Below are 57,671 nucleotides of genomic sequence, written 5' to 3' on the forward strand. Positions count from 1 at the left end.
ACCATGCTATGGATTTTCACACAAAACGAACAAAGTTTCGTTAATGTTCACGAAGTCACAGTAACCGGTAAAAAGATTGAAGGGTTTATCGCAGGCAGTGATTCTTGGGTCAAGACGCTCGGCAAGTATGACTCAAGCGATCGAGCATCAGAGATCCTTCAAGACATTGTGAAAGTAATTGAAAAAAACCCAAATGGTACAATGACCTATCGAATGCCTCAGCAGTAAAAAAAGAAACCACCTTTCCATCGCGAAAAGGTGGTTTTGTTTATGAAGGTGTTTTGGTAAAGGCTAAAAATAACGGGATGCCTGTGCCGACAAGTGTAGTGGCGAATAGGAACATACCGCAAATGAATAGAAAATGACTGGCTGAAAAGACGAGTGCCAGAATGAGAAACACGATGCTGAGTCCTGCCATGCTATATGATGGGACAAAGCGGCGTTTATATGTGGCTTTCTTTGTTAGGAATGAGAAGAAAATGCCAAATAATAAAGGGACAATCCATAAGTAAAATAAAATAATAAGAGACATACATCATACCTCGATTTTTTCCTTCTATTTTATCAGATGCCAATCACAACGGATACTACAAAGCTTCACTTTGTAAAATAGTTCATGCAATCGACACAATTAAGTGGGCTGATTGATCGAATTCGTTTTTTGTTTCATATATTCAGGCTGTAAAAGTGCGTACACACAGTGATCGGCAAAGTGGTCGCCTAGCCATTCACATTGTCTTAATATGCCTTCAAGTGAAAAAGATAAACGCTCTGCGATGCGTCTGCTTTTTTGATTATCAACAGCGGCCCTTATTTCAATGCGATGCAGACCGCACTCTTCAAATAAATAGTGAATGACCGCTTTGCATGCTTTTGTCATGATGCCTTTTCCTTGATAGCCTTCCCCGAGCCAATAGCCAATGGAAACCGTCCGATTAATCCAATGAATTTGGTGGGTGCCAATGATACCAACGAGTTCTCCATGTGACCAGATTCCAGCCTGAAAACCATTGTTTTGCAAAGCTTGCTGCATGGCACCTTGAATAAACGCCATGCTGTCTTCTTCTGTCTGCGTCGAATCGACCCATAGCATCCATTCACGTAAGTGCTCTCTTGAGCGTTGGATGAGCAGATACAGACTTCTCGCGTCTCTTGGTTCAAGCAGCCGCATGGATAGATCTTGATCCTGATAAAAAAACATGTGATCACATCCTCTCAAGGGAAATTCTACCACAACCCGATATAAAAGACAGCCTAATCACTGTCTTTTACATAAACGTATCCACAATTAAAAACACATTAAGTGCGACAACAAGAGCTGCTATCACCCAAGATATTCCGGTTACCCAGCGAGCATTCGTCAAATCGCCCATAATTCGTTTTTTACTTGTAAACAAAATGAGCGGAATTAAAGCAAACGCAATTCCAAAGGATAAGACCACTTGACTCATCACAAGCGCAGATGTCGGATTGACTCCAGATGCAATGATCGCAATAGGTGGAATGATGGTAATCAGCCGGCGGACATACAGCGGGATTCGGTACTGAATAAAACCTTGCATAATAATATCGCCTGACAGTGTACCGACAGAAGAACTGGAAAGCCCGGCTACAAGCAGACCTACACCAAATAAGATCGCTGATACAGGACCTGCGAGAGTTCCAAAATGCTGAAATGCTACATCTAAATCCTCAACAAAAAGACCATTTTTAAAAAATAAAGCAGCTGCTACAATCAACATGCTGGCATTGATGGCGCCAGCAACTACCATCGCAATGAGGATGTCTAAAAACTCAAAACGAAAAATCAGCTTTTTCTCTTTTTCCGTTCTGCCGACGACTCTTCTTTGCGTTAAGGCTGAATGGAGATAGATCGCATGCGGCATCACCGTAGCGCCTAAAATACCAGCGGCAAGCAGTACGCTGTCTGTCCCTTCAAACCTTGGAATGAACAGTCCACCGGCGACACTTGCAAGATCAGGTTTGGCGACAAAGGTTTGTACAGCGAAAGCAATCACGACAACAAACAGCATGCCGGTAATTCCTGCTTCTAACGCTCGATAACCTCGTCTTTGGAGCTCTAAAATGGCAAAAGAACCGATCGCTGCAATAATCGATGCTTCAAGCAGCGGGATACGAAAGAGTAAGTATAAACCAAGGGCAGCCCCGATAAATTCGGCTAAATCTGTGGCGATAATGACGAGTTCACCCTGAATCCATAAACCGATCGAGACTGGTTTTGGAAACTCTTCTCGAGCAATTTCAGGTAAATTTTTCCCTGTTGCGATTCCAAGCTTTGCAGACAAAGACTGGATGAGTAAGGCCATGAGATTGGATATGAGAATGACCCATAACAGAAGGTAGCCATATTTCGAGCCAGCTGCAATGTTGGTCGCAAAGTTTCCTGGATCAATATAGGCAATGGCGGCGATAAAAGCAGGCCCGAGAAAAGGAAGGAGCCTTCTAAATCCCTTCACCTTTCCTTCAAGTGCACGCTCCGCTGCCACTGACATGTGGGCCTGTGCCTCGATGTATTTGTTTGTCATATGTCATCACCTAGATTCTACAAAGTTTTGCTTTGGCACAAAAAGTTTCCTCGATGCAATTTTTAATCATCATATGCCCATCTTCATGAAAAGTCAACTATCTGAACTAATAGGTTTGTTTATCATATGTAAGGGAAAAAAATAGATACCTTGTCAATCAACACATAAAAAACACCGCCTCTTATCTTAGGCGGTGCATCCTCTGCTTCCTCTTCTTTTGTATCGTTTTTTAAGAAACCCTTGATCCAACGCTGCGGAAGATCAAGCTTAAAATAATGACGAAAATGGCTGCTCCTAAGATCGCTGGAATGATCGCAAATCCTGCCAGACTAGGACCCCACGTTCCAAGTAATCCATGACCAATCCAAGCACCTGCAAGCCCAGCAATCATTGAACCGATCCAGCCTCCTGGTACACTGCCTCCAGCGAGTGCACTCCCAATGAGACCAATGACAATCGCCACAACTAATGAAATCAGAAATCCTAACATGTTGATCACTCCTCTTTTGTTTGTTTACTAAGCAATAACCGTTTTAAAAGAGATTAAAACCTTTCGGAACCGCTTCAATGTTCGATACGTATGATGGACAAGGATTGTGTATAATAACAGACATATACTTGAACGGCATCTAAGGAGGCAAATGGCATGGAGGAAAGAGAGTGGCTAAAAGCACAATTAAAAGAGATTGAAAAATGGGAGAAAGACCAGCAAAAGGTATGGTTTTGGGAGAAACTTAGCCGGCTTCCATTTCAAATGCTGGACAAGCTGACCCCTGCCTTTATTCAAAAGAAAATCGGTGTGTTATTAGATGAGATGGGGCACTACATTCAATCAGGCGGTGTCTATTTGACGTCAGAGAAAGGCATTATTCATCAATTTCAAAAGAAATGTGCTGATGAATCGATTCAGCGTATTGAAGATATTGAGGCGGCTCCGATTGAGATCATGGATGCCATTAGTGATCAGATGGGGAAAAATCGAACAAACCTCGCCACTGTACAAGGTGCGACAACAGGTGTCGGAGGTATGTTTACATTAGCGGCAGATATTCCGGCTGTCCTCGGTCTCTCTTTAAAAACATTACAGGATATCGCCGTCACCTATGGCTATGATCCGAAAAATAAAGAAGAACGAGTCTTTATCATTAAATGTTTACAGCTGAATTCTGCTGACGTTGTTGGGAAAAAATCAATATTAAAAGAGCTGAAGAGCTATCATGCATCAGAAGGGAAGCACGAAAACATGATCTCTCAAATTCAAGGATGGCGTGAGGTCGTATATAACTACCGTGATTCGTTTGGCTGGAAGAAGCTGTTTCAACTTGTCCCAATTGCGGGGATTTTGTTTGGTGCAGCGTCCAACCGCTCACAGTTAAAAGGAATTGCCGAAACAGGCATCATGCAATATCGAAAGCGCAGAATATTAACAAGATTAGAGGAGCTCGCTCAGCAAGAACAGCGTGACTCCGGCGCATAAAAAAATCCCTCTCTAAAAGGGATTTTTTATTTGGTCTCAGTATCTTCTTCAAACGTTTGAATCGGAGAATATTCATAGCGTGCCCGGAGCTCGCGGATTTGTTTGATCAAGGTGGAACCGATGATCCTTTCTGCTTCATCATATAAAGGATCGAGCGCCTTCATCCATTTTTGCCGCTCTGCTGGTGTTAATTCGTGTATGGCAATTGGAGATTCGCGTTTAATATCCTCCAGCTGATCCTTATTCATCTGTTCTGCATGTTTTTCGTTCCATGCCGTTGTTTCTTCCATCGCTTCGAGTAAAATTCGCTTCGTCTCAGGTGTTTGACGATCAAAAAAGGATTGATCTGTTAAGACGACATACCCTAAATATCCGTGATTACTGATCGTCATATAGTCTTGTATATGATAGAATTTTTTTGAATAAATATTTGAAATTGTATTTTCTTCACCGTCTACTTTTTTTGTTTCTAGCAGCTGAAATGTTGAATTAAACGATTCCTGATAGGGTTTTGCGCCAAGAAGCTTGAATTGCTTTTCAATCATGTCACTTTGCATAATACGGAGAGATTGCTTTTTTAAATCACTAGGCTGCTTGATTGGGCCTTTATTCGAAGTGATTTGCTTAAAGCCATTTGTCCAGTAGGCCATTCCTTTTAGTCCGTCTTTTTGCAGTGTGCCGAACAGTCTCTGTCCAATCGCACCATGTAACCCTTCTTGGACAGCATCGTAGTTAGAAAAGGCAAAGGGCAGATCAAGTGCCAGCCATTCAGGGGACAGCATGCCGAGCTTTGACGTAGACGGAGCAATAAATTGAACTTGATTCTCTTTTAGTGCATTAATTTCTTCAATATCAGAATAAAGACTCCCGTTTGAAAAGATTTGAATGCTGATCCTGCCGTCGGATTTTTCATGAACAAGCTCAGCAAATTTCTTTGCAGCCAGCCCTTTTGGGGTATTATCTGCGACAACATGGCTGAATTTGAACACAAGCTGATCCTTCAGCCCAGTCTGTTCATCGTCGAAGGTCGTCGCTGATTTAGGCATCATATGATAAAAGCCAAAGTATAAAGCGGTTACAAAACCGATGATGAGCAATAGCGTATAGGCGAGTAAATTCTTCATGCGTCAGATCCCCCTTATGTCAAGGATACTTGACAGAGGAAGAATTCGTAAAGATACAGGTGAAAAAATGATGAGAAATCGACTGAAATTACAACAATTATCTATTAGATGGAAACTCACCATCCTCACATATTTCGTTGTCATTTTTGCCCTTTTAATCGGAGGAATTGTTCTGGTCGGGGGAATTCAGCAAACAGAGGAACGAGAACTTCGAAAAAGGCTCATGAACACGGCAAGAACAGTGGCTGAGATGAATGAGGTAAAGCAGGCATTGGATGATCAGACAAAGGAGCGTGCTCGGTTGCAGCATGCCATTGAAGAGATTCGGATTATCCAAGATGCTGACTACATTGTTGTCATGGATATGGATCACGTGCGATTGACACATCCAGTAAAAACAAGGATAGGCCAGCGCTCTGAGGGGACAGATGAAGAACCTGCTTTTGCAGAGCATATCTATTTCTCAGAAGCACAGGGAGAGCTTGGCACAGCCATTAGAGCCTTTTATCCAGTAAAAGATGAAAAATTTAACCAAACAGGGGTTGTACTAGTCGGAAGAACATTGCCGAGTATGGCAGATATATTAGGAGAAATGAAGCAGGATATCCTCATGATCCTTTTGCTGACGCTCAGCTTCGGGCTTGTCGGTTCATTTTTGCTCGCCCGTCATATTAAACAGCAAATGTTTAAGCTGGAGCCACATGAGATTGTCAGAATGCTAGAGGAACGCACTGCTACCTTTCATTCCATTAATGAAGGGGTCATTGCCATTGATAACCAGCACATGATCACCATTTTTAATGAAAAAGCAAAGCAAATTTTCAGCGTGACAGGTGATGTAGTGGGCCGAAATATTTGGGATGTGCTATCAGATACAAGGCTTCCAGAAATCATTGACCGCGCAGAACCCGTCTACAATGAAGAAATTCATATGAGCGGAAAGCGGATCATGAGCAGCCGAATTCCGATTGTGATGAAAAAGAAAATCATCGGAGCGGTTGCGATTTTTCAGGACCGGACAGAGGCAGCCAAATTGGCGGAGGAATTAACCGGGGTGAAGAACTTCGTTGATGGCCTGCGGGTGCAAAATCATGAACATATGAATAAGCTTCATACAATTGCGGGATTAATTCAGCTGGGGAAAGCCGATCAAGCACTCGATTTAGCGTTTCAAACGACCGAAGAACAGGAGCATGTGACGGACTTTCTCCACCGTGTGATACAGCATGACGCAGTTGCTGGTTTATTGATGAGCAAGATAAGAAGGGGCAAGGAGCTTGGAATCAAGGTTGAAGTAGATGAAAATAGCAGTCTGCGCGATTTCCCAGAGCGGCTGGATCAGCATGATATGACGAAGCTACTTGGCAACCTGATCGAGAACGCCTTTGCCGCGTATGATACTGTAGAAAGAGACACAAAACTCATTTCTATTAGTATTGATCAAACAGAGGATGTTCTCGCGATCTTAATTGAAGATTATGGATCTGGAATAGAAGAGGACATGATTCCTCATATTTTCGACAAAGGCTTTACTCACGGTAAAGAAGGCGGAACAGGCTACGGACTGTATATTGTAAAAACGATTATCGACAAAGGAATGGGAAATGTAGAAGTCACATCAAGCATCGGCATTGGTACCACCTTCTCAATCGAATTCCCAATGACAATAGAGGAGAGAGACAGATGACTCAGATTAAGGTGCTATTAATTGAAGATGACCCGATGGTGCAAGAAGTCAATAAAGAGTTCATTAAGAGTGTCCCTGGCTTTCAAGTTGCGGCTGTAGCAGGAAATGGCGAGCAGGGCATCCAGCTGATCAAAGACATTCGCCCAGATCTTGTGGTGCTCGATGTGTATATGCCTAAAAAAGATGGCGTCAAAACACTGCAAGACATCAGAAAGCAAAAGATGCAGGTGGATGTGATTGTTATTTCGGCAGCAAAGGACAAAGAGACGATCGGCACCATGCTTCAAAATGGTGCCCGAGATTATATCATTAAGCCATTTAAGTTTGAACGGATGAAAGAATCTCTTGAAAGCTATAAAGCGTTCAAATCAAAAATTCGTACCGCAGCAGAATTTTCTCAAGAGATGCTCGATGATATCATACGAAAGCCTGCGGTTAAGCAGGAAGAGACATGGCTTCCTAAGGGGCTGAATGTGCATACGATGAATGAAATTAAAGCCTATATGCGTCTGCAAGAAGGAGCACAGTCTGCAGAGGAAGTCGCCAATGCACTTGGGATTGCACGTGTCACGGCACGCCGTTATTTAGACTTCCTTGTAAAAGAAGGCGAGCTGAAATTAGATATGCAATATGGCGGGGTCGGACGCCCTGTGAATAAATATATCGTACATTCTGACTAAGAGACCAAAAAGACCAAAATGTACGATATGTCCATAAGCTTCACAGCCTTTGATGAAATCGCTATCATTTACCTACAGATAACAGTTAAGCGTTTACATCAAAGGGTGAGGGAGTTGATTTTTTATGAAGAGGCTATTGAAGAACCTGACATTTCAGGTCATTGCAGCTGTCATTATCGGGATCATTGTTGGGATGGTTTGGCCAAACGTCGGGAAAGAAATGAAGCCGCTTGGTGACACATTTATTAATGCAGTGAAAATGGTCATTGCACCCATTATTTTCTTAACCATTGTTCTTGGAATTGCCAAGATGGGGGACATGAAAAAGGTTGGAAAAGTTGGGGGAAAAGCTTTTATCTATTTTGAAGTTGTGACGACGCTTGCGCTTGTCATCGGACTGTTTGTGGTCAATATCATGAAGCCGGGAGCAGGTCTTGACTATAGTAAGCTTGAAAAAGGGGATGTCTCGCAATATACCCAAAATGGGGGACAGGGTATCGACTGGATGGAGTTTGTCACACACATTGTGCCATCTAACATGGTAGATGCCTTTGCAAAGGGAGATATTTTACAGGTCTTATTCTTCTCTATTTTATTCGGTGTTGCACTCGCTGCACTTGGCGAGAAGGGGAAAGGCATCATCGAATGGCTTGATAAACTGTCGCTTGTCTTCTTTAAAATCATTGGTTACATCATGCGTGCCGCGCCATTAGGGGCATTTGGAGCAATGGCTTATACAATCGGACACTTCGGTTTAGCTTCAATTAAACCACTAGCTAGTCTGATGCTTTCCGTTTATATGACGATGTTCCTGTTTATTTTCGTCGTGCTGAACATCATTTGTAAAATGTATGGCTTCAGCCTGTTCGGTTATCTCCGTTTTATCAAAGATGAAATTTTAATTGTTCTTGGCACAAGTTCGTCAGAATCTGTCTTGCCAAGAATGATGGATAAAATGGAACGCTACGGGTGCTCTAAGTCGGTCGTTGGACTTGTCATTCCGACAGGCTATTCCTTTAACTTAGATGGAACCTCAATCTACTTGTCCATGGCCGTGGTCTTCTTAGCACAAGTGTTTGGGGTGGACCTATCCATCGGACAGCAAATCACGATTATCCTTGTTCTGATGCTCACATCAAAGGGAGCAGCTGGAGTCACAGGAAGCGGATTTATCGTGCTAGCTTCTACACTTGCTGCACTTCAGGTTATCCCGCTAGAAGGTCTTGCACTGCTATTAGGGGTCGACCGTTTCATGAGTGAAGGAAGAGCGATTACGAACCTGATTGGAAATGGAATTGCTACAATTGTTGTAGCGAAAAGTGAAGGGGAATTTGACGAAGCGAAGAGTAAAACAGCGCTTCAGGAAATGCGAAATATCAAGCAGGCTGTTTAGTATAAAAACAACCAAAAACCGAAACCTTATGTCTACATGGGGTTCGGTTTTTTCTTGTGTAAAAAAAGAAAAAACATAAAAGCTTGATTAATTTAGGACGAATCGTAAGACCTCATTGACCTTTTGTTATATAATTTACAGAAAGATCCGATATAATGAATATGAGATCCAACGAAAAATAGACTTTAGTCCTGGCAGGTGTGTAACGTATGGCGGCATTTTTTAAATTGTTCGAAAAACCTGGTGTCAAGAGGTTTTCAGTATTTGTAGTATTAGCCACAGCATTATATCTATTAAGAGGAATGATGAATTTAATCCTCCTGACCTTCATTTTCACTTTTTTAATGAACCGGTTAGAAGAGGTCATAAGAGGCTTTTTAAATCGCTTCCTGAAAATAGGACAGAAATCAGTCATCACCATTTTGTACATCCTTCTAGCTGGTGGATTGACGTTTGGCGGCTTTGTGTTTGTGCCCATCATTGCTAAACAGGTGGAACAGTTATTTCATTTAGGGAAAAAGATTGCAGATCATCCACAAGATTTACCCTTCTTTGACGTCGTCACCAATGTGTTCGGAGATTTCAAAATATCTTCTTTCTTCGAGAAAGGGTTTAATTTCCTCTATACATACTTAACAGATTTCAGCACGTTCAGTATCCAGGTCATTATGTCCTTAATATTAAGCATGTTCTTCCTGTTCGAAAAGGAACGCCTCATTCAATTCATGAATAAGTTCAAAACGAGTAAAATCTCTGTGTTCTATCATGAAATTGCCTTCTTTGGACGTAAGTTTTCCAGAACATTTGGTAAGGTACTTGAAGCACAGTTCATCATTGCAACAGTTAACTGTGTCTTAACGACAATTGCGCTTGGCATTATGGGCTTCCCGCAATTATTTGGATTAGCAGTCATGGTCTTCTTGTTAGGTTTAATTCCGGTAGCGGGTGTGGTCATCTCCCTTGTTCCACTCAGCATCATTGCGTATACACTTGGAGGCGGAATGTACGTCCTATATATTGTGCTGGTGATTGTGATCATCCATGCCATTGAAGCCTACTTCTTAAATCCGAAGCTCATGTCAGCTAAAACAGAGCTCCCTATTTTCTTCACGTTTATTGTCCTGATCTTTTCTGAACACTATATTGGCATTTGGGGACTGATTATCGGCATCCCAATCTTTGTGTTTATCTTAGATATCTTGGAGGTCACGAATAAGGAAGAAAGTAATTAAAAAGTTCATATGAACCTGTTTACAATTTTCTAAAAATAAGGTATAAATAGTATGAAAATATCATATTACCACACGCTTAATCCTTCTAAAGGAATGGGGGACCCAAGTTTTTGGGGTGAATTTTTCTTATTTTAAGAAAAAAGGACATCTCTTCGTCCTAACCCGTCAGCTAACCTCATCAGCGTGAAGAGAGTAGACAGTGGTACACGTATGGACACGCAGGCCCACGAGAAGACTCTCTCGTGGGCCTTTTTGACGAGGAAGGGGAGATTTTATTGAAGCTTGCGACGAAAATTATTATTGCTTTAATTGTAGGTGCAATCACAGGACTACTGCTCAACATTTTTGCTCCAAATGTATTCAAAGTGTTAGACCCTTATCTATTTACACCTCTAGGTCAAATCTTCTTAAACCTGATTAAAATGTTAGTTGTACCGATTGTCTTCTTTTCGATCACACTTGGTGTAGCAGGCCTTGGCGATCCGAAAAAACTTGGCAGGATCGGCGTAAAAACCATTACTTACTTTCTACTCACTACGACTTTTGCCATCATTATTGGCATTTCATTGGCCTTACTTATTAAGCCAGGCGCATTTGGCAATTTTGATACGAAAGCGGCAGAATATTCCGCTGAGGAAGCCCCATCAATGGCAGACACACTACTCAATATTATTCCAACCAATCCAGTCCAATCTCTAGTTGAAGGAAATATGCTTCAAATTATCGTCTTCTGTGTATTTTTAGGTCTTGGCATTGCCTTGCTCGGTAAAAAAACAGAAGGTTTGCTGAAGCTGTTTGAACAAGGAAATGAATTAATGATGTATCTTGTCGGTGTTGTGATGAAATTCGCACCGTACGGGACATTCGGTTTGATCGCAACGGCAATTGGCAGTCAGGGGCTCGATGCCATGAAAGCGATGGGACTTTACTTCTCAGTCGTCTTAATTGCGCTGATCTTGCATTTCTTCCTGACCTATGGGTCAACCGTTGCCCTATTAGCTAAACGAAATCCAATGGCATTCTTCAAAGGATTTTCTCCAGCGATGGTTGTGGCATTTAGTACATCAAGCAGTAACGCAGTGCTGCCAGTATCAATGGAAACAGCTCAAAAGCGCTTAAAGGTGCCAGAACCTATTTCAAGCTTTGTGCAGCCGCTAGGTGCGACCATTAATATGGATGGTACAGCGATCATGCAAGGGGTTGCGACTATTTTTATAGCACAAGTGTATGGAGTTGAATTAACCCTTGTTCAAATGCTGACAGTTGTCTTAACGGCAGTACTAGCAAGTATTGGCACAGCAGGTGTCCCAGGGGTAGGGCTCATCATGCTAGCCATGGTTTTAAATTCCGTGAATCTTCCAGTTGAGGGCATTGCGCTGATCCTTGGCATAGACCGCTTATTAGACATGGCAAGAACCGTGGTCAATATTACAGGTGACGCAGCATGTGCGGTGATTGTTTCTGAAACCGAGAAGAAACATGAGAAGGAAGCACCAACACCTAATTTATCACTGTAACAACAAGAAGGGCTGACTGGATCAGCCCTTTTTTTCGTGGAACGGCTTGTCTAGCGTGATATACTTTTTACAGGATGAGCGGCCGTAACTGCCGCCATAGGTTTTACATCAGAAGGAGGAACCACTTTGCAGTCTGCTGTTCTACACATAGAGAACGTCGATAAACAAATTGGCCGGCATCAAATTTTGCAACATATTTCGATGGACATTAGGCAAGGAGAAATTGTTGGTTTACTTGGACCGAATGGGTCTGGAAAAACGACCTTGATTCGATTGATTGTTGGCTTGATGAAAAAAAACAACGGCCGGATCATCATTAATGGATATTCTCAAGATGATGATCATCTAAAAGCGATGTCATCTGTTGGGGCGATCATAGAAAATCCGGAATTTTATTCATATTTAACAGGTTTTGAAAACCTTGAGCTGTATGCATCTATGCATGATGGAGTTTCAGAAGAGCGCATTTTTGAAGTGGTAAAAAGAGTTCGTCTGGAGCACGCCATTCATCAGAAGGTCAAAACGTATTCACTAGGGATGAAACAAAGGCTCGGGATTGCACAAGCCATTTTGCATAAGCCCAATCTGCTCATTTTAGATGAACCAACAAATGGGCTTGATCCCGCAGGAATGAAGGAGTTTCGAGAGCACTTGCAAATGCTTGTACAAGAAGAAGGTGTCTCTGTGTTATTTGCTACACATCTTTTGCATGAAGTAGAAGAGCTTTGTGACCGCATGATCATCATCCAAAAAGGACAGATCAAAGCCAATACAAACCTTCGCGACATGGAAGGAAAAGAGCAGGTGCTGATGAATATTCAGCCAGTAGAAAAGGCAGTTTCATGGCTAGATACGCAAGGATATACATATGAACAAAGGGATCAGCATGTACTGGTTCAACTGAATAAAGACCGTGTGCCGGAGCTGAATAAACAGCTTGTCTTAGCAGAATTTGATGTACTTGAAATGACGCCTCAAAAACAATCAATTGAAGAGGCCTTTATGAAATGGACGGAAGGCGGGACGGCAGATGCTTCAACTCATCAAGAATGAACATAAAAAAATCACGAGACAAAAGATCACATTCATTGCACTTGGACTGATTGTTGTCTTTCAATTGACGATGGCTCTAGCATTGAAACGAGTCATTTCCGGGCTTGGCGGGCAAGATACAGTCGCGAACTATTTTGCTTATTCCACGAATGTTGTGTTTATTTTACAAGTGTTCGCTGTCGTGATTGGCGCCACATTGATCTCAACAGAGTTTCAAAAAAGAACCATCAAGTTCTTGTTGATCAGGCCGAAGACAAGGCTTCATATTTTCTTGTCAAAATACATCACTCTTGTGCTGATGGTCCTTTACCTGTTTGTTTTTTATTATGTGTTCGCTTTTCTTTTTGGCCTTATTTTCTTTGGTACTGATTTTGATGAAAGCACTGGGCGGTTATTTCTGCACACATTTGCTGTGATTGGATCACAGTGGGTGGAAGTAGTCATGATGGCAAGCTTTGCTTTTCTGTGCTCAAGTTTGTTTAGAAACAGTCTGATTGCACTTGTGACTTCATTTTTCGTCTTATACGCGGCGAAATCACTAGTGTCGATCATGTCTCTGTTAGAAAATCAGTGGGGGAAAATTCTACTTTTCGCTAATACGGACTTCACACAATACAGTTTTCAAGGTCCGCCGCTCTTTCAGGGCATGAGCCCTCTTTTTTCGCTATTCATTGTAGGGGCGCATTTCGTTTTCTTTGTTGGTGCTGCTTGGCTCCTTTTTTGGAAGCGTGATGTAAATGTGTAAAAATTGTGTCAAATAACAAGAAAAATTCGTGACATCTTTGTGAAAACGAGTCTGTATTTCACGATAACCGGCTGGTTTTGTCTTATAATAAGACAGAGTCATGGAGGTGGCACTATCGTGAAAAATTTTATTACGGCTTTACCTATTTTGTTGCTGTTGTCGTTTTCGTTTGTGTCTTTTGCCTTCCAGTTTGATCATCTTGTTTATTTCAGACTAGCGCTAGGGATCTTTTCATTAGCGGGTCTTTTCTTTCTGTATACACTTAAAAGAAACATGAAATGGTTCATGGTCTATTTATATGCGAGCTGGATCGTTCTTGCTGCCGTTACGACATTTGAAGAACCCGTGTTCTCACAATTCTTTTTCGGTGGTTTAACGATGACAATGGGTTATCTAACATATATGCTCATCTATTTAGGAATGAAGCAAGACCGTGTAGCGAAATCACATTAAAACAAAAGCCGATAAAATCGAAGAATAGATTTTATCGGCTTTTTCTTTTCTTCAGGCAAATAAAAAAGCAGCCATCTGTTTGACTGCTCTTCTTGTGTTTATGATTCACGTCCAGCAGCGGCAAGCTGCTTCTGGTGCTTTTTGTCGATGGTTGCGTATATACTTTCCATCATCTTAGGGTCTCGCATGATCGCTTCTTTGTTTTCTTCAATCAATTGCTGATACGTTTTGATTTTCTTCTTAGACATGTAACTCAACGCTCCTTTGGTAGAATGGACTCTATAAGATTTCACACGGATGAAATTGATAATCATTTTCAATTAGCATCTCCATTATACAAAGCAGAATGTCATAAGTAAAGATTCAATTCAGAAAATTCACGTAACCGACATATTCCCATCCATATCGACGATGAATTCTTTCCCAGGAAATAATCCGCTGTCAAACCTTGTCATGAAATCAGATCAAACATTCCTGTCGATGTTGAAACATTTTAGCCGCACATCTCGTCTTATGAAGAGATTTGATTTAAAAGGATATAAAAAAAGACACCAGCATGAGTTGGCTGATGTCTCCATTCAAATGAGTTATGAAACGTGTTCTTGAAGAAACTCTGTTACTTCTTCAGGTGATTTAGCGTTGGCACTGTGTAAATGACCTGTTTTTTCGCCATTTTTGAAAATTAACAGGCTAGGAATTCCCATGACCTGATACGTTTCCGCTAACTCAGGAAAGTCGTCTTTGTTTATTTCAAACCATTCATTCTGAGCATAAGCCTCTAAGATGTCTGGAATGAACATGTCCATTCTAGTGCAATCAGGGCACCATGTCGCAAAGAATTTAACGATGACCTCTTTGTCTGATTGAATGATTTCGTTGAATTGTTCAGTGCTTGTAATTTTTTTCAATTTGTCACAACTCCTTTTCAATGTCATTTTAATATAAAATAAAGGCGAATGACATACAAATGCTCGGGGGGCGCTTACAACCTTTACAAATCATTTCAATTCCGTAACAACAAAAATTAATTAGAGCATTTTTGCTTGAAAGTGATAAGATAGTAAAGATGAATTTTAGTGGGGGGAGTATCCATTGAAAATAAGTTTAGGATTGGTTTACGGCGGAAAGTCAGCCGAACATAATGTATCACTGCAAACAGCCCTTGCAGTTACGAAAGCACTTAATACTGAGAAGTTCGATATACATCCAATTTATATTACAGAAGAGGGCGAATGGCTAAGAGGAGAAAAACTCACTGAACCAGTATCAAACGTCAAAATGCTTCAATTTGAACAAAATGCAAAGACGTTTTTACCAACTTCTTTAAATGAAAGCATGTTTCCACAACCTGCATCTGCTGATGAAAAGATTGATGTTGTCTTTCCATTGCTACATGGGCCAAATGGTGAAGATGGGACCATGCAAGGGTTACTTGAACTATTGAATATCCCGTATGTCGGTAACGGCGTTCTCGCGTCTGCTGCGGGTATGGATAAAGTCATGATGAAAGATGTGTTTGCTCAAGCTGGGCTTGCGCAGGCAAAGCATCTTTCCTTCAATAAAAAGGATTATGAGAAAGCCATATCAGACAGTCTAGAACAGGTAGAAGCAGTACTTGGGTATCCTTGTTTTGTGAAACCTGCCAACATGGGATCAAGTGTCGGAATTAGTAAATGCCGCAGCAAAGAAGAGCTTCAAACAGCATTTGATTTGGCTTTCCAATATGATCGTCGTGTTGTTGTGGAAGAAGGCGTTGTAGGACGAGAAATTGAAATTGGTGTATTAGGAAATGACGAGCCGAAATGCTCAGTCGTTGGTGAAATTGCACCTAAAACAGATTTTTATGACTACAAAGCAAAATATGAAGATGGCGATACAGATTTGATCATTCCTGCGAGTGTGTCAGAGGAAGAGTACAAGACAATTCACGATATGGCGATTAAGGCATTTAAAGCCATTGATGGATCTGGCCTCGTACGTGCAGATTTCTTCCTAACAGAAGAAGGCGAAGTGCTGATCAATGAAGTGAATACAATGCCAGGGTTCACACCTTTTAGTATGTTCCCGCTGCTTTGGAAACATACTGGTGTAGAGTATCCTGAGCTGATTGAGAAGCTGGTGTCACTTGCAATTGAACGCCATCAAGAAAAACAAACCATTAAAACCACTTTTTAATGTAAGAAGCAAGCAGACACTATCCTACAGGTAGTGTCTCTTTTCCTTCAAACGTGAAATGAGAAAGAGAGGCGAAAAAACATGATCAAACGTACAGTGAAACAAGTCGCCCAAATGGCTGGTGGCACATTATCGAATGAAGCTTTTGGCGAAGAACAGATACACGGAGTGACAACAGATACACGAAAAGTATCAAAAGGCGCACTATTTATCCCGCTTATTGGGGAACATTTTAACGGTCACACTTTTGCTTCAAAAGCAGTGGAGCTTGGAGCGGCAGCGGTTCTTTGGAATCAAACAGAAGCGAATCCACCGTTCGGTGTACCTGTCATTCTTGTAGAGGATACTCTGACAGCACTCCAACAGCTTGCAAAATCATACTTAAAAGAAGAAAACCCTCGAGTTGTCGGTATTACTGGAAGTAATGGCAAAACAACGACGAAAGATATGATCCATTCTGTCCTACAAACGACATACAGAGTCCACAAAACGGATGGCAACTTTAATAATCACATTGGACTTCCGCTGACCATCCTTGCGATGCCAGAAGGAACCGAGATTGCTGTACTAGAGATGGGCATGAGTGCAAAAGGGGAAATCGAATTTTTATCTAAACTCGCTGAACCTGATGCAGCTGTCATCACGAATATTGGAGAATCTCATATGCAGGATTTAGGATCAAGAGAAGCCATTGCAGATGCAAAATGTGAGATCACAAAAGGGTTAAAAGAGGATGGGACTTTTTATTATTTAGGAGACGAGCCTTTACTCCGCCAAAGAGCAAATGCCCTGGCACGCAGCGTAAAAACGTTTGGAGAATCAGAGGACTGTGATATCAAGGTGATTCACATCCACCAACTCGCTGAAGGCACTGAATTTCAAGTGGAGGGATATGCTCAAGGGTTTCTCATTCCTGTATTAGGGAAACACAATGTAAAGAATGCTCTTGCAGCTATTGCAATCGGCCAGCATTTCGGTCTGAATGAAAGACAAATTGCCCAAGGGCTGATGCAAACGAAATTGACAGGCATGCGTTTAGAACTGTTTAAAACAGATAAGGGCATCACGGTTATCAACGATGCGTATAATGCGAGTCCTACGTCGATGAAAGCAGCGATTGATCTTGTAGGAGATATGGACGGCTTTGCTAACCGCATACTCGTTCTCGGAGATATGCTGGAGATGGGCAGTGAAGAAGAGACCTATCATTTTGAAGTAGGGGAGTACATCAAGCCTGAGTTTATTGATCATGTTTTAACGTTTGGCCGTCTTGGCGCATTCATTGCTGAAGGAGCAAAGAAAGCATTTGGAGACGACCGCGTGTCTTCTTATATGGACAAAGAAGAACTGAAGAAAAAACTAACGGATGTGGCAGGACCTGACGATGTCGTTCTGGTCAAAGCTTCCCGTGGCATGAGATTGGAAGACGTTATTACTGCACTATAAATCAGATCGGCAAAGAAGGTGACAGGGTGATTGGCTGTCTATGTATACACGGTTTTACTGGTGCCCCGTATGAAGTAGAGCCGCTTGCGGAATATTTAAAGCAGACGACAGATTGGACGGTACAATCTGTCACGCTTCCGGGGCATGGGGAGGAACTTCAGCTCAAAGGTATTCTCTATCAGGAGTGGATTGCCACCGCTGAATTAGAACTCTTATCCCTTTACCGAACATGTGACACCATTTATTTGGTCGGCTTTTCTATGGGCGGGATGATTGCCTCATATTTAGCAGCGAAGTATCCAGTGGCCCGTCTTGTTCTGTTAAGTGCTGCTGCTAAATATGTAAACCCAAAACAAATGATTCAAGACACAAGGCAGATGGTGAAGGAATCCTTGTCTGGTTTGATTGAGACGAACCCATTGTATGATCGATATCGTCATAAGCTGACGAGTACACCGCTATCAGCTGCTGTAGAATTTATGAAATTGGTGAAGCAAACGAAAGGTTCTCTTGAAAAGCTTCATCTACCTGTCTTGATCGTTCAAGGTGAAAGTGATGGGATCGTCCCCGCTTCTAGTGCAGAATTCATTTATCATAAAATCCCGTCCCGTCAGAAAGAAATGTTCTATTTACCTGATTGTAAACATCACGTTTGTCATGAGCCTTGTGCACAGCAATTGTTTGAGAAAGTCGAACAATTTCTAAAAAAAACAATTTAATCTATAGAAAAGCTAAAATGTGGCTAAACTAATATAAATTGAATCCCACTTGTTAAAATTTGCATCATTTTTGTCGAATGAGTGACAGGCCTATGTTACAATAGGTAAGAAAAGGTGGTCGATTCGGTTGTTTCAATATGACGGAAAAACCTTTATCCCGCAGTCTAATTCGAGCAATGGGGAAGTATCGGAAGGAACCGTATTTCAATATCGTCAGGACGGGAATATTTTAACGGGCACATATCAAGGCGGCAGTATTCAATCTGGCGTGCTTGTAGGAACTGTGAATATAGACGGAGCACTTCATTTTAGATATCATCATGTTAGTAAGGATGGCAGCATGAGAAGCGGTTCATGTCATTCCACTCCTAAGCAGCTGGATAACGGAAAAATTCAACTGTTTGAAAAGTGGAAATGGATGGACGGAGATCAAAGTGAAGGTGAATCGGTCATTGTCGAGCAGTAGATATATCCATTTCTGTCTTGTTGAAAAACAAATAGTGTAATGGTAAGATATAATGTAGGGTAATTCGGGCTTTGTATATAATGGACCTGTCCTTTCATACAAAGGGCAGTTTTTAATGATCATTCACGAGATTACTGAAACAGCAATTAGAAGGAGTTTGAATAATTTGACTATAACGTTTCAAGATTTTCAATTAAGCGAAAGTCTCATGAAAGCTATTAACCGCATGGGATTTGAAGAAGCAACACCGATTCAAGCGGAAACAATTCCTCTCGGTCTTCAGAATAAAGATGTCATTGGACAAGCACAAACAGGAACAGGAAAAACTGCAGCGTTTGGTATTCCTCTTGTAGAAAAAATCGACCCAGCGTCTCCAAATATCCAAGCGATTATCATTGCGCCAACAAGAGAATTAGCGATTCAAGTATCTGAAGAGCTATACAAAATTGGCCAAGACAAGCGTGCGCGCGTACTTCCGATTTACGGTGGACAAGATATCGGTCGCCAAATCCGTTCGCTCAAGAAAAATCCTCATATCATCGTAGGGACTCCAGGACGTTTACTCGATCACATTAACCGTCGTACAATGCGTCTTCAAAATGTTGAAACAGTCGTGCTTGATGAAGCAGACGAAATGCTAAACATGGGTTTCATCGAAGACATTGAATCGATCCTTTCAAATGTACCAAGTGAACACCAAACACTTTTATTCTCTGCGACAATGCCTGCACCAATTAAGCGTATTGCAGAACGTTTCATGACAAACCCAGAACACGTAAAAGTAAAAGCGAAAGAAATGACTGTATCTAACATCCAGCAGTTCTACTTGGATATCCATGAACGTAAAAAGTTTGATACATTGACTCGTCTTCTTGACATTCAATCACCTGAGCTTTCAATTGTCTTCGGCCGTACAAAGCGCCGCGTTGACGAATTGACTGAAGCACTGAACCTTAGAGGTTATACAGCTGAAGGAATTCATGGTGACTTGACTCAAGCGAAACGTATGGTTGCGCTTCGTAAATTCAAAGAAGGTTCAATCGATGTGCTTGTAGCAACAGACGTTGCAGCACGTGGACTTGATATTTCAGGCGTAACACACGTGTATAACTTTGACGTGCCACAAGATCCAGAAAGCTATGTACACCGTATTGGTCGTACTGGACGTGCTGGACGTACAGGTATGGCGATGACATTCATCACACCACGTGAAAAAGATATGCTTCGTGCGATCGAGCAAACGACTAAACGTAAAATGGATCGTATGAAAGAACCAACACTAGATGAGGCAATCGAAGGACAACAACAAGTAACCATTGATCGTCTGCGCACAATCATCAGTGAAAACAACTTAAACTTCTACATGACAGCAGCTGCTGAATTATTAGAAGATCATGATTCTGTTACAGTGGTTGCGGCTGCCATCAAAATGATGACAAAAGAGCCAGATGCAACGCCTGTTCGTTTGACAGATGAAGCACCAATGGTTTCAAAACGCAATCGTAACAACCGCAGCTCTTCAAAACGTAGAGACGGTGGCGGCGGAGGCGGCTATCGCGGAAAAAGCCGTTCATCTTACGGTGATAAAAAGCGTTCTTCAAATGACCGCAATCGTTCTTCTAACGATCGTCGTCAAAAGAAATCTTATAACAACTAATTCAAAAGCGAATCCTTTGCAGGGTTCGCTTTTTTTAACAGGCCTAATGAAACTTTTTAGGCTTTCTTTCGTAATATATTGATAGAAAAGTAAGAGAATGGGGGAAGAATGTGAGAAAACAGCCGCAACGTCAAATCAGCTTAAATGGATTAAAAGTATGGCGTCTTCAAAATGGAATTATCTCATTGATTTTCTTATTCATCATCATTGGGGTATTTGTAGCTAGTTATTATTTTCAATGGCCATATTGGATTGGAGCCATCCTCATCGGTTTGTGGATTTTACAGGTCATCTTCGGAATCTGGCTCATACCGAAAATCCGCCATCACATCTGGCGCTACGAAGTATTTGAGAACGAAATTGAAATACAGCACGGACTGATTCGTGTCACACGTGTCATTGTGCCAATGGTACGTGTTCAGCATGTGGATACATCCCAAGGGCCGCTTTTAAGGCGCTACCGGTTGGCATCTGTTCAAATTTCTACTGCTGCGACAGTGCATGATATTCCGGCACTGGAATTAGAAGAGGCAGATGAGCTTCGCGATTACATATCTCGATTAGCAAGGGTGACGGAAGATGATGTCTGAACCAAAACGTGTACATCCAATCTCGATGTTCATTGATTTTATATCAGATGCCGTATCCATGATCAAAAACTTCATTATCCCTTTTTTCGTGCTTATTTTTGTGAACTCGAATTCAAGTATTCGTTTTTATGCGTTTATCATTCTTGGTGTGCTTCTTTTATGGAAAGCTGTTTCAACCGTTTTAGCATGGAGACGATTCACCTACCGAATGGAAGACGATGAATTTCGAGTAGAATCAGGTGTCATCACCAAAAAGAAAAAGTATATCTCATTAGAACGAATTCAAACGGTGAATACAAGTGAAGGCATCTTCCAGCGGATTTTCGGTTTGGTTCGGGTGCAAATCGAAACGGCAGGCGGGACGGATGGACCTGAAGTGAGCCTGACAGCCATTACAAAAGCAGAAGCTGAGCAATTAAAGCAATCGATTTTCAACCGGAAGAAAAGCTTGCAACAAGAAGAAATGAATGATGAAAATTTAGATTTCCCTGATCCTCTGACAGCGCAACAGCCTGTAGAAAAAGAAATCAGTGTTTCCTACAGAATGGGTATACCAGAGCTGCTTTTGGCTGCGACCACTTCAAGCGGAATCGGCGTCATTATTTCTGGGTGTCTCGCCATTTACACACAAATAGATGAAATTCTGCCTTTGGACGGATTCCTCAAACGGTTTTCTTTTTTAAGTCATGCGAGTGTTGAGATTTATGCGATTCTCATATTTATTGCCGTATTGATTGCGTGGATTCTTAGTGTTGGGGTAACAGCCCTTCAATATGCGAATTTTAACGCAAAACGAAAAGGGAAAGACATCATCATCACAAGAGGACTCATCGAAAGGCATCAAATGACCATTCCGCTTGCGAGAATTCAAGCAGTGAAAATCAAGGAAAATATTCTTCGTGAACCATTTGGTTTTGCGACGGTCATGCTTGTCAGCGCAGGAGGTTCCATTACAGAAAAAGAGACCTCTTCTGTCTTATTTCCACTCATACGGAAGAAAAAAATCAATGAATTGTTAACTCAATTTACAGATCAATATCAGCTGGCACCAGAAAGTGAATTGAAAAAAGTGCCGAAGCGTTCACTAAAACGTTATCTGATATCTTACGGATTTGTTCCATTACTTGTAGGTATAATCCTTTCTGTACGTTTTCCACCATGGGGGTATTTGGCGCTGATTCCATTACCATTTGCCTTGTTCTTTGGGTATTTAGCCTATAAACAATCAGGATATGTGATCAAAGATCAACTGATTCAATTAACGACAAGAGGTATCGGAAAGACCACCGGAATTGTTTTAAGAAAACGAATGCAAAACTATACGATGACCCAATCTTATTTTCAAAAGAAAGGGCGGGTGGCAAGTATTCACACCTTTGTGAAGTCCTCTGCCTTGCTTGATTCCTTTGGTGTGCATCACCTTGAAGAGGAAGACGCTGCACGTGTATGCGATTGGTATTCCTATGAAACGAATCAATCAACTTAAACCAAAAAATGTCGATCAGCTCCCGTTAAACGGAGTGATCGACATTTTTTATGAGCTTAATAGCGTCGTTTTTTTGAATGGAAGAATAGGGTGATCGGTGCTAGGATCATGCCGCCTATCAATCCAAATAAGTGGGCCATGATGTTGATGTTCGAGTTGACGAACGTCATAATGACAGAAACGCCGAGAATCGTTAAGATGACCTGAGAATTACCACGGTCCATCATATGCGGTTTAAATAGGACAAGATAAAGATAGACGCCAAATAAACCAAATATCGCACCAGAAGCCCCGACATGTACGTACTCTAAAGGCTCCACCCAATAGGTTCCGAGATTGCCAATGAATCCAGCACCCAGATAAATCACAAGAAATCGAACCTTTCCAAGCAAATACTCAAGTGCTGGAGCGAATAGGAAGAGCGACATGGAATTGAACAGAATATGTGTCAGACTTCCGTGAAGAAAAATAGGCGTTAAAAGCCGCCACCATTCTCCTGCTGCAACACCATAATTAAAACCAACGAGATGGTCCTGCCCAAGCTGGATCATTGGAATAGGGATTGCAAATAAAAGCCATAGGCCGATTTGCAAAGCAAGGATCGCTGTTACGATTGGATACGATCTAATAAATTGTTGAAAGCTCTCCGTTCGAATAAACATAACAAACCCCTTTTGACTAGATAATGGTAAGTTTATAGTAACACGTTTATGAAGCGAACATCCAAATTAGTACGAGTATCATAGGAGGTACCTCATGATTAAAGGAATCGGTATAGATATTGTAGAGATCGGCCGGCTGTCACGAGTTCTTAGCAGGCAGCCCCGTTTACCAGAAAGAATTTTGACTTTACGTGAACAGGAAGACTTTCGCACACTAAGTGAAAAGAGACAGCTGGAGTTTCTGGCAGGACGTTTTGCGGCGAAGGAAGCATTCGCAAAAGCATACGGTACGGGAATTGGTCAGTATGTCAGCTTTCACGACATCGAGATACAAAAAGATGCGAACGGAAAACCGTTCATCAAAAGTGAGAAAACAAAAGAAGACTACGTTCATGTATCCATTACACACACAAAAGAATATGCTGCAGCACAAGTTTTAATTGAAAGGTTGTCAAGCTAGTCTGCATATTGTTTGTCCCCCCTTCATATATTGGGTAGTGCGATAAGGAAGGGCGAGTTGCTAACAGGCTTTGATGGTTCGCGGTACGCAGTTAACTCTTGAGGCGTACTGTTAAAGTCAAACAAGCGGTTTCTTCCTTTTAACACAATTAACGAAGGGGTTGAAAAGGGTGAGAAAAAGCTTTGTTTTGCTTGTAACGGGGATCCTTTTTGTACTGATTCTCTCCGCATGCGGTCAAAAATCTCAACAGGATATCGTTGGAGATTTAAACAAAAAGGCAGAGGAAATGACATCATACAAAGCCAAAGCAAAAATGACCATTGAGACAGGAAATGATCCGCAGGAATACCATGTGGAAATTTGGTACAAGAAGCCGGAGCTTTACCGTGTCTACTTAGAAAATCCGAAGAAGGATCAGAGTCAAGTCATTTTAAGAAATGGCAATGGTGTATTTGTGCTGACACCTTCATTAAACAAAAGCTTCCGCTTCCATAGCGATTGGCCGAACAACAGCAGTCAGGTGTATTTATTTGAATCACTTGTGAAAGACATTAAAAATGACAGTGCAGCTCAGTTCAAAGCAAAAGAGTCGAAGTACGTTTTTGAAACAAAAACCAACTATCAGCACAACCAAATGCTGCCGACCCAAGAGATTACCTTTCATAAAAAAACAATGGCGCCTGCCAGTGTGAAAGTACTGGACAGCGATAAAAAGCCAATGGTGAAAGTAGAATTCTCTCACTTTGAATTCAACAAATCCTTTGACAAAGACGCCTTTGATGAGAAGAAAAATATGACACTTTCTCAAATGGATGTTGCCACAAGTGCAGATCCATCTGACAGCTTTGCGGTGAAAACACCAGTTGACATACCAGAGGGTGTGAAAAAGATGGAAGAGAAAGAAATGATGACAGATGCCGGGAAGCGTTATGTGATGACGTATGGCGGAAAGAAATCCTTCACGCTCATTCAGGAAAAAGCGCGGGTAGCAGAAGCGTCTACGCCTGTGACGATGAATGGCGAGCCAGTCGATCTTGGCATGACAGTGGGTGTTCTGACAGACAAATCTCTTTCTTGGACATCTGATGGAGTTGACTACTTAATTTCTTCAAGTGATCTATCGAAGGAAGAGCTCTTGATGGTTGCAAAGAGTGTAGAAGGCCAGTCAGCTAAATAAATACCTCAGGCGAGAGCCTTAGATATGAAACATCAGCCCTATACATGGGCTGATTTTCTTTGATTTGTTTCACTTTATTCCTGATTTTTAGTATCATATGAGGGGATTGAATCATTCAATAGGGAAGTGTGACGGATGGACACAAACGCCTTTTATAGAGACACATGGGCAGAAATTAATTTATCAGCAATCAAGCATAATGTTTCACATATGAAAGATCATATCGGTCAAAATGTTCAACTAATGGCTGTGGTGAAAGCCAATGCATATGGACATGGAGATATAGAAGTGACAAGAGCTGCTCTCAAAGCAGGAGCAGACGTATTAGCCGTCGCCTTTTTAGATGAGGCCATTTCTTTAAGAAATAAAGGCATCAAAGCACCAATACTGGTACTCGGCGCTGTACCTGCTGAATATGTCAAAGTCGCCGTTCGATACAATGTCATCATGACTGCATACTCCATCGATTGGCTGAGAGACGTCACCAACATGATGAAAGGGCAGATGGGACAGCCTATACGATTTCATTTGAAAATAGACAGCGGAATGAACCGATTAGGTGTGAAAACGATTGAGCAAGTGAACGAAGTGAAAAAACTTGTCAGCGAGCACTCTTATTTAAAGCTGGAAGGCGTATTTACTCACTTTGCGACAGCAGATGAAAAGGATGAGGCCTACTTTGATCGGCAGGTCGACACCTTTCAAACACTGCTTGAGCCGCTTCATACGGACAAGCTGCTCGTTCATTGCGCCAACAGTGCAGCGGGTCTAAGGTTTAAAGACGTCTTGTTTAATATGGTTCGCTTCGGTATCAGTATGTACGGGCTGTCGCCGTCAGAAGAAATCAAGGATGAACTGCCTTTCAAGCTCGAAGAAGCTATGTCTCTTCATACAAAACTTGCCCATGTGAAGCACATTCAAAAGGGTGAGAGTGTCAGCTACGGAGCAACGTATACAGCCAATCAAGATACGTGGATCGGCACGGTTCCAGTTGGCTATGCAGATGGATGGATCCGGAAGCTGGCAGGAACGGAAGTACTTGTTGGCGGAAAGCGCCGGAAGGTCGCCGGAAGGGTTTGTATGGATCAATTCATGGTTGAACTGAAAGACAAGCTTCCAGTAGGGGAACCGGTCGTTTTAATTGGTAAGCAAGGAGAAGACATGGTACCAGTCGATGAAATTGCTAAAAGACTTGAAACCATTAACTATGAAGTCACGTGCTCGATTGGCCACCGTGTTCCAAGAGTATATATAGAAGACGGCAAAAGAGTGCAAGTGCGGAATCCACTTCTTCAAGGCGGGTCAAGTTTTTTATAAACAACATTCAAAAAGAACGATAGTCAAACTGACCTCGTTCTTTTTTATTCGACAAAAATAGGGTGAACATTCTCCCTTTTTTAGAGATTTTGGAAATACCGTATGATTTTCGGAAAAAAGCGTATAATGGGAAAGAGGAACTCCATTATCATCTTGATTTACGGGTGGCGAGCCGCTTCATGTTCTAATAAGAAATCATGAAAAAACAGCTTTGCTTGTGCATTGAATAATGGTATGATTAGTCTTGGAATGGATCGATACGGAATCCGTAAGTTTTGTGGAGGTGTATGTTTTTTGTCTGAATCCAGCGCAACAAACGAAATGAAGATTCGACTGCCGGAGACTTTAATGTCTGAGATCGAACGAGTAGCAGAGCAGGATAAGGTAACAAGAAATGAATTGATCTACCGAGCGACAAAAACGTATATTCGTGAACGTAATATTCGACAAAATCGTGAATCGATGAGACGCGGCTACATGGAGATGGCGAAAATTAATCTGAATATCTCTTCAGAAGCACAATACGCAGAGTTTGAGGCTGAGAATACAGTTGAGCGATTAGTCAGCGGGGGTTAAACATTTGATTGTTAAACGCGGTGATGTTTACTTTGCTGATTTATCTCCTGTTGTTGGCTCCGAGCAGGGCGGGGTTCGCCCAGTATTGGTGATTCAAAATGACATTGGAAATCGCTTCAGCCCGACTGCTATCGTTGCAGCCATAACAGCCCAAATACAAAAAGCGAAATTACCGACTCACGTCGAAATTAATGCAAAGCGCTACGGCTTTGAACGAGATTCTGTCATTCTTTTGGAACAGATTCGTACGATCGATAAACAAAGATTGACAGATAAAATCACACATCTTGATGATGAGATGATGGAGAAGGTTGATGAAGCCTTACAAGTTAGTTTGGCTCTTATTGATTTTTAATATGGTGATACTTGGTTGCTCTATTGGGAGCAACTTTTTTTGTGTTCAATTTTTTTTAACGTTATAATGAAGAAAGACTAAAGAAGAGCTTTAAATGTAAGTAGGGGGTAAAACATGTCGAATCATATCGTGTTAGCTTTTGCAAGAAAGCACCAAAAGGAATTAGAAACAGAGTGGACGGACATTTTAAAACGACTCGGAGAAAAAGAAACGGACATGATGCTGAACGACAAAATGTATGAAACCATCTGTTCGGAATATGTTCAACTCATCATTACATCTCTTTCAGAGGGGGATCATGAGGATTTTGAAGAAAAAGTGCAAAATTTTGCTTTGAAAATCGTTCAAATGGGTATATCACTTAAGTTACTGGCAAACGGTCTAACGGAAATCCGTACACATTTATATGAAAAAATGAACGATGACAAAGATACAACACAAGAAAGTCATGACCTCATCTGGCAAATCGATCGATTCATCACACCCATCCATAATGAGATCTTAAACCAGTATTCCATCTCATGGGAAAAAACCGTCAGCCTTCAAAAAATTGCGCTGCAGGAACTTTCTGCCCCGCTAATCCCTGTGTTTGAGCACATCACCGTCATGCCACTTGTTGGCACAATTGATACAGATCGTGCGAAAAAAATTATGGAGAACCTGCTTAATGGTGTCGTCAAACATCGCTCACAGGTCGTCTTGATTGATATCACGGGTGTACCTGTCGTAGACACAATGGTGGCCCACCATATTATTCAAGCGTCAGAGGCTGTGAGATTAGTAGGAGCGAAGTGTTTACTTGTCGGTATTCGCCCAGAAATAGCCCAAACAATCGTTAACCTTGGAATTGATTTATCTCAGGTTACAACAAAGAATACCCTTCAAAAAGGAATTCAAACTGCTTTGGAAATGACAAATCGAAAAATTGTTTCATTGGAGGGATAACCAATTGAGAAATCACCCGAAGATTCCAATCTTAAAATTATATAATTGTCTTCTGATTTCAATACAGTGGGAGCTTGATGATCAAACAGCTCTTCACTTTCAAGAAGACTTACTGAATAAAATTCATGAAACAGGAGCAAACGGTGTGGTCATTGACTTAACATCCGTCGATATGATTGATTCATTTATCGCAAAGGTATTAGGCGATGTGATCACCATGTCCAAGCTCATGGGGGCAAAAGTTGTATTAACAGGAATACAGCCGGCAGTCGCTGTGACGCTTATTGAACTTGGCATTTCACTGGAAGAAATTCAGACAGCACTAGATCTTGAACAAGGGCTTGAGACACTGAAGCGGGAATTGGGGGAATAGATATGAAAGACCAATCCTGTGTAAAAATATTGACGGAATGGGACATAGTCGCAGCAAGACAATTGGGGCGGAATGTTGCAAAAGAACTTGGTTTTGGAACAGTTGACCAAGCAAGAATTACGACGGCCATTTCAGAATTAGCTCGAAACATCTATTTATACGCTGGTAAAGGTCAGATTTGTATAGAAGAAGTGATGGAGCGCGGAAAGCGTGGACTCAAAGTCATCGCAGCCGATGAGGGGCCTGGCATCATGGATATACGTAAAGTAATGGAAGACGGATTTTCTACATCAGGCGGACTCGGAGCAGGCTTGCCGGGCGTCAGAAGACTGATGGATGAATTTAAATTAGATTCCGCACCAGAACAAGGAACGGAGATACAAGCTGTCAAGTGGCTTCGCTAGGAGGGAAACCATGGATTTTAAGGAGGTAATGGAGCAGCGTTATCATCAGCTGCTCAGTCGTTATATCAGTGATTTAACTGAAACATCGCTTTATCAAGCTCAAAAATTTAGCCGTAAAACCATTGAGCATCAAATACCTCCTGAAGAAATAGTGAGTGTTCACCGAAAAGTGATTCAGGAGCTTTACCCTGATTTGCCGGAAGATGTCTTTCATTCACTAGACTTCTTAATTGAAGTCATGATTGGATACGGACTTGCCTACCAGGAGCATTTAACACTAAGAGGCATCCAGCAAGAAATTAAGTCGGAAATTGAAATTGCTGCAAATGTTCAGCAAACCCTTCTGGAAACGAAAATTCCAGAAGGAGACACATTTGATATCGGAGCCATCAGTGTGCCGGCAAAACAGATGAGTGGGGATTATTACCATTTCGTAACAGATCACGATACAATCAATATCGCGATTGCAGACGTCATTGGGAAAGGCATTCCAGCTGCGCTCTGTATGTCGATGATTAAGTATGCGATGGATTCCTTGCCAGAGTCAGGCAGCGGCCCAACGAAAGTGCTCAAAACCCTTAATCGTGTGGTCGAGCAAAACGTAGACCCAAGCATGTTTATCACCATGTTTTATGGCAGCTATAATAAAGAAACACATGAATTTAAGTACGCATCGGCTGGACATGAGCCGGGCTTTTTCTATTGCAATAAAGAGAATCAATTTTACGATTTAGATGCAAAGGGTCTTGTGCTTGGAATTGCACCAGATTTTGATTATAAGCAGTATGAGAAGCATTTGGACGTAGGGGATATGGTGATCTTATTCTCTGATGGTGTCACAGAATCCAAATCGGAGGATGGCTTCCTAGAGCGTGAGGATATCAAAGCCCTGATATCTGAGAACCTATCCTATTCAGCTCAGGAAATGGTGGATGCCATCTATGACAGCTTACTCAAGCTGCAAGAATTTCAGCTGCATGATGATTTTACGTTACTTGTCCTCAAAAGGAAGGTTTAGAAAGTGCATAGACGGGTATATAAAATTCAAGGAAACAAGAATTTCGAGGTGAATGCATAATGAATATGTCTGTAAAAGAGCATCAAATAGATCAAAAAACGAAAATTAGTGTTAGTGGAGAAATCGATGTGTACTCTGCTCCTCAGCTAAGAGAAACACTCATGCCTAAAGCCGAGGCGGGAGAGCATCTAGAGATCTGTTTGAAGGATGTTACGTATATGGATAGTACAGGATTAGGTGTATTTGTTGGGTTGTTTAAAGCAGCTCAAAAAGCAGGTGGAACACTAAAGCTTGAGAACTTGTCAGAGCGGCTTGTAAGGTTGTTTGAAATTACTGGATTAAAGGACATCATTGACATTTCTGCAAAGTCAGAGGGTGGGGTACAATGAACGAATCAGTAGATCTAATCGAGATGAAAATACCGGCAAAACCAGAATATGTAGGCATCATTCGTCTGACTCTTTCAGGCGTAGCGAGCCGAATGGGCTATGTCTACGAAGAGATTGAAGACTTAAAAATTGCCGTCAGTGAGGCTTGTACAAATGCAGTTCAGCATGCCTATAAAGGAAAAGACGGTGAAGATGGAGAGGTAGCTGTTCGCTTTCTTGTCTACGAAGATCGTCTAGAAATCATTGTCGCAGACAAAGGCGGTAGCTTTGACTTTAAGCAAAAGCAGGAAGACCTAGGGCCGTACACATCTGCTCATACGGTGGATCAATTGGCAGAAGGAGGTCTTGGTTTATACTTAATGCAAACATTGATGGATGAAGTCGAGGTGCAAGCAAACTCCGGAGTTACCGTGGCGATGACAAAGTTTTTAAACAGGGAGCGAGTTGACCATGACACAACCATCCAAAACTATGAAACTAACTAAAGATGAAGTGGATCGCCTCATTCAAAGCTATCAATCCAACCAAGACGAGCAGGCGCAGCTGACACTAGTTGAGTGTTATACAAATCTTGTGGATATGCTCGCGAAGAAATACTCCAAAGGAAAAAGCTTTCATGAGGATTTAAGACAAGTTGGAATGATTGGTCTACTTGGCGCAATTAAGCGTTATGATCCACTTGTCGGTAAATCATTTGAGGCATTTGCCATTCCAACCATTATCGGGGAAATCAAACGCTTTTTACGTGATAAAACATGGAGTGTCCATGTACCAAGACGAATTAAAGAGCTTGGACCAAGAATCAAGATGGCAGTTGATCACCTGACAACGGAAACGCAAAAGTCACCTAAAGTACAAGAAATCGCAGAATATCTAGATGTAACAGAAGAAGAAGTTCTTGAAACAATGGAGATGGGCAAAAGCTATCAAGCGCTGTCTGTTGACCAAGGCGTAGAGGCAGATTCTGAAGGAAGCACTGTGACGATTTTAGACGTCGTCGGCTCACAAGAAGAAGGGTACGAACGTGTAAACCAAAAAATGATGCTTGAAAGTGTGCTTCACGTTCTGACAGATAGAGAAAAAGAAATTATCAATCTCACGTATTTGCAAAATAAAAGCCAGAAAGAAACAGGCGATTTACTCGGCATATCTCAAATGCATGTATCAAGGCTGCAGCGGAAGGCAGTTAAAAAGCTACGAGATGCATTGTCAGAAGATGCGTCTATGGAGCTAGGGTAATGAAGCAGATCGAACAGCATGAGCATGTAAACGCCATTATCTATCAATCGAACAAAGAAGGAAAATCATGCTGCGGGGACAGTTTTTTTATTAAAGCAGATGATGAAGAACTAATTTGTGCTGTAGCAGACGGATTAGGCAGCGGCCAGTTCGCCAATGAATCATCTTCTTTAGTCAGCGAAATTGTCGAAGAATATGGACATGAGGATGTAATAACCCTCATTGATAGATGCAATCAGGCCATGAAAAATAAACGCGGGGCCACTGTAGCCATATTAAAGGTGAATTTTTCCCAACAGCAGTTTACCTATTGTTCGGTTGGTAACATTCGTTTTATCTTGAATGCACCTTCTGGCGACTATATTTATCCACTTCCGACATCAGGATATCTATCAGGTAAACCTAGAAAATACAAAACATACACCTATTCCTACGAAAAAGGTTCGACATTCATTATGTATTCAGACGGGCTGAATGTGCCAAACATGCGAATGTGTTTAAAGCATAGCCATTCAGTTGCAGACATCGCAAAAGAACTTGAAACATACACACAAGACAAGAAAGACGATCTCACCTATGTACTTGGTCAGCTTACATGAAATAGCTGACCTTTTTTCTGTTTTGCCGGTTTTTTTGATACACTAAAAGAGAAGACACAGTGAGAGGATGCAAAGTATGAAGACATCTGACTTTTTATTGAAACAAATTGCGACAGAATTAAAGCTTTCAACAAAACAAATTGGAAGTGTGATCCAGCTATTAGAGGATGGCAATACCGTCCCGTTTATTGCACGCTACCGGAAAGAGCAGACAGGCTCACTAGACGAGGTGCAAATTCAAACCATTTCTGAACGCTATACATATATCCAAAATGTGACGAATCGAAAAGAAGAAGTGATTCGCTTAATCGCTGAACAAGACAAATTAACAGATGAATTAAAACAGAAGATCGAACAGGCGCATAAGTTGCAAGAGGTCGAAGATTTATATCGTCCATTTAAACAAAAGCGTAAAACAAAGGCAAATGTAGCCAAAGCAAAAGGACTTGAGCCGCTGGCGGAGTATTTACTGAAGCTGCCAAACGATGAGATCGAAAAGAAAGCATCGGCTTTTATTAATGAAGAAAAAGAAGTCACAACCGCAGAAGAAGCACTAGAGGGCGCCCAGCACATCATTGCTGAACAGCTTGCGGATGATCCTGATATGCGGAAATGGATTCGCAGTGAGACGTACCAAAAGGGAAGTCTTGTCACATCAGGAAAAGATGTTGAAAACGACGAGAAAAACGTCTATGAAATGTATTACGACTATCAAGAGCCGATTAAAAAAATTGTGCCTCATCGTGTACTTGCGGTCAACCGAGGCGAGAAAGAAGGGATTTTGAAAGCAACCATCGAACCACCTGCTGAAAATATTCGTTTCTACCTCGATAAACAAGTCTTAAAAGGCAAGCAAACGACGGCGAGGCCTTACATTGAAGCGGCCATTGATGATGCATACAAGCGCTTGATTCAGCCTTCAATTGAACGGGAAATACGAAAAGAGCTGACAGAAAAAGCAGAGGAACAAGCCATTCATATTTTCGCTGAAAACTTAAGAAAGCTCCTACTTCAACCGCCGATGAAAGGGAAACGTGTACTTGGGGTAGACCCTGCGTTTCGTACAGGCTGTAAATTAGCCGTCGTGGATGATACAGGAAAAGTCCATCATATTGGCGTCATTTATCCGCACCCGCCTGTGCAGAAAAAAGCGGAAGCCAAACAAAAAGTGAAAGAAATCATTCAATCATCCAACATTGAAGTCATTGCGATCGGAAACGGAACAGCCTCAAGAGAGACCGAACAATTCATCGCAGACTTGATCCAAGAGCTGGACCAGCCAGTTTCATATTTGATCGTGAATGAAGCAGGGGCAAGTGTATACTCTGCATCTGCACTGGCAAGAGAAGAGTTTCCAGACTTGCAAGTGGAAGAAAGAAGTGCCATTTCCATCGCTAGAAGGTTGCAGGACCCATTAGCAGAGCTCGTGAAAATAGATCCGAAGTCTGTCGGAGTAGGCCAATACCAACATGACGTGAGCCAAAAGCAATTAAACAGCTCGTTAACCTTCGTGGTGGAGACGGTCGTCAACCAAGTCGGTGTGAACGTTAATACAGCTTCACAGGCACTGCTGCAATATGTGTCAGGTCTTTCAAAAGCCGTCGCAGGGAACATCGTCAAGCGCCGCGAAGAGATTGGCAGATTCACAAGCAGAAAAGAGCTGAAGGATATCCCAAGGCTTGGTGCAAAGACTTATGAGCAGTGTATCGGCTTCCTGCGCATCACAGATGGACAAGATCCACTTGATCGCACGGGTATTCACCCTGAAAGCTATAAAGAAACAAAACAGTTCTTACGCATGATAAACATGACGCCAGACGATCTTGGAACAGAACAGTTAAAAGAGAAAATGGCTGAGGTCAAGTTAGACGAAGCCGCACAGCAGCTTGACATTGGTCCAATTACACTCCAGGATATCATTGATCAGCTCACAAGACCTGAGCGTGATCCGCGCGATGAAGTACCAAAACCTCTTTTGAAAACAGATGTGTTGAAATTGGAGGACTTGAAGCAAGGGATGGAGCTACAAGGAACGGTGAGAAACGTCGTAGACTTCGGCGCATTCGTTGATATTGGTGTAAAGCAGGATGGACTTGTCCACATTTCCAAGCTAAGCAATCGATTTGTGAAACATCCGCTTGACGTGGTATCAGTTGGTGATATTGTGACCGTTTGGGTAGACTCCGTTGACCAGGCAAAAGGCCGAGTGGCTCTTTCGATGCTAAAACCAGAGTAAACAAAAAACGAGGCGCACCTTAGGATGGGGTGTGCCTTGATGTGACTGAATGCTTTTTTCTATAGAAGTACCAGCATTGATTGAGCAATTTGATTTGATAATGATTTTTCTCATAAAATGCTTTCTGCATCTGATTTTTCAGCCAGTTGGGCATCGCCCATTCCTCCTTTGATCAAAACAGTGGGTGTACCTTCAATGTATGCAAAGAGGAAATTGTCCCGTTCGAGGTTTTTATAGAAAGGAACGATCTTGATTGAACGAGAGAGAGTTACAGCAGTTAACAGAAGACATTTCAGAGCAGTTCTTTGGTAAGGCGTTTCGCCATCAGGCTGTTTTCAATCCCCGTTTAAAAACGACAGGCGGGAGATATTTACTTGGAACACACAATATCGAATTGAACCGCCGATACCTAGAAGAGCATGGACGAGAAGAATTAATCGGAATCATCAAGCATGAGCTGTGTCATTATCATCTGCATCTTGAGGGAAAAGGCTATCAGCATCGTGACCGTTCCTTTAAAGAGTTATTAAAACAAGTAGGAGCCCCGCGTTTTTGTACAGCGCTAAAGACCGTACAAAATAAACGACGTGGACAGAAGCGACAAGAATATGTTTGCACAGGATGCGGTCAGTATTTTATCAGGAAAAGGCGAGTTGATACCTCTCGTTATGTGTGCGGCGTCTGCAAAGGAAAATTAAAATGGCAGCGTACAATCGGTTCAGAGTGATATGCATTCCTTTATGGGATGCTTTTTTTGTGAGATGAAGTAGACATATTGAGACAAATAGAGACGCGAGTCTCATTTTGTCTCTTTTTTGATCGATGGGAATCGCTCAAATCCTAAGCTTTCAAGCGCCATGATGTTGGCACGCTTTTTGCTTGTATAGAAGTGCAAGCAAAAAAGATAGGAGGTTTTATCATGGAAAAGGCACTTACAAAAGAAAAAGCCGTTTGGATGTATCAAAAAATGCAGGAAATTCGCCAATTTGAAGATCAAGTACACATGCTTTTTACAAAGGGGATCTTGCCAGGTTTTGTCCATCTTTATGCTGGTGAAGAAGCTGTTGCTGTAGGAGTCTGCGCTCATCTGAATGAACAAGACAGTATTACAAGTACACACCGTGGCCACGGTCATTGTATCGCCAAGGGCTGTGATCTAAAAGGAATGATGGCAGAAATCTATGGAAAAGCCACAGGTCTTTGTAAAGGTAAAGGTGGATCTATGCACATAGCAGATTTTGATAAAGGAATGCTCGGTGCCAACGGGATTGTTGGAGGCGGCTTTCCACTTGCGTGCGGGGCAGCCCTCACGGCTAAATATAAAAAGAAAGATAATGTAAGCGTTTGCTTTTTTGGGGATGGTGCTAATAATCAAGGGACTTTTCACGAAGGAATCAATCTCGCTGCCATCTGGAAACTGCCAGTCATTTTCATCGCAGAAAACAATGGTTACGGGGAAGCGACACCATTTTCGTATGCTTCAAGCTGCAAATCGATTGTGGATCGAGCCGCCAGTTATGGTATTCCGGGTATTCAAGTGGATGGAAAAGATGTGACAGCCGTTTATCAAGCAGCAGAACAAGCGATAGAACGAGCAAAAAATGGAGAAGGTCCGACATTGATTGAATGCATGACATATCGGAATTATGGTCATTTTGAAGGAGACGCTCAGCGCTACAAAACCAATCAAGAAAAAACCGAACATCAAGAAGAGAAAGATGCCATCACTCTTTTTAAAAATGAATTATTAAAGCAGCAGCTGCTAACAGATCAAGAAATATCAAGTATTGAAGCGTCTGTGGCAGAAGCGATAGATGAAGCCGTGAGATTCAGTGAAGAAAGTGAATATCCAGATCATACTGAATTGCTAACTGATGTGTATGTTTCGTATCAATAAATCTGAAAGGAGAGAGGGAAATGACAAGAGAAATCAGCATGTCTAGTGCTTTGAATGAAGCGATTAAACTGGCAATGAGAAGAGATGGAGATGTCATTTTGATGGGGGAAGATGTTGCGGGAGGTGCTCATGTAGATCACTTACAGGATGATGAAGCATGGGGCGGTGTTCTTGGTGTAACAAAAGGGATTGTTCAGGAATTTGGGCGTGAGCGTGTCCTTGATACACCGATTAGTGAAGCTGGCTATATAGGTGCGGCCATGGCAGCTGCTTCAACAGGGTTAAGACCAATTGCGGAGCTTATGTTTAATGATTTTATCGGTACTTGTTTGGACCAAGTGCTGAACCAAGGCGCAAAATTTCGATACATGTTTGGCGGAAAAGCAGAGGTGCCTATCACGATTAGAACGACACATGGGGCGGGTTTTAGAGCAGCTGCCCAGCATTCGCAAAGTTTGTATGCACTATTTACAAGTATCCCTGGATTGAAAGTAGTTGTACCTTCTTCACCATATGATGCCAAAGGGCTGCTGCTGGCAGCCATCGAGGATCAGGACCCTGTCATCTTTTTTGAAGACAAGACGCTTTACAATATCACAGGAGATGTGCCGGAGAGGTATTACACATTGCCGCTTGGTCAAGCAGATGTGAAGAGAGAGGGATCTGATGTAACCATCTTTGCCGTGGGCAAACAAGTGTATACAGCACTCGAAGCGGCAGAGCAATTGTCTGCTCAAGGTATTGAAGCGGAAGTGATTGATCCAAGAAGCTTGTCGCCGCTCGATGAAGAGGCCATTCTGACTTCAGTAGAAAAAACAAATCGACTTGTCATTGTTGATGAAGCAAATCCAAGGTGCGGAATTGCCGCAGATATCTCTTCTTTGATTGCAGATAAAGGATTTGATTTACTGGACGCACCAATCAAAAAAGTGACGGCTCCTCATACACCGGTACCATTTTCACCACCTCTTGAAGATATATATCTGCCAACACCTGATAAAGTTGTGAACACCGTATTAGAGATGATTGGCAAGAGTCATGACAAGATCTTGAACTAGAGAAAGGAGAGAGGGAGATGGCTGTCGAAGTTGTGATGCCTAAATTGGGCATGTCGATGAAAGAAGGAACGGTATCTGTCTGGAATAAAGAGGTCGGTGAGACCGTAAATAAAGGAGAAAGCATTGCAAGCATCAACTCCGAAAAAATTGAAATGGAGATTGAATCACCTGCTGAAGGAACCATTTTGGATATAAAAGTGCCTGAGGGAGAAGGTGTACCGCCTGGCACGGTCATCTGCTATATCGGTGAAGGAAATGAACAGGTGGAGAGAAAGAAAGAAAAAGAAATCCAGTCAAAACCAAAGAAAGAGAGAAAAAAAATCTCCCCTGTTGCCCGTAAAATGGCGAATAGCGCAAACCTAGACATTGATACGCTGGTGGGGACAGGACCAGGTGGAAGAATTACGAAAGAGGATGTGCTTCGTGCACTTCCTGAACGGAAAGAGAAGAAACAAAACGAGACAGTGCAACAGCCTATTAACATGATGCGGAAAACAATTGCCTCAAGAATGATGGAAAGCCTGCAAACAAGTGCACAATTAACCATTACGATGAAAGCGGACGTGACAAAACTGACAAACCTACAACAACAGCTGAATGAAACAGCCATCGCACGTTACGAGACAAAGTTGACCATCACCGATTTTGTAGCCAAAGCAGCGATCCTATCGTTGTTAGAACATCCTGCGATGAACAGTCAATATCATAACGGAGTTGTCGAAACCTTTGAGAATGTTCATCTTGGGATTGCTGCTGCGTTAGATAACGGATTGGCTGTACCGGTCATTCGGCATGCGGAGCGGTTAACGCTGATAGAGCTGGCGAAGGGCATTAAATTGTATGGTGAAAAAGCACGTGAAGGAAAGCTTCTACATGACGAAATCAAAGGTTCTACCTTTACCATCACCAATCTTGGAGCGTATGGTGTAGAGCATTTCACACCAATTTTGAATCCGCCGGAAGCGGGGATCCTTGGTGTCGGAACAATGTATGACACCCCTGTTTATCGAGAGGATGAATTGTGCAAAGGGACCATCCTACCACTCAGTCTTACGTTTGATCACCGCGTGCTGGACGGGGCGCCTGCCTCTGCATTTTTATCAACGGTCAAAGCACACTTAGAAGAACCAATATCCATTCTTTTATAGAAAGAAGGTGAATGTACCATGACACTGGTCATTATAGGAGGCGGACCAGCAGGTTATGTGGCGGCCATAACAGCCGCCCGTTTTGGCAGAGAGGTTGTGTTAATTGATCAAGGTCAGCTGGGAGGTACCTGCCTCAATGAAGGCTGTATCCCGACCAAAGCACTTTTGCAAAGCGCCGATATGTATGAGCATGTGAAATCGGCTGGACATTTTGGAATTGAGCTTCCAGAACATGAGCCTATCATTCAATGGAATGCTGTCCAAAAGCGGAAACAGTCTGTCGTCAAGCAGCTCACTGATGGTGTTCGTTACTTGATGAATAAAAACAAAATTACCGTGGTAAATGGGAAGGCTTCATTTCTATCAGCACATGAGCTATTCATAGAAAGTGAAGGAAAGTCTGAAATCATTCAAGCAAAACAAATCATTATTGCAACAGGGGCTGTGCCTGCGGCTTTACCGTTTGCACCTTTTGATGGCGAATGGATCATTCACAGCAAGGACGCCATGTCACTTTCTTCGATCCCAGATTCACTTTGTATCATTGGGGGCGGGGTGATTGGCTGTGAGTTTGCGAGCATCTTTAGCAGAATGGGATCAAAGGTTGTTATGGTTGAACGGGCAGCGCACATTTTACCAGAAGAAGATCGTGATACAGCACAATGTCTTCACGAGCAGCTCGAAGAAACGGGTGTAAACATTTTGACGTCCGCCGCAGTCAAACAGCTTGATTCCTCTTCAAGAAAAGTAGTGGTGGAGAATAATCAAGGAGAACGTTGTGACATCCAGTCGGATCTTTGCTTAGTGGCGATTGGCAGAACTCCGCAACTTGGAGAGTTGAATCTTGATCAGATTGGAATTGAATTTGATAGAAACGGAATCTACGTCAATGAACATATGCAAACCAATCTCCCGCATATTTATGCGTGCGGTGATGTGACAGGTGGTGTCCAGCTTGCTCATACTGCCTTTCATGAAGGGACGGTTGCGGCTTCCCATGCATCAGGTGAACATCTAAAGGTCAATGAACAAGTGATTCCGAGGTGCATCTACACCTCTCCAGAAATCGCGAGTGTTGGTTTAAATGAAGAGAGTGCTAGAAAACAATATGGGGAGATTCGGATAGGGACATGTGCATTTTCTGCAAATGGAAAAGCATTAATCTTAAATCAACCAGCCGGTCACGTAAAGGTCATTGTAGAGCCGCAATATCAAGAAATATTAGGCGTTTCAATCATTGGACCGAATGCAACAGAAATGATTGGACAAGCGGCGGTGATGATGCATGCAGAGTTGACCGCTGATACATTAGAGCAGTTTATTGCGGCACATCCGACACTGTCAGAGGCAATACACGAAGCCTTGTTGCAAACGATTGGCCGAGCGGTGCACTGCTGAAAAAGACTCCTTTTCTATCCAATTGACTTCTTGGGTTAGCTAATGATAATTGAAAGCGCTTTTATGTTTATCTATAATGAATAAAAAGCCCCCAGAGGAGAGGATGGAATGAATCCGACGCCTTGTTATTTAAATACGTGGAAACGTTTTGTTCGTGAAGGTTTGCTTGATCAGTCTCGTCTGAATAAGAGAGTGGCAGAATCATGGCACAGGTGTAAACAGGCAAATGTGAATCCGTATTTAGATAAAGGACAGTCGTTGTTAGAAAAGGAACGATTCAGTGCACAAAAAAAGAAATATTCATTATTCCTAAATGCGGCTCTTCCTTACTTAAATAAAATCAATCAGCAATTAAAAGATTCTGATATGCTGGCCTTACTCATCGATGCAGATGGTTATGTGCTAAGTCTGACAGGAAGCGAAAGAACGATGGTGGAAGCCAGAAGAATTAATTTTATGGAGGGTTCGCGCTGGACTGAAACAGATGTAGGGACAAATGCGATCGGAACGGCACTCGTCATCGGAGAAGCGGTGACGATCAACGGAACGGAGCATTTTTCTATCGCCTCTCATCATTGGAGTTGTTCAGCTGCTCCAATTCGCGATGCGGACGGTACGATCATAGGGGTGATTGACATCTCCTGTATGACGGATAACAAGCACCCTTTTATGCTTGGAATGGCTTCAACGGTTGCTTATGCCATAGAGAGAGAAATTCAAGTCGAGCAAAAAAGGAGAGAGATGGAACTGATCACTCATTGTCTCCAGCAGGTGGAAGCAGATGAACCGTATGTGGTCTGTAATGAAAAAAAGCAAATTGTGTCTGCCAGCAGGTCGATTAGAGATCGATTTTCAGACTGGCATGGAATGGATGTTGAGCGGCTTAAGGATCATTCATTTGTTATTCGGGGAAAGCAGATCATTCAATCAGAGCAAGACGGGATGGTGCTAGGTATATCCCTTTCTCTTGAAGAAGCAGCGAAAAGCAGCATGACCGTTTCTTTTGCTCAATTTCCCGGGGAATCAGGAACAAGTAAGGTATTTCAACAGACGCTTAGTGAGATGAAGAGAGCGGCACAAACAGATGCTCATGTGTATATTTGGGGAGAAACAGGGACAGGGAAGGAACTCGCCGCTAGAGCCATTCACTCCGCCAGTGAAAGGCATAAAGGGCCGTTTATTGCTGTTAATTGCGGAGCCATTCCTGAAAGCCTGTTAGAAAGTGAGCTGTTTGGCTATGCTGAAGGTGCTTTTACAGGAGCAAAACGTCACGGAGCTAAAGGGAAATTTGAACAAGCCCATAAAGGAACACTCTTTCTAGATGAAATAGGCGAAATCCCATATGCGATGCAAGTAGCGCTTCTTCGGGTGATAGAAGAAAGGGCAGTCGTACCGCTCGGCGGGACACACGAAATCCCTTTGGATATTCGAATCATTACAGCGACTCACCGTAATATGAACGAACTGCTGAAGGAAGGAAAAATACGAGAAGACTTGTATTACCGTCTTCATGTCTATCCGATCAATATCCCGCCGCTTAGAGAAAGAAGAGAAGACATTCATGATTTATATCGTTATTACCAAAAGAAGCACCACTGGAATGCAGCGTTCCCTGAATCATTTTTTCAGAAATTGCAGAAGTATCACTGGCCAGGGAATATACGAGAGCTTTTTAACCTGTTTGAACATCTAAGGGTTCTCTTTCCGAAAGGTGGATGGATTGGTGAATCGCAATATGCTTCAGTATTAGAGACGATTGATCAGAAAAAACAGAAGCTGCATCCAGCAGAGCAGCCCGAGACTTCAAAAGAACTCACATTCAGGGAACGCATTCAAAAGCAAACAGTGATAGACGCACTGCATAAAACAAAAGGTCATGTGTCAGAAGCAGCGAGGTTAGCAGGAGTGCCAAGAAGTACTTTTTATAAGTGGATGCGAAAGTTTCATTTGTCTTAATCTCATGTGGAAGGCTGCATCAAGGCCCTTGGTCTACGTGGAGGTCGGGGGCTTTATGTCAAGTTAAACAAATGGCATGGAAAAAGGCTTGACTGTTATATTAGTATATGTTAAATTATAAAAGCCGTCGCAAATGGAGCAGGAATGAAACGTTTAAAAATTCTTGACACATTTTTCTGGCATAGATATAATGAAACATGTCTTATTATTCCGCAGTAGCTCAGTGGTAGAGCTATCGGCTGTTAACCGATCGGTCGTAGGTTCGAGTCCTACCTGCGGAGCCATAATGGAGAAGTACTCAAGTGGCTGAAGAGGCGCCCCTGCTAAGGGTGTAGGTCGCGCAAGCGGCGCGAGGGTTCAAATCCCTCCTTCTCCGCCATTATCATATGGCCCGTTGGTCAAGCGGTTAAGACACCGCCCTTTCACGGCGGTAACACGGGTTCGAATCCCGTACGGGTCATGTTTTCTTTTTTATGTTGATTCGTTGGGCTATAGCCAAGCGGTAAGGCAACGGACTTTGACTCCGTCATGCGTTGGTTCGAATCCAGCTAGCCCAGCCATTTTTTTATATGTTTTTCTGCATAGCAGATGAGCCATTAGCTCAGTTGGTAGAGCATCTGACTTTTAATCAGAGGGTCGAAGGTTCGAGTCCTTCATGGCTCACCATTGTCACGCGGGTGTGGCGGAATTGGCAGACGCGCTAGACTTAGGATCTAGTGTCTTTATGACGTGGGGGTTCAAGTCCCTTCACCCGCATTGTTTTTTCAAACAGTGCACTTATGAATATATGAGCACATCATACACGCGGTCGTGGCGGAATGGCAGACGCGCTAGGTTGAGGGCCTAGTGGGTGAATAACCCGTGGAGGTTCAAGTCCTCTCGGCCGCATCTCAATAATACCAATGGTTTAACCACCTTTGGTATTATTTTTTTTTGAGAAAAATACGGCTATAGTATGGAGAAGAATTGGAAGCACTTACTCCAACAACACGAAGGTTTTATTAGGGTTCTTCATATATACAAAACAAGACAAGAACAAAGGAGTAGGATTAGGTGTGGATGCCGGTGTGAACATATGGAACAACTATTGGTGATTAATAATTCTTTACTTATCGTTCTAAAAAGGCTATTATGTATCCATGGTTTGAAATGCATGTGCCTTTTTTAGAATGATCATTCTATAATGGATTATGATGTTTGTTTTTGTTAGTATTGGGTCATGGATTTTTATAAGGAGAAATAAAAATGGCTAGAAGTAAAGAGTTTGATGAAAAAGCAGTATTAAGAAAGGCAATGGAGCTTTTCTGGGAACAGGGCTATGAAAAAACATCCATGCAAGATTTGGTGAATCATATGGGGATACACCGCAGGAGTATATATGACACATTTGGTGACAAGCGTTCGTTGTTTTTAGCTGCCCTTAATTACTACGAAGAGCTCATCGTCAATGAGATGGAAAGCATTATTAGCAGCACTTCATCCATTAAACAGGCGATACGTGATGTTTTTATTTTCGTACTTAATTCCATTGAACAATACCCAAAAGGTTGTCTATCAGTAAATGCAGCCACTGAATTATCTTTGTTGGATAAAGAAATTGGTCGCATCGTGACAAAAATGTTTAACCGTACTGAAGATATGTTTAATAACCTTATCAAACGGGGCCAAACTAGTGGAGAGATATCAAAAGAAATCAAATCTGATAACATATCTCGTTTCTTACACAACAATTTGGTAGGTATAAGAGTACTGATAAAAACTAATTACAGTAAAAAAGAATTAGAAAGCATCATTAATCTAGCACTTTCAGTGTTGGACTAGCTTTCTTTTTTTTAACTATTCTAGAACGAACATTCTAAAATTATCGTGAAACAAACCATTATCATGCAGACTTATTAAATCATTTTTTATTTACTAAGGAGGAACACACAATGACAAACTTTAAGATACCAGCAGAATCAGAATTTATTGAAGCAGAAGGAACTCGCTACGCATACAGAAAATTTGGTGCACAAGATGGTACACCACTAGTATTTCTTGTTCACTTTAGAGGAACGATGGAAAACTGGGATCCAAACATGCTTGAACCGATTGCAAAGAAACGCCCAGTTATCTTATTTGACAATAAAGGGGTTGGTGAGACCGATGGCCTAACTCCTACTACAATTACTGATATGGGAAAAGATGCAGCAACATTTATCAAAACTCTTGGTTTGCAACAAGTTGATATTCTTGGTTTTTCCATTGGCGGCATGGTTGCACAAGAGCTAGCTTTACAGGAGGGAAATTTAGTAAGAAACATCATTATGGCAGGTACTGCGCCTGAATCGGGCATTCATCCAAATTCAGAGATTTTTGAAAGAATGAATCGTCACGGCGGAACAGAAGAAGATGGAATAAATGATTTTATGTTCTTTTTCTACGAAAAAACTGAAACTAGCAAATCTGCAGGAATGGCTTCATTACAAAGAATTTTTAATCAGAAAAAAGTAAACAGTTCAGAGCAAGTAAAAGAGGCACAATTACAAGCCATTGCACAGTGGGCTAAACCAAAATCTAATCATGATTATGAATGGCTTCAAAACATCAAACAACCTGTACTTGTTACTAATGGTGTTAATGATGTGATGGTACCGACTAAAAACAGTTATATCTTAGCCGAGAAATTACCCAAAGCACAGCTGATTATATATCCTGATTCTGGTCACGGGCATCTGTTTCAATTTCCAGAACTATTTGCAGAACACGTGAATTTATTTCTTGATTCTCATTCTTATTAAAAGGAGTATTCTAATGAGCAGATTATTTGAAAAAGTTCGTATTGGAAACATTGATTTGAAAAATCGCATAGGTATGGCTCCGATGACTAGAAATAGAGCTTTACCAGATGGTACGCCGAGCGAATTAGTAGCAGAGTACTATGGGCAGCGTGCCTCAGTCGGTTTAATTATAAGCGAAGGAACCCAACCTTCAGATGATGGGCAGGGTTACATGAATACACCTGGTATTTATACAGAAAATCATATTAAAGGATGGAAAAAAGCAACTTCTAAGGTTCATAGTGAAGGCGGTCATATTTTTATTCAGCTTATGCATGTAGGACGTGTATCACACCCAGATAACACACCTCATCACCGCCAAGCAGTTGCACCGTCAGCTATTGCACCTGGTGTAGAAATTTTCACGGCAGATGGAATGAAAGAAATTCCAACACCAAGAGAACTAAGTGAGCTTGAGATAAAAGATATTATCAAAGAGTTTCGTGTAGCAGCACGTTCAGCAATTGAAGCAGGTGCAGATGGAGTTGAAATTCACGGAGCGAATGGATATTTGATCCAACAATTCCTTAGTGAAAATTCCAATCATCGTCAAGATGCATATGGTGGTACGATTGAGGGGCGTTCTCGTTTCGCAATTGAAGTAGCTAAAGCAGTTATTGATGAAATAGGAGCAGAAAGAACAGGAATTCGTTTTTCTCCTCAAGGAACACTGCAAGGAATTGATGAGGGGGAAAATAGTCTTGAGATGTATCGCTATTTAATAAGTGAATTAAATAAACTTAACCTAGCATATCTGCATTTAATGCACTTTGGAAACCAGCAATTTCTCAAAGATGTACGTCAACTTTGGGATCAAGCACTTCTTGTTAACCGTCCAGGTCGTCCTCTAGATCAACTTTCGTCGGATGTAGATAATAGTATTGCAGATGTTGTCACAGTAGGCACTTGGGTACTAGCTAATCCCGACTTTGTAGAACGGATTAAATCAGGTGCTCCCCTAAACGAACCTGATAAAAACACGCTCTATGCAGGAGGAAAAGAAGGTTATACAGATTATCCTTTCTTAAAGTAATTGATTTAATATGACTATCCCATTTAGGGAAGGGATGGTCACATCCTTTTTTCTTAGGTTCTTTTAAAAGATACATGTGCGTTAAAAAATATAGAGAATTTTAATAAGCTTTAGAGATAGCAGACTATGGTAAAAAATTAAACTGAAAATGGAGGTTTGCTATAAAATGAAAAAAACTGTTCTTATCACTGGAGTATCTGGTGGAATTGGAAAAGAGTTGGCAGATCGTTTTGCCAAGGGAGGATATAATTTAGTACTGGTGGCGCGTAGTGAGGGTAAGCTTTTTGAACTTGCAAAAGAATATCGTAAAAGGTATGGCAGTCAAGCGACGGTCATCGCCAAGGATGTGGCGTCACCCGGCGTGCCGGCGGAGATTTTTGCTGAGCTCAAGGAGAAGGGGATCGTCGTCGACTATCTTGTCAATAATGCCGGCTTCGGTTTGTACGGAACATTCTTGGAGACGCAGTTAGAACAAGAGACGAATATGATTGACGTCAATATCAAGGCTTTGACTGTGATGACGAAAATGTTCTTGCCAGATATGGTCAAACGGGGCCAAGGAGGCGTGATGAATGTGGCTTCGTTGGTGGCTTTTTTTCCGGGACCTATGATGTCGGTTTACTACGCAACGAAGGCGTACGTGCTGTCGTTCACCGAGGCTTTGGAGAACGAGTTGAACGGCACAGGAGTGACTGTGACGGCTCTATGTCCGGGGCTTACGTCAACTGGCTTCGTTGATCGTTCGGGTATTAGTGAATCGCAGTTGTTCCAGAGTGGTACTATCATGGAAGCTGGGCAGGTGGCTGAGGAAGGGTACCGAGGCTTCTTACGCGGCAAGACCTTCATAATACCAGGTGCTCGCAACCGATTCATGGCATTTCTTCCGCGGTTGATGCCACGCAAAATGGTGACCCGTATGGTCAGATCCACACAGCAAAGAACAGGGCATTGACCTAATTGAGGGTGACTTGGATTGGGGGTGTTTTATGATCTGCCATTCTAGCCAAAACCCAGAAATGGATTAAATGGTTGTTGGGAAAATTTCAGAGACTTTTATAAAGATAGAAACCTAGAAATACGTGTTGTGTCATAACGATTAATGAATTAAAAATATGATTTTGAGGAGAGAATGATATGAAGTATACAGTTATTACAGGAGCAAGCTCGGGTATTGGATATGAAACAGCATTAGCATTTGCTGCTCGCGGCAAAAATCTAATTATTGTGGCTAGAAGATTAGATAAATTGGAAGAGCTTAAATCAAAAATTCAAGACAGCCATTCAGATGTAGATGTGATCATTCGTACAAGTGATTTATCTGACACAGCCAACTCGTATAAACTTTATGAGAATTTAAAGGAATATCAAGTTGAGACGTGGATTAACAATGCTGGTCTTGGTGAATCTTCTTCTGTTTCGGATCAGAGTTTAGAAAAAGTAGAGTCCATGTTACGTCTTAATATCGAGTCATTGACAATCCTTTCTACACTTTTTGTACGTGATTATTCTCATGTAGAGGGAACTCAATTAATTAACGTATCTTCTGCACTTGGATATGCAACTTATATTGGTGGTATTACCTATTCTGCATCTAAATATTTTGTAAGTGCATTTACAGAAGGGCTTGCAAAAGAACTAGAGCTTAAAAGTGCAAAAATGAAGGCAAAAGTTTTAGCACCAGCAGTGACTGAAACAGAATTTGAGAAAACTGCACAGGATGTAGAAGAATTTGATTACAAAAACTTTATGCCAATGTATCACACAGCTAAGCAAATGGCTGGTTTTATTATGGAACTTTATGACAACGATAAAGTCGTAGGTATTGTAGATGAAAGCTATAATTTCAATTTAAGAGATCAAATCTATCCAATACTAGGCGTTTAGTGTCTTAACAATACACGTGAAAAAAGAAGTAACCGATTAGAATGATAAACATTTAAGAATGATCGTTCTTAAAAGGGGATTGTCAAATGAAAAAGGTAATTTTGTAAGTATTTAAGGTTTAGGTGGTGGATTGATTTTAATAAAAGTTTCCCTCCACCTAAACGATTAAACATTTTAAATGATAAAAGCAACTCTATGAAAGGGGGTTAATGATAAATGAAAACACTCATGAAAGCAGCTCAGATCACTAAGTACTCAAAAAATCTCCATGCACAAATCAATGACATTTCAATTCCAGAGATCGCTGACAATGAAGTCTTGGTAAAGGTCAAAGCTGCGGCGGTCAATCCACTCGAAATGTTAATTATTACAGGTAGCGTGAAACTGATTCAAGATTATGAATTCCCATTAACGCTTGGTAATGAATTGACAGGTGTTGTCGAAAAAGTCGGAAAAAATGTGACAGAATTTCACGTGGGAGATACCATCTATACACGTCTCCCTATAGAAAAGATTGGCGCCTTTGCAGAATATGCCGCAATTGACGCTGGTTCTATTGCCCTCATGCCAAAAAATTTAACCTATGTGGAAGCTGCTACAGCACCACTTGCTGGACTCACAGCGTATCAAGGCTTATATGAAGAGCTTGAGGCACAATCTGGAGAAACTGTTTTCATTCCAGGCGGATCAGGGAGTTTTGGGCAAATGGCTGTACCAATCGCAAAGGCAATGGGCTTACACGTCATTGTTAGCGGCAGTGCAGAGGCGCGCGAACGCATCTTGGAAATGGGTGCATCTCAATATTTGGATTATAGAACCGAAGACTATGTTGAATTGCTGTCGAATGTCGATTACGTAATTGATACATTGGGACCTAAAGAATTTGACCGTGAATTGAGTATAATCAAACCGGGTGGAAAATTGCTCTCCCTTCGGACAGGTCCGAATAAACGTTTCGGGAAAGATCGAAATTTCCCGCGGTGGAAACAAATGTTATTTGCCCTTGCTGGTGCAAAGTATGACCGCAAAGCTAAAAAACAAAACGTGGAATATCGTTTTATCTTCGTTCGTTCTGACGGTGAACAACTGAAAGAGGTGACAAAAATTATTGAAGATAACAATATTGTACCAGCAATTCATCCAGCCATATTCACCATAGAAAGCGTAAATGAAGCGCTAAAACTAGTCGCAAATGGACGGCCAAAAGGGAAAGTGATTGTTCGTTTTTAAAATCGAAAGGAATTGTAAAGGTTTTATTATAAACTGAATAAAACAAAAAGCTAAGGTGAAGTGAATAACCCAGTATATATAGAGCTTGTTTATGCCCTTAATGATTGAATTTTTAATTCGTTATAATCGAAAATGCCCTTTTTTAAAAGGTTTAATATGTTTGTAACAACATCAGGTACGGTTATAAATCAACAAATTGCAATAATTTCCGATTCATGTTACAATAAGAATAATTATTTTTGTTCGGCGTAAAGGATAGCATGAAGAAAGACTTTTCGTCTTGAGGATACTTTGGGCAAGGATAGTATAATACATTGTGTGGTAACGCACTAGGAGGCAACAAACATGGAACAAGGTACAGTAAAATGGTTTAACGCAGAAAAAGGTTTTGGATTTATCGAACGTGAAGAAGGAGACGATGTATTCGTACATTTCTCAGCTATCCAAGGTGACGGATTCAAATCTTTAGACGAAGGTCAAAAAGTAACTTTTGACGTAGAGCAAGGTTCTCGTGGAGCTCAAGCTGCTAACGTTCAAAAAACTGCTTAATCTTTATTTTTTAAAACAGGTTCTCTGTAGAGAGCCTGTTTTTTTGTGTTTTCATTTATTTCTGCAATAAAAAACCCTACTCAGCGTACAAGTAGGGAGATGTTACAAGGTAATCGTAAAAAAATTCATGCTTCAAAGGTTTATCAACAGTATAGCATATTGGATTTACAATATGCGGAATTTGCTTAAATAAATTCTTTTTTCTTTACTGGTCGAAGATAGAGGGATTTGTTCGTAGAGAAAATGTATTCAAAAAATGGGGAAGCAGGTAGACAATATTAGCAGAAACTCTTGATTTGTTTTTCAGTGATTCCTTTGATGACTTCTAGCTCACTAATCAAATAACCATAAGCATCGTCGAGCATTTTCTTTTCGCTTGCATTCAGTTTTTTTTCTTTCTTCATCCGCATGAGATCACGTACCACTTCAGCGCCTTCTAGTATGTCGCCCGTTTTGATTTTGTCGGTGTTGATTTTATATCTCTCTTTCCATGGCAATAACTTATCTGATGTTCCATTTTGAAAAGTGTGCATAATGTTCTTTAAGGCAAGTATATCTGTAACAGGTCTTATCTTTGACCTTGACATCTTCCTTGTAGGAATCATCACTTTCATATGGCTAACGGCCATCTTAATGACATAATACTGTTGTTTTTCATCAGAGAATTCTTTTTCTTCTATGGCTTCAATTATACCTGCTCCGTGCATTGGATAAACAATGTTATCACCAATTTGAAACATATCATCCGCCTCCATATCATGTATCTACTTTAAGGGTACCACACTTGGAGGTGAAATAATCAAATTTTTAATAATAACATGTTTATTTATTTTTTGTCAATAAATTTTGTTCTAAAAAAGAGAGATTTTTTTGGGAATTTCGGATGATTTTTGAGTATATCCTCAAGAATCCTTGCTACAAGAAAAACAGGATATCGACCATTAAAAAAGACCAGCCATTGAGCTGGTCTTTCCAAATAGAATCCGATCATAATGTCGAAATATCAATCACAAACCGATAACGCACATCACTATTGAGCACACGTTCATATGCTTCATCGACTTGGTTTGCGTTGATCACTTCAATTTGTGGTGCGATTTTGTGAGCAGCTGCGAAATCGAGCATTTCTTGTGTTTCTTGGATGCCGCCAACGAGTGAGCCGGCGATGCTGCGACGTCCAGTAATTAATGAAAACACATGGAAGTTGTCTGGCTTTGGTGGTGCACCGACGTTTACTAATGTTCCGTCAACACGAAGTAAGGACAAATAGGCATCCACGTTGATATTGGCAGAGACGGTATTGAGAATGAGATCATATTGACCGGCTAGTGTCTTAAACGTATCAGGGTCACTTGTAGCAAAATAGTCTTTTGCACCAAATGACAGCGCCTCTTCTTTTTTATTCATAGAGCGGCTTAATACAGTCACTTCTGCGCCAAGTGCGCGTGCAAATTGAATGGCGACATGACCTAGACCGCCCATTCCGACAATCGCCACTTTTTTGCCAGGCCCAGCCTTCCAGTGTTTTAACGGAGAATACGTTGTGATGCCGGCACAGAGAAGAGGGCTGGCGACATCGAGGGAGAGCTGGTCAGGAATATTGACAACAAATCGTTCTGTCACAACAATTTTCTGACTGTAGCCGCCGTAAGTTGGTTCTCCATCATAATCCAGGTTATTATAAGTTTGAACGACTCCTTTCTTGCAATATTGTTCATCTCCATTTTGGCAATATTCACATGTACCGCAAGAATCGACAAAACAGCCGACGCCTACACGATCACCAATGTTGAATTTCGTGACAGCATCCCCAACAGCTGAAACAACTCCAGTAATCTCATGACCCGGAACCATTGGGAAAATACCGCCGCCCCATTCATCAAAGGCACTGTGGATATCTGAATGACAGATCCCGCTAAACTGAATATCAATTAAAATATCATGTGGACGAAGTGCTCTTCGTTCAATGGTTGTCCGTTCAAAGTTTGCTTTTGCATGAGAAACACTTAAAACGTTTGATTGGTGTGTCTGACACATTCTTGATCATCCTTTCAAAAGTAAGATTCGGTCCTTCCTCTATACTGTACGTCTTAAAGTGAACTTTAAGTCAACATAGAACCCTCTGATCGCCTCAATTCAGGCTTTAGCATCAACCTTGAATCAAGATTTGAGCCAAAAGTATCTTGTCTTCTCGATTAAAATGGAGATGATGGGAAAAGGGAGATCGTCAAGTAAGAGAAAGAAGAGAAGGGTGAAAACAATGAAAATAGCACAAGCCGCCAAGCAGCTCGATTTATCTACTGCTACGCTCAGGTATTATGAGAATATAGGTTTAATTAGACCGATCAGGCGTGATGAAAATGGTGTTCGAAATTATACAGAAGAAGATATTCAGTGGATAGAATTTATTAAATGTATGAGAAATGCGGGTCTGTCAATTGATGCTCTTAGAGAATATACGGCTTTATTTATCGAGGGAGAGGATCGTACATTGTCCTCAAGGAAGAGGATTTTGGTCAATGAGAGAGAAAGACTCGTAGACAAACAAAAGGAAATCGAAGAAACGATTAAACGGTTAGATTACAAGATCGAAAGTTATGAAGATATTATCCACAGTTATGAACAAAAACTAGTTCATCAATTAAAAACGAGCTCTATTTAAATGAAGAAAAACCTGTGACTTGTCACAGGTTTTGTGATGTGGTTATCTTTTTGTGTAACGCACCCAATTGTAATGAGCGTAAAGTGGAGTAACACCGTTGTAGGAGCCGAGCCATTCATCGACACCTGCACCATTCCATAAGTTCATCATAATCTTTCCCGGTGTTTGAGGGATTTGAGTAGTAGCCGAATGTTTTAATTGACCATCCACATACCATTTAATCGAGTTAGGCTGCCAGTCGAACGCATATGTGTGATAAGAGTTTGCTGCATCAAAACCAAGGTTGACGATTTTTTCATGATTTCCGACACCATTGGTATAATAATTAAACTGAACCTTTGTCGTATCTTTTCCTAGAAATTCGATGTCGATTTCATCCCAAGGCGTACCATCAGTCGGTCCCGTATAAGTAAAGAACGAAGACACGATCCCAACATTTTTGGCTGGTTTCATGTTGACTTCATATAGCCCATAGCCGTACGTTTGAACGGAGCGGTTTTCTCCGCAGTCAAACTTATTATAGGAGGGACTTGTGAGCGATAATCGCATTTCCCCTAACGACGTCATGGAGACATTGTTTGCGCGCCACGTACAGTTAAACATATTTCCGTTCGAGTACCCATCGGCTTTTTGCCATAACCCGGTATTATAGTTGTTGAACGGTTCATAAAACGACCCGCCCGTTTGTGCCGAGGCACTTGCAGCAAATGTGGACAAACTTAAGAATAATCCAGTGACAAGCAGCATCAACATTCGTTTTACACGGTAAGACATGTAGGCATTCCCCTCTCTTTTTTTGAAAGCGTTTTCTTTTTGATCATACATGATTCTCTCAAAATGGAAAATCGGTCTAAATAATGATAAACAGTGTGTTTTTTTAATAGAATGAAAAGAAAATTGATAGGTAAAAAATAATGATTGACAAAGCGGACAGTTGTCCGTAAGATAATACCGGTACAATTGTCCTAATGAAAATGAAAGAAATTTGATTTACACATAGAGATATATGCAAGGTGGATGAAGGTAAAGAAGGTGAAGCATCATGGAAAAGGATATTGGAAAGGAAATTGAAGAGGTCGCTTTTTCTTTGTTTCAAGAGTTTGGTGTAGAGAATGTCAGTATGCATAAAATTGCTAAAACAGCTGGTGTTGGACAGGGTACTCTTTACCGCCGATATGCCAATAAAAGTGATTTATGCCTTTCGATCCTTGGAGAAAAATTTGAACAACTGATCCCTGCGTTGCATCTTTACTTAAGTAAAATCAGTGATCAGCCGGTTCGTGAGCGTTTACGATATGTTCTTGAAGAAATTCATCTCATCGTCGGTCATCATTTAGATTGGATTCGTATGCTCACAATCTCTGGGAACTTAGAGCAGACAAGTAAAGTATATGATTGTCATTACAGTCAATCACTCAAACAAATCATTCGTGATTTGCTCGAGGAAGCGAAAGTAAAGGGAGAAGCGAACATACAAGACATTGAGTTGACGACATTATGTATGTCCTCTCCAATGACGCCTGAACTCATGTTCTATATTCATGAATCTGGCTACTCAATCGAAAAAATTGCACAATTCGCTGCGGAAAAACAAATTTTATCTGTTTTTCAACGACAATGAAGTGGCTCATTTCTGACTAGCCTGACTTCCTAAGATTGCTCAATATTGAAAAAGAAAAGGAGCCAACATAATATGAACAAACAGCAAACAGCAGCTTCCGACATTCGAACGCTGCCCATTATTATTTCATTTATCACAGCTGGATTTATTGGACTGTTTAGTGAAACGGCACTCAACATGGCGCTGAGAAGTTTAACATTAGACTTTGGTATTGAAGCAACGACTGCTCAGTGGCTTACAACCGGCTATTTATTAACACTAGGGATTCTTGTTCCAATTTCAGGCCTCATTCTTCAATGGTTTACAACAAGACAGCTTTTCATAACTTCACTGGTCTTTTCGATCATCGGTACATTTATTGCGGCCGTTGCACCAGTCTTCAGTATTTTAATGGTGGCGCGTGTGGTGCAGGCAGTAGGAACAGCCTTGCTCCTTCCATTGATGTTTAACACGATTTTGGTCATCATTCCGCCTCATAAAAGAGGTAGATCAATGGGGATTATCGGTCTTGTCATTATGTTTGCCCCAGCAGTTGGTCCAACGGTCTCTGGTCTTATTCTTAAATCGTTAACATGGCATTGGATTTTTTGGATTTCGCTTCCGTTATTAGTTGCTGCACTCGTATTTGGGTATATTTTTATGCAAAATATTACGGAACCCACAAGACCGAAAATCGACATTTTATCGATTGTGCTATCAACCATCGGTTTCGGTGGAATTGTGTATGGTTTTAGCAGTGCCGGTGAAGGCGGCGGCTGGAGCAGTATGCATGTGATTGTGGCGATTGTTGTAGGTGTCATTGGCATTCTTGTGTTCTCTCTAAGACAGTTAAACATGAAAGAACCGATGTTGAATTTAAGCCCATTTAAATATCCAATGTTTGTGATCGGGTTACTTCTGATTTTAGTGTGTATGATGGTGATGCTGTCTGCTATGATGATTTTGCCATTATATCTGCAAACGTCCTTGGCACTTTCTACATTTACAGCAGGTTTAATGCTATTACCAGGTGGAATTATCAATGGACTGTTATCGCCAATCATGGGTGGGCTTTTTGATAAATTTGGGCCGAAGTGGCTTGTCATCCCAGGCCTTGTCATCGTTGCAGCGACCATGTTTGGCTTCACGAACTTAAGTGTGAATACGTCCATCGGTTATATCGTGACGCTTCATATTACGTTAATGATAGGAATTGCGATGATCATGATGCCTGCCCAAACAAATGGATTAAATCAGCTGCCACCAGAGCTATATCCGCACGGTACAGCGATTATGAATACATTGCAGCAAGTGTCAGGAGCGATTGGGACTGCGGTTGGTATCTCGATCCTTTCATCAGGAGCGCGCAGTTTTATGGAAAATGTGGCTGATCCCGCAAATCCAGTCAATAAGCTGCTCGCCTTTACAAATGGCGTCCAGCATGCCTTTATCTTTGCTGTCATTATGACAGTGATTGGTTTGGTGATTGCTTTCTTTATTAAACGAGTGAAAGTAGAACAACAAGTATCATAATATATGAAAAGCACTGAGGACTTAGCGCCGCAGTGCTTTTTTTATTTACTCATAGGGGTGAATGTTTGTTTCAAAGGAGCTGTAAATGGGGAGATAGATAAAAAGCAACGACTCTCTGACGACATTGAAGGAAAAGGCGAAATTCGTAACGAATGGATAGGGATAAAAGAATAAGATAGGAGCTGAGATCATGAACTTAGACGAACAAATTAAAATGGCTGAGTCATTGCGTCAACCAGCTGAAGATTCATTAGCTGGTCAATCAGAATTAAAGCCAGTCCACCCTCCTGAAGTGAACAAAATGGAATATGATATCCCAACGGGTGCTGGTGAAACAAAGGTGTGGGTATTTAAACCTGTGAAAACATTGAAACAACCCCTTCCTGTTTTCGTGAATTTGCATGGGGGCGGTTTTATACTTGGAAGTGCTGAAATGGATAATCATTGGTGTCCGGTCATAGCAGATCGTGCGGAGTGTATCGTCGTCAATGTGGAGTATCAGCTGGCACCGGAACACCCTTTTCCGGCCGCTCTTCATGAATGCTACGATGTGATGAAGTGTTATATGAGCATCCTGATGAACTACAAATAGACCCAAATCGATTAGCCATTGGCGGACATAGTGCAGGTGGGAACTTGGCAACAGCGGTTTGTCTGCTTGATATCCAAAAAGGGAACAAACTTCCGATTGTCTATCAAGTGCTTGACTATCCACCGCTTGATTTGGCTACTGATCCAGCACAAAAGCCAGCGTTTGAAGAAGCAATTCCAGTTGAAATGGCGAGACTGTTTAATGCCTTCTACCTGCAAGGTCAAGATCCGCACAATCCGCTCGTTTCTCCAGTCTTTGCAGAGAGAGAAGTGTTAGCACAAATGCCCCCAGCTCTTGTTATCACAGCTGAGAAGGATTCACTAGCTGAAGAAGCTGAGCATTATGCAGGCAAGTTAAAAGAAGCAGGGGTAGATGTCACATACAAACAATTTAAAGGAGTCCCTCATGCGTTCACTCATGCCGGAGACTTAGAGATAGCTGAAGAGGCTTGGCATCTGATGAGCGATCAGCTTAAGAAGGCGTTTGAATAAGAAATATTCGGATATCAGTAAAAAGCACAGACCTTTTTGGGACTGACCCCATAAGATGAGACAAATAAAAACACCTTCAAGTTTGAAAACGGATCGTTGTAATCCGAAATAAAACATGGAGGTGTTTTTTCTATGGGGACAAGAGTGAGTTATCCGGTTGAAGTCAAGCAGAAGGCTGTAGAAATGAGATTGGCAGGCGTATTTATGAAAGAGATCATGCAGGAATTGAATATCAAGAATAAGACGCAGGTTCAGACATGGGTGAGGTGGCATAAGGCTGGGGATACACACCGGTTCGAACAGCCTGTTGGAAAACAATATACCTATGGAAAGGGTCCCGAGTACTCTTCCGAATTAGAGAGACTGCAGGCAGAAAATCGCTATTTGAGTCAACAGAATGAAGTTTTAAAAAAGTACAACGAATTGGAAAGGAAGTTGATAAGGAAACGTCAATCAAACTAGTAGAAGAATTGTGCAAAATGATGACAGTACAGGACATTTGTGTCCATTTAGGCATCTCTCGCGCTTCGTACTATAGATGGAAAAAAGATCTGACTCAGAATCATTCTAAAAAACAATTAGAGGAACAAATCGGCACGTTGTGCCGAGAGCACAAGTATCGATATGGATATCGAAAAATCACAGCCATACTAAAAGTGAGAATGCTTATTAACCATAAAACTGTTCAACGTATCATGCAGAAAAACCAGTGGCAGTGCCGGGTTAAAATGAAAAAGCGTAAGAAAAATGGGCATCCCTATGCTGTGGCTGGTAATATACTGGATCGGAACTTTCAGTCTGATCGCCCTCTTGAAAAACTAGTAACGGACATCACGTATTTGCCTTATGGACAGAAACAATTGTACCTTTCCAGTATATTGGATTTATATAATGGAGAAGTGATTGCGTTTACGATTGGTGATAAGCAGGACACAGACTTTATTTTAAACACACTTGATCAGCTCCCAGCACTGCCTGAAAACTGTGTGTTACATAGCGACCAAGGTTCTGTGTATACATCTTACGAGTATCAGAAAGCTGTTCATATAAAAGGCATTACCATGAGCATGTCCCGTAAAGGGACGCCCGCTGATAATGCCTCCATCGAATCGTTTCATTCCTCGCTAAAGTCTGAAACGTTCTATCTTAACAGCATTGATCGAACTACGACCACCATCGTAGAACGCACTGTCAAAGAATACATTTATTATTATAACAACATTCGTATTCAAACAAAACTAAACAACCAATCACCGATCAACTATCGGCAATTGGCTGTATAAAGGTGTTTTGATCCCTGTCTCAAAAACGGGGGTCAGTCCCTTTTGTCTGTGCTTTTTTTGTGTTCTTGCTGACGTCTTGAAAAGAAGTGTAGATACAACAATCGCAGCAGTCGATATAATAGTAAGATAGAAGACATCTAAAAAGGAGCTAATAGAATGAAAAAAGAGACACTACAGGCATTTTGTCTTTCTTTACAAGGAGCAACCCACGACTATCAACCTGAGTGGCAGGCAGATCGTTATCATATAGGTGGAAAGATGTTCGCCATGATGGGGGGAGACGTCGATCGCAAGCCAGTCATCACTTTAAAATGTGATCCGCAACGCGCTGAAGAATTAAGA

At 41.6% G+C, this 57,671-nt stretch carries 61 protein-coding genes, 7 tRNA genes, 1 pseudogene and 1 riboswitch (1 of these 70 only partly in view); of the genes and pseudogenes, 57 read left to right on the forward strand and 12 right to left on the reverse strand.

The window, feature by feature from the left end; translation table 11 throughout:
• Window positions 1-3: 3 nt before the first annotated feature.
• Entirely contained in the window at window positions 4-228 is a 225-nt protein-coding gene (locus MHI58_RS02465; RefSeq protein ID WP_024720475.1) for a hypothetical protein, read from the forward strand.
• A 40-nt stretch (window positions 229-268) separates the two neighbouring features.
• Here MHI58_RS02465 and MHI58_RS02470 read toward each other — a convergent pair whose 3' ends face one another.
• The 4 genes from MHI58_RS02470 to MHI58_RS02485 all read right to left on the reverse strand — a co-directional run bounded on the left by MHI58_RS02470 (window position 269) and on the right by MHI58_RS02485 (window position 3,036).
• Complete coding sequence (locus MHI58_RS02470; RefSeq protein ID WP_008346966.1) at window positions 269-532, reverse strand: hypothetical protein; 264 nt, start codon at window positions 530-532, stop codon at window positions 269-271.
• Between the two features lie 99 nt (window positions 533-631).
• A complete protein-coding gene (locus MHI58_RS02475; protein ID WP_008346964.1) occupies window positions 632-1,201 on the reverse strand; it encodes a GNAT family N-acetyltransferase in 570 nt (189 codons plus the stop codon).
• Between the two features lie 67 nt (window positions 1,202-1,268).
• The gene (locus MHI58_RS02480) at window positions 1,269-2,546 is read right to left on the reverse strand and encodes an Nramp family divalent metal transporter (RefSeq protein WP_041507157.1); all 1,278 of its coding nucleotides are present in this window, start codon (window positions 2,544-2,546) and stop codon (window positions 1,269-1,271) included.
• Between the two features lie 229 nt (window positions 2,547-2,775).
• Entirely contained in the window at window positions 2,776-3,036 is a 261-nt protein-coding gene (locus tag MHI58_RS02485) for a GlsB/YeaQ/YmgE family stress response membrane protein (RefSeq protein ID WP_003214275.1), read from the reverse strand.
• A 156-nt stretch (window positions 3,037-3,192) separates the two neighbouring features.
• Here MHI58_RS02485 and MHI58_RS02490 point away from each other — a divergent pair, with 156 nt between their 5' ends.
• Complete coding sequence (locus MHI58_RS02490) at window positions 3,193-4,023, forward strand: EcsC family protein (RefSeq protein WP_045035105.1); 831 nt, start codon at window positions 3,193-3,195, stop codon at window positions 4,021-4,023.
• Between the two features lie 26 nt (window positions 4,024-4,049).
• Here the strand turns inward: MHI58_RS02490 and MHI58_RS02495 are convergent, their stop codons facing one another.
• Window positions 4,050-5,147 carry a TRAP transporter substrate-binding protein gene (locus tag MHI58_RS02495; RefSeq protein ID WP_045035106.1) on the reverse strand — a complete coding sequence of 366 codons (1,098 nt, stop codon included), beginning with the start codon at window positions 5,145-5,147 and terminating at the stop codon, window positions 4,050-4,052.
• Between the two features lie 82 nt (window positions 5,148-5,229).
• Here MHI58_RS02495 and MHI58_RS02500 point away from each other — a divergent pair, with 82 nt between their 5' ends.
• From MHI58_RS02500 to MHI58_RS02535, 8 genes are all read left to right on the forward strand, one after another.
• A complete protein-coding gene (locus tag MHI58_RS02500; RefSeq protein WP_162837050.1) occupies window positions 5,230-6,834 on the forward strand; it encodes a sensor histidine kinase in 1,605 nt (534 codons plus the stop codon).
• Complete coding sequence (locus tag MHI58_RS02505; RefSeq protein ID WP_039166112.1) at window positions 6,831-7,514, forward strand: response regulator; 684 nt, start codon at window positions 6,831-6,833, stop codon at window positions 7,512-7,514. Before MHI58_RS02500 ends, MHI58_RS02505 begins: the two co-directional genes overlap by 4 nt.
• A gap of 124 nt (window positions 7,515-7,638) precedes the next feature.
• Window positions 7,639-8,907: a C4-dicarboxylate transporter DctP gene (gene dctP, locus MHI58_RS02510; protein ID WP_007496516.1), complete on the forward strand. Its 1,269-nt coding sequence runs from the start codon at window positions 7,639-7,641 to the stop codon at window positions 8,905-8,907.
• 209 nt (window positions 8,908-9,116) lie between these two features.
• Complete coding sequence (locus MHI58_RS02515) at window positions 9,117-10,139, forward strand: AI-2E family transporter (RefSeq protein WP_007496515.1); 1,023 nt, start codon at window positions 9,117-9,119, stop codon at window positions 10,137-10,139.
• Window positions 10,140-10,202: 63 nt separating this feature from the next.
• Window positions 10,203-10,337: riboswitch (cyclic di-AMP (ydaO/yuaA leader) on the forward strand.
• Between the two features lie 77 nt (window positions 10,338-10,414).
• Window positions 10,415-11,656 carry a dicarboxylate/amino acid:cation symporter gene (locus MHI58_RS02520; RefSeq protein ID WP_025206789.1) on the forward strand — a complete coding sequence of 414 codons (1,242 nt, stop codon included), beginning with the start codon at window positions 10,415-10,417 and terminating at the stop codon, window positions 11,654-11,656.
• Between the two features lie 126 nt (window positions 11,657-11,782).
• The gene (locus tag MHI58_RS02525) at window positions 11,783-12,709 is read left to right on the forward strand and encodes an ABC transporter ATP-binding protein (RefSeq protein ID WP_041092990.1); all 927 of its coding nucleotides are present in this window, start codon (window positions 11,783-11,785) and stop codon (window positions 12,707-12,709) included.
• Entirely contained in the window at window positions 12,687-13,454 is a 768-nt protein-coding gene (locus tag MHI58_RS02530; RefSeq protein ID WP_024720482.1) for an ABC transporter permease, read from the forward strand. The genes MHI58_RS02525 and MHI58_RS02530 overlap by 23 nt, the downstream gene beginning before the upstream one ends.
• A gap of 117 nt (window positions 13,455-13,571) precedes the next feature.
• The gene (locus tag MHI58_RS02535; protein ID WP_017366657.1) at window positions 13,572-13,907 is read left to right on the forward strand and encodes a hypothetical protein; all 336 of its coding nucleotides are present in this window, start codon (window positions 13,572-13,574) and stop codon (window positions 13,905-13,907) included.
• A gap of 98 nt (window positions 13,908-14,005) precedes the next feature.
• Here MHI58_RS02535 and fbpB read toward each other — a convergent pair whose 3' ends face one another.
• Together fbpB and MHI58_RS02545 are read right to left on the reverse strand one after the other, a co-directional pair.
• A complete protein-coding gene (fbpB, locus tag MHI58_RS02540) occupies window positions 14,006-14,155 on the reverse strand; it encodes a Fur-regulated basic protein FbpB (protein ID WP_017366658.1) in 150 nt (49 codons plus the stop codon).
• 339 nt (window positions 14,156-14,494) lie between these two features.
• The gene (locus MHI58_RS02545) at window positions 14,495-14,815 is read right to left on the reverse strand and encodes a thioredoxin family protein (protein ID WP_008346934.1); all 321 of its coding nucleotides are present in this window, start codon (window positions 14,813-14,815) and stop codon (window positions 14,495-14,497) included.
• A gap of 184 nt (window positions 14,816-14,999) precedes the next feature.
• On the opposite strand from MHI58_RS02545, the gene MHI58_RS02550 reads away from it, so the two are divergent.
• The 7 genes from MHI58_RS02550 to MHI58_RS02580 all read left to right on the forward strand — a co-directional run bounded on the left by MHI58_RS02550 (window position 15,000) and on the right by MHI58_RS02580 (window position 22,446).
• Window positions 15,000-16,082: a D-alanine--D-alanine ligase gene (locus MHI58_RS02550; RefSeq protein WP_019744208.1), complete on the forward strand. Its 1,083-nt coding sequence runs from the start codon at window positions 15,000-15,002 to the stop codon at window positions 16,080-16,082.
• Between the two features lie 81 nt (window positions 16,083-16,163).
• Window positions 16,164-17,528 carry a UDP-N-acetylmuramoyl-tripeptide--D-alanyl-D-alanine ligase gene (gene murF / locus MHI58_RS02555; RefSeq protein WP_045035108.1) on the forward strand — a complete coding sequence of 455 codons (1,365 nt, stop codon included), beginning with the start codon at window positions 16,164-16,166 and terminating at the stop codon, window positions 17,526-17,528.
• Between the two features lie 26 nt (window positions 17,529-17,554).
• The gene (locus MHI58_RS02560; protein ID WP_045035109.1) at window positions 17,555-18,247 is read left to right on the forward strand and encodes a carboxylesterase; all 693 of its coding nucleotides are present in this window, start codon (window positions 17,555-17,557) and stop codon (window positions 18,245-18,247) included.
• Window positions 18,248-18,374: 127 nt separating this feature from the next.
• Window positions 18,375-18,713: a hypothetical protein gene (locus MHI58_RS02565; RefSeq protein ID WP_045035110.1), complete on the forward strand. Its 339-nt coding sequence runs from the start codon at window positions 18,375-18,377 to the stop codon at window positions 18,711-18,713.
• A 166-nt stretch (window positions 18,714-18,879) separates the two neighbouring features.
• Window positions 18,880-20,370, forward strand: coding sequence for a DEAD/DEAH box helicase (locus MHI58_RS02570; protein WP_041507152.1), 1,491 nt, complete (start codon window positions 18,880-18,882; stop codon window positions 20,368-20,370).
• A 110-nt stretch (window positions 20,371-20,480) separates the two neighbouring features.
• On the forward strand, window positions 20,481-20,960 hold the full coding sequence (locus MHI58_RS02575) for a PH domain-containing protein (RefSeq protein WP_008346922.1): 480 nt from the start codon (window positions 20,481-20,483) through the stop codon (window positions 20,958-20,960).
• Complete coding sequence (locus MHI58_RS02580; protein WP_041507151.1) at window positions 20,950-22,446, forward strand: PH domain-containing protein; 1,497 nt, start codon at window positions 20,950-20,952, stop codon at window positions 22,444-22,446. Before MHI58_RS02575 ends, MHI58_RS02580 begins: the two co-directional genes overlap by 11 nt.
• A gap of 56 nt (window positions 22,447-22,502) precedes the next feature.
• Here the strand turns inward: MHI58_RS02580 and MHI58_RS02585 are convergent, their stop codons facing one another.
• Complete coding sequence (locus MHI58_RS02585; protein WP_007496491.1) at window positions 22,503-23,108, reverse strand: rhomboid family intramembrane serine protease; 606 nt, start codon at window positions 23,106-23,108, stop codon at window positions 22,503-22,505.
• A 94-nt stretch (window positions 23,109-23,202) separates the two neighbouring features.
• Between MHI58_RS02585 and acpS the strand changes: the two genes are divergently transcribed.
• The 14 genes from acpS (at window position 23,203) to MHI58_RS02655 (ending at window position 34,196) form a co-directional block, all read left to right on the forward strand.
• Window positions 23,203-23,568 (forward strand): holo-ACP synthase, encoded by a 366-nt coding sequence (acpS, locus tag MHI58_RS02590; RefSeq protein WP_041507150.1) that lies wholly within the window; start codon window positions 23,203-23,205, stop codon window positions 23,566-23,568.
• 160 nt (window positions 23,569-23,728) lie between these two features.
• Window positions 23,729-24,745 (forward strand): outer membrane lipoprotein-sorting protein, encoded by a 1,017-nt coding sequence (locus tag MHI58_RS02595; protein WP_100325738.1) that lies wholly within the window; start codon window positions 23,729-23,731, stop codon window positions 24,743-24,745.
• A 135-nt stretch (window positions 24,746-24,880) separates the two neighbouring features.
• Complete coding sequence (alr, locus tag MHI58_RS02600; RefSeq protein WP_045035111.1) at window positions 24,881-26,062, forward strand: alanine racemase; 1,182 nt, start codon at window positions 24,881-24,883, stop codon at window positions 26,060-26,062.
• Window positions 26,063-26,356: 294 nt separating this feature from the next.
• Window positions 26,357-26,638: a hypothetical protein gene (locus tag MHI58_RS02605; protein ID WP_012008995.1), complete on the forward strand. Its 282-nt coding sequence runs from the start codon at window positions 26,357-26,359 to the stop codon at window positions 26,636-26,638.
• A 4-nt stretch (window positions 26,639-26,642) separates the two neighbouring features.
• A complete protein-coding gene (ndoA, locus tag MHI58_RS02610; RefSeq protein ID WP_003214169.1) occupies window positions 26,643-26,993 on the forward strand; it encodes a type II toxin-antitoxin system endoribonuclease NdoA in 351 nt (116 codons plus the stop codon).
• Window positions 26,994-27,107: 114 nt separating this feature from the next.
• Complete coding sequence (locus MHI58_RS02615; protein WP_017358395.1) at window positions 27,108-27,938, forward strand: RsbT co-antagonist protein RsbRA; 831 nt, start codon at window positions 27,108-27,110, stop codon at window positions 27,936-27,938.
• A 4-nt stretch (window positions 27,939-27,942) separates the two neighbouring features.
• Window positions 27,943-28,311 (forward strand): RsbT antagonist protein RsbS, encoded by a 369-nt coding sequence (gene rsbS / locus MHI58_RS02620; protein ID WP_003214235.1) that lies wholly within the window; start codon window positions 27,943-27,945, stop codon window positions 28,309-28,311.
• Between the two features lie 2 nt (window positions 28,312-28,313).
• Window positions 28,314-28,715, forward strand: coding sequence for an anti-sigma regulatory factor (locus MHI58_RS02625; RefSeq protein ID WP_003214085.1), 402 nt, complete (start codon window positions 28,314-28,316; stop codon window positions 28,713-28,715).
• Window positions 28,716-28,725: 10 nt separating this feature from the next.
• On the forward strand, window positions 28,726-29,733 hold the full coding sequence (locus tag MHI58_RS02630) for a PP2C family protein-serine/threonine phosphatase (RefSeq protein WP_012008997.1): 1,008 nt from the start codon (window positions 28,726-28,728) through the stop codon (window positions 29,731-29,733).
• A 59-nt stretch (window positions 29,734-29,792) separates the two neighbouring features.
• Window positions 29,793-30,122 carry an anti-sigma factor antagonist gene (locus MHI58_RS02635; protein ID WP_017358393.1) on the forward strand — a complete coding sequence of 110 codons (330 nt, stop codon included), beginning with the start codon at window positions 29,793-29,795 and terminating at the stop codon, window positions 30,120-30,122.
• Window positions 30,119-30,607 carry an anti-sigma B factor RsbW gene (gene rsbW, locus MHI58_RS02640; protein ID WP_041507147.1) on the forward strand — a complete coding sequence of 163 codons (489 nt, stop codon included), beginning with the start codon at window positions 30,119-30,121 and terminating at the stop codon, window positions 30,605-30,607. The genes MHI58_RS02635 and rsbW overlap by 4 nt, the downstream gene beginning before the upstream one ends.
• The gene (gene sigB / locus MHI58_RS02645) at window positions 30,573-31,361 is read left to right on the forward strand and encodes an RNA polymerase sigma factor SigB (RefSeq protein WP_012009000.1); all 789 of its coding nucleotides are present in this window, start codon (window positions 30,573-30,575) and stop codon (window positions 31,359-31,361) included. The genes rsbW and sigB overlap by 35 nt, the downstream gene beginning before the upstream one ends.
• On the forward strand, window positions 31,361-31,960 hold the full coding sequence (locus MHI58_RS02650; protein WP_024719202.1) for a PP2C family serine/threonine-protein phosphatase: 600 nt from the start codon (window positions 31,361-31,363) through the stop codon (window positions 31,958-31,960). The genes sigB and MHI58_RS02650 overlap by 1 nt, the downstream gene beginning before the upstream one ends.
• A gap of 76 nt (window positions 31,961-32,036) precedes the next feature.
• Complete coding sequence (locus MHI58_RS02655; protein ID WP_045035112.1) at window positions 32,037-34,196, forward strand: Tex family protein; 2,160 nt, start codon at window positions 32,037-32,039, stop codon at window positions 34,194-34,196.
• Between the two features lie 19 nt (window positions 34,197-34,215).
• On the opposite strand, the gene cmpA is transcribed toward MHI58_RS02655, so the two are convergent.
• Entirely contained in the window at window positions 34,216-34,350 is a 135-nt protein-coding gene (gene cmpA / locus MHI58_RS02660; RefSeq protein ID WP_008346893.1) for a cortex morphogenetic protein CmpA, read from the reverse strand.
• Window positions 34,351-34,449: 99 nt separating this feature from the next.
• On the opposite strand from cmpA, the gene MHI58_RS02665 reads away from it, so the two are divergent.
• The 20 genes from MHI58_RS02665 (at window position 34,450) to MHI58_RS02760 (ending at window position 49,168) form a co-directional block, all read left to right on the forward strand.
• Entirely contained in the window at window positions 34,450-34,923 is a 474-nt protein-coding gene (locus tag MHI58_RS02665; protein ID WP_035704229.1) for a SprT family protein, read from the forward strand.
• A 192-nt stretch (window positions 34,924-35,115) separates the two neighbouring features.
• Complete coding sequence (locus tag MHI58_RS02670; protein WP_041507145.1) at window positions 35,116-36,093, forward strand: thiamine pyrophosphate-dependent dehydrogenase E1 component subunit alpha; 978 nt, start codon at window positions 35,116-35,118, stop codon at window positions 36,091-36,093.
• Window positions 36,094-36,113: 20 nt separating this feature from the next.
• On the forward strand, window positions 36,114-37,151 hold the full coding sequence (locus MHI58_RS02675; RefSeq protein ID WP_039169866.1) for an alpha-ketoacid dehydrogenase subunit beta: 1,038 nt from the start codon (window positions 36,114-36,116) through the stop codon (window positions 37,149-37,151).
• Window positions 37,152-37,168: 17 nt separating this feature from the next.
• Window positions 37,169-38,299 (forward strand): dihydrolipoamide acetyltransferase family protein, encoded by a 1,131-nt coding sequence (locus MHI58_RS02680; protein WP_041507144.1) that lies wholly within the window; start codon window positions 37,169-37,171, stop codon window positions 38,297-38,299.
• An 18-nt stretch (window positions 38,300-38,317) separates the two neighbouring features.
• A complete protein-coding gene (gene lpdA / locus MHI58_RS02685; protein WP_041507143.1) occupies window positions 38,318-39,697 on the forward strand; it encodes a dihydrolipoyl dehydrogenase in 1,380 nt (459 codons plus the stop codon).
• Window positions 39,698-39,805: 108 nt separating this feature from the next.
• Complete coding sequence (locus MHI58_RS02690) at window positions 39,806-41,653, forward strand: sigma-54-dependent Fis family transcriptional regulator (RefSeq protein ID WP_045035113.1); 1,848 nt, start codon at window positions 39,806-39,808, stop codon at window positions 41,651-41,653.
• 209 nt (window positions 41,654-41,862) lie between these two features.
• Window positions 41,863-41,937, forward strand: a tRNA-Asn gene (locus tag MHI58_RS02695).
• Between the two features lie 4 nt (window positions 41,938-41,941).
• Window positions 41,942-42,032: transfer RNA gene (locus MHI58_RS02700), tRNA-Ser, on the forward strand.
• A 9-nt stretch (window positions 42,033-42,041) separates the two neighbouring features.
• Window positions 42,042-42,113, forward strand: a tRNA-Glu gene (locus MHI58_RS02705).
• A 25-nt stretch (window positions 42,114-42,138) separates the two neighbouring features.
• Window positions 42,139-42,213, forward strand: a tRNA-Gln gene (locus MHI58_RS02710).
• Window positions 42,214-42,243: 30 nt separating this feature from the next.
• Window positions 42,244-42,319, forward strand: a tRNA-Lys gene (locus MHI58_RS02715).
• 7 nt (window positions 42,320-42,326) lie between these two features.
• Window positions 42,327-42,409, forward strand: a tRNA-Leu gene (locus MHI58_RS02720).
• Window positions 42,410-42,457: 48 nt separating this feature from the next.
• Window positions 42,458-42,541: transfer RNA gene (locus tag MHI58_RS02725), tRNA-Leu, on the forward strand.
• A gap of 357 nt (window positions 42,542-42,898) precedes the next feature.
• A complete protein-coding gene (locus tag MHI58_RS02730; protein ID WP_041507141.1) occupies window positions 42,899-43,474 on the forward strand; it encodes a TetR/AcrR family transcriptional regulator in 576 nt (191 codons plus the stop codon).
• A 110-nt stretch (window positions 43,475-43,584) separates the two neighbouring features.
• Window positions 43,585-44,433, forward strand: coding sequence for an alpha/beta fold hydrolase (locus MHI58_RS02735; RefSeq protein WP_041507140.1), 849 nt, complete (start codon window positions 43,585-43,587; stop codon window positions 44,431-44,433).
• A 13-nt stretch (window positions 44,434-44,446) separates the two neighbouring features.
• Window positions 44,447-45,505 carry an alkene reductase gene (locus MHI58_RS02740; protein WP_041507139.1) on the forward strand — a complete coding sequence of 353 codons (1,059 nt, stop codon included), beginning with the start codon at window positions 44,447-44,449 and terminating at the stop codon, window positions 45,503-45,505.
• 166 nt (window positions 45,506-45,671) lie between these two features.
• Window positions 45,672-46,457, forward strand: a complete 786-nt coding sequence (locus MHI58_RS02745) for an SDR family oxidoreductase (protein ID WP_041507138.1) — start codon at window positions 45,672-45,674, stop codon at window positions 46,455-46,457.
• A 182-nt stretch (window positions 46,458-46,639) separates the two neighbouring features.
• The gene (locus MHI58_RS02750; protein WP_045035250.1) at window positions 46,640-47,389 is read left to right on the forward strand and encodes an SDR family oxidoreductase; all 750 of its coding nucleotides are present in this window, start codon (window positions 46,640-46,642) and stop codon (window positions 47,387-47,389) included.
• 216 nt (window positions 47,390-47,605) lie between these two features.
• Entirely contained in the window at window positions 47,606-48,619 is a 1,014-nt protein-coding gene (locus MHI58_RS02755) for an NADP-dependent oxidoreductase (RefSeq protein WP_045035251.1), read from the forward strand.
• A gap of 345 nt (window positions 48,620-48,964) precedes the next feature.
• Complete coding sequence (locus tag MHI58_RS02760; protein ID WP_003214229.1) at window positions 48,965-49,168, forward strand: cold-shock protein; 204 nt, start codon at window positions 48,965-48,967, stop codon at window positions 49,166-49,168.
• Window positions 49,169-49,446: 278 nt separating this feature from the next.
• Here the strand turns inward: MHI58_RS02760 and MHI58_RS02765 are convergent, their stop codons facing one another.
• Both MHI58_RS02765 and MHI58_RS02770 read right to left on the reverse strand, forming a co-directional pair.
• Complete coding sequence (locus MHI58_RS02765) at window positions 49,447-49,908, reverse strand: CarD family transcriptional regulator (protein WP_041507135.1); 462 nt, start codon at window positions 49,906-49,908, stop codon at window positions 49,447-49,449.
• A 247-nt stretch (window positions 49,909-50,155) separates the two neighbouring features.
• A complete protein-coding gene (locus MHI58_RS02770; protein ID WP_041507134.1) occupies window positions 50,156-51,205 on the reverse strand; it encodes an NAD(P)-dependent alcohol dehydrogenase in 1,050 nt (349 codons plus the stop codon).
• 223 nt (window positions 51,206-51,428) lie between these two features.
• Between MHI58_RS02770 and MHI58_RS02775 the strand changes: the two genes are divergently transcribed.
• Entirely contained in the window at window positions 51,429-51,830 is a 402-nt protein-coding gene (locus MHI58_RS02775) for a MerR family transcriptional regulator (protein WP_045035252.1), read from the forward strand.
• 42 nt (window positions 51,831-51,872) lie between these two features.
• On the opposite strand, the gene MHI58_RS02780 is transcribed toward MHI58_RS02775, so the two are convergent.
• Window positions 51,873-52,604, reverse strand: a complete 732-nt coding sequence (locus MHI58_RS02780) for a glycoside hydrolase family 16 protein (RefSeq protein ID WP_041507160.1) — start codon at window positions 52,602-52,604, stop codon at window positions 51,873-51,875.
• 268 nt (window positions 52,605-52,872) lie between these two features.
• Between MHI58_RS02780 and MHI58_RS02785 the strand changes: the two genes are divergently transcribed.
• The 5 genes and pseudogenes from MHI58_RS02785 to MHI58_RS02805 all read left to right on the forward strand — a co-directional run.
• Window positions 52,873-53,451 carry a TetR/AcrR family transcriptional regulator gene (locus MHI58_RS02785; protein WP_039169846.1) on the forward strand — a complete coding sequence of 193 codons (579 nt, stop codon included), beginning with the start codon at window positions 52,873-52,875 and terminating at the stop codon, window positions 53,449-53,451.
• Between the two features lie 72 nt (window positions 53,452-53,523).
• Window positions 53,524-54,963: a DHA2 family efflux MFS transporter permease subunit gene (locus tag MHI58_RS02790; RefSeq protein WP_045035253.1), complete on the forward strand. Its 1,440-nt coding sequence runs from the start codon at window positions 53,524-53,526 to the stop codon at window positions 54,961-54,963.
• A gap of 190 nt (window positions 54,964-55,153) precedes the next feature.
• Window positions 55,154-56,046: pseudogene (locus MHI58_RS02795) on the forward strand (alpha/beta hydrolase).
• A gap of 132 nt (window positions 56,047-56,178) precedes the next feature.
• Window positions 56,179-57,329, forward strand: a protein-coding gene (locus MHI58_RS02800; protein WP_156351405.1) for an IS3 family transposase whose coding sequence is annotated in 2 segments (ribosomal slippage) — window positions 56,179-56,452 and window positions 56,452-57,329 — 1,152 coding nt in all. Because the reading frame shifts where the segments join, the coding sequence is not laid out codon by codon here.
• 156 nt (window positions 57,330-57,485) lie between these two features.
• Window positions 57,486-57,671: the start of an MmcQ/YjbR family DNA-binding protein gene (locus MHI58_RS02805; protein WP_045035188.1), read on the forward strand. The gene runs 192 nt beyond the window's last position; the window shows 186 of its 378 coding nt (coding positions 1-186); its start codon is at window positions 57,486-57,488; its stop codon lies off the right edge, out of view.

It is taken from the genome of Bacillus sp. FSL K6-2869 (assembly GCF_040869405.1).
GTDB lineage: Bacteria > Bacillota > Bacilli > Bacillales > Bacillaceae > Bacillus > Bacillus altitudinis.

Coding starts and splice junctions, on each gene's coding strand:
- MHI58_RS02465 (WP_024720475.1), top strand. CDS start 4: ATGCTATGGATTTTCACACAAAACGAACAAAGTTTCGTTAATGTTCAC.
- MHI58_RS02470 (WP_008346966.1), bottom strand. CDS start 532: ATGTCTCTTATTATTTTATTTTACTTATGGATTGTCCCTTTATTATTT.
- MHI58_RS02475 (WP_008346964.1), bottom strand. CDS start 1,201: ATGTTTTTTTATCAGGATCAAGATCTATCCATGCGGCTGCTTGAACCA.
- MHI58_RS02480 (WP_041507157.1), bottom strand. CDS start 2,546: ATGACAAACAAATACATCGAGGCACAGGCCCACATGTCAGTGGCAGCG.
- MHI58_RS02485 (WP_003214275.1), bottom strand. CDS start 3,036: ATGTTAGGATTTCTGATTTCATTAGTTGTGGCGATTGTCATTGGTCTC.
- MHI58_RS02490 (WP_045035105.1), top strand. CDS start 3,193: ATGGAGGAAAGAGAGTGGCTAAAAGCACAATTAAAAGAGATTGAAAAA.
- MHI58_RS02495 (WP_045035106.1), bottom strand. CDS start 5,147: ATGAAGAATTTACTCGCCTATACGCTATTGCTCATCATCGGTTTTGTA.
- MHI58_RS02505 (WP_039166112.1), top strand. CDS start 6,831: ATGACTCAGATTAAGGTGCTATTAATTGAAGATGACCCGATGGTGCAA.
- dctP (WP_007496516.1), top strand. CDS start 7,639: ATGAAGAGGCTATTGAAGAACCTGACATTTCAGGTCATTGCAGCTGTC.
- MHI58_RS02515 (WP_007496515.1), top strand. CDS start 9,117: ATGGCGGCATTTTTTAAATTGTTCGAAAAACCTGGTGTCAAGAGGTTT.
- MHI58_RS02530 (WP_024720482.1), top strand. CDS start 12,687: ATGCTTCAACTCATCAAGAATGAACATAAAAAAATCACGAGACAAAAG.
- fbpB (WP_017366658.1), bottom strand. CDS start 14,155: ATGTCTAAGAAGAAAATCAAAACGTATCAGCAATTGATTGAAGAAAAC.
- murF (WP_045035108.1), top strand. CDS start 16,164: ATGATCAAACGTACAGTGAAACAAGTCGCCCAAATGGCTGGTGGCACA.
- MHI58_RS02580 (WP_041507151.1), top strand. CDS start 20,950: ATGATGTCTGAACCAAAACGTGTACATCCAATCTCGATGTTCATTGAT.
- MHI58_RS02585 (WP_007496491.1), bottom strand. CDS start 23,108: ATGTTTATTCGAACGGAGAGCTTTCAACAATTTATTAGATCGTATCCA.
- acpS (WP_041507150.1), top strand. CDS start 23,203: ATGATTAAAGGAATCGGTATAGATATTGTAGAGATCGGCCGGCTGTCA.
- alr (WP_045035111.1), top strand. CDS start 24,881: ATGGACACAAACGCCTTTTATAGAGACACATGGGCAGAAATTAATTTA.
- MHI58_RS02615 (WP_017358395.1), top strand. CDS start 27,108: ATGTCGAATCATATCGTGTTAGCTTTTGCAAGAAAGCACCAAAAGGAA.
- MHI58_RS02625 (WP_003214085.1), top strand. CDS start 28,314: ATGAAAGACCAATCCTGTGTAAAAATATTGACGGAATGGGACATAGTC.
- MHI58_RS02630 (WP_012008997.1), top strand. CDS start 28,726: ATGGATTTTAAGGAGGTAATGGAGCAGCGTTATCATCAGCTGCTCAGT.
- MHI58_RS02635 (WP_017358393.1), top strand. CDS start 29,793: ATGAATATGTCTGTAAAAGAGCATCAAATAGATCAAAAAACGAAAATT.
- rsbW (WP_041507147.1), top strand. CDS start 30,119: ATGAACGAATCAGTAGATCTAATCGAGATGAAAATACCGGCAAAACCA.
- sigB (WP_012009000.1), top strand. CDS start 30,573: ATGACACAACCATCCAAAACTATGAAACTAACTAAAGATGAAGTGGAT.
- MHI58_RS02650 (WP_024719202.1), top strand. CDS start 31,361: ATGAAGCAGATCGAACAGCATGAGCATGTAAACGCCATTATCTATCAA.
- MHI58_RS02655 (WP_045035112.1), top strand. CDS start 32,037: ATGAAGACATCTGACTTTTTATTGAAACAAATTGCGACAGAATTAAAG.
- cmpA (WP_008346893.1), bottom strand. CDS start 34,350: ATGCCCAACTGGCTGAAAAATCAGATGCAGAAAGCATTTTATGAGAAA.
- MHI58_RS02670 (WP_041507145.1), top strand. CDS start 35,116: ATGGAAAAGGCACTTACAAAAGAAAAAGCCGTTTGGATGTATCAAAAA.
- MHI58_RS02675 (WP_039169866.1), top strand. CDS start 36,114: ATGACAAGAGAAATCAGCATGTCTAGTGCTTTGAATGAAGCGATTAAA.
- MHI58_RS02680 (WP_041507144.1), top strand. CDS start 37,169: ATGGCTGTCGAAGTTGTGATGCCTAAATTGGGCATGTCGATGAAAGAA.
- lpdA (WP_041507143.1), top strand. CDS start 38,318: ATGACACTGGTCATTATAGGAGGCGGACCAGCAGGTTATGTGGCGGCC.
- MHI58_RS02690 (WP_045035113.1), top strand. CDS start 39,806: ATGAATCCGACGCCTTGTTATTTAAATACGTGGAAACGTTTTGTTCGT.
- MHI58_RS02730 (WP_041507141.1), top strand. CDS start 42,899: ATGGCTAGAAGTAAAGAGTTTGATGAAAAAGCAGTATTAAGAAAGGCA.
- MHI58_RS02735 (WP_041507140.1), top strand. CDS start 43,585: ATGACAAACTTTAAGATACCAGCAGAATCAGAATTTATTGAAGCAGAA.
- MHI58_RS02740 (WP_041507139.1), top strand. CDS start 44,447: ATGAGCAGATTATTTGAAAAAGTTCGTATTGGAAACATTGATTTGAAA.
- MHI58_RS02745 (WP_041507138.1), top strand. CDS start 45,672: ATGAAAAAAACTGTTCTTATCACTGGAGTATCTGGTGGAATTGGAAAA.
- MHI58_RS02750 (WP_045035250.1), top strand. CDS start 46,640: ATGAAGTATACAGTTATTACAGGAGCAAGCTCGGGTATTGGATATGAA.
- MHI58_RS02755 (WP_045035251.1), top strand. CDS start 47,606: ATGAAAACACTCATGAAAGCAGCTCAGATCACTAAGTACTCAAAAAAT.
- MHI58_RS02760 (WP_003214229.1), top strand. CDS start 48,965: ATGGAACAAGGTACAGTAAAATGGTTTAACGCAGAAAAAGGTTTTGGA.
- MHI58_RS02765 (WP_041507135.1), bottom strand. CDS start 49,908: ATGTTTCAAATTGGTGATAACATTGTTTATCCAATGCACGGAGCAGGT.
- MHI58_RS02770 (WP_041507134.1), bottom strand. CDS start 51,205: ATGTGTCAGACACACCAATCAAACGTTTTAAGTGTTTCTCATGCAAAA.
- MHI58_RS02775 (WP_045035252.1), top strand. CDS start 51,429: ATGAAAATAGCACAAGCCGCCAAGCAGCTCGATTTATCTACTGCTACG.
- MHI58_RS02780 (WP_041507160.1), bottom strand. CDS start 52,604: ATGTCTTACCGTGTAAAACGAATGTTGATGCTGCTTGTCACTGGATTA.
- MHI58_RS02785 (WP_039169846.1), top strand. CDS start 52,873: ATGGAAAAGGATATTGGAAAGGAAATTGAAGAGGTCGCTTTTTCTTTG.
- MHI58_RS02790 (WP_045035253.1), top strand. CDS start 53,524: ATGAACAAACAGCAAACAGCAGCTTCCGACATTCGAACGCTGCCCATT.